Source organism: Demequina litorisediminis (assembly GCF_030161615.1).
Taxonomy (GTDB): domain Bacteria; phylum Actinomycetota; class Actinomycetes; order Actinomycetales; family Demequinaceae; genus Demequina; species Demequina litorisediminis.
In genome coordinates, this window is the sequence record NZ_BSUN01000001.1 from 56143 (window position 1) to 111541 (window position 55399).

The following is a 55399-nucleotide window of genomic DNA, read 5'->3' on the forward strand; positions in this document are numbered from 1 at the left end:
TTCGCGCTGGCAGAGGCGTTGATCTCCCACGCGGGGCGCGCCCTGAGCAGGGAGCAGGCTCCTGTCCCGGGTGTGGGGCTACGACTTCGATCCGGGGTCCAACGTGGTCGATGTCTACGTGCGCTACCTGCGGGCGAAGGTGGGCGCCGCACGCATCGAGACGGTCAGGGGTGTTGGCTACCGCATGGTCCCCTGACCGTCTCGCGCTACGTCTTGTGGAGCGCCTGGCGCTCGCGGATGAATGGGCTGGTGGGCGTTCCGCCTAGTTGGCGGACTGCGCGGACGGTGCGGTCTTCGCGGACTGCGGGGTGACGGGGGTCTTGGTGGACTGCGGCGTCACGGGCGACTTCGTCGACTGCGGCGTGACCGGCGACTTCGTCGACTGCGGCGTGACCGGAGTCTTCGTGGACTGAGGCGTCACAGGCGACTTCACGCTCACCACGGACACGGGCGTCACGGGCGTGACTGTGCTCAGCGCCGACTCGACCGGCGTAGCCGCTTCCGTCTGCTGCGGGTTCGCCGTCTGCTGAGCGTTCGGTGCGGTAGGCGCCGAGGGCGGAGTCACCTTGCTCACCAGCACCGCCGGCGACTCGGAGAGCCTGGACCACAGGGCCGGAAGTGGGGGTCTGGTCGACGGCGGTCTGCTCGAGCGGCGCGTCATCCGCGTCGGGGTTGATGGCGTTGTCTGCCACGGCCACGCCGGTGCCGACGGCCACGACTCCCAGGGTTCCTGCCGCGATCCATAGTGCTCGACGGTTGATTTCCATGGCAACTCTCCTTGGTTCCTCCCGGCGGATTCTCCGCCCGATAGCCACCACGATGCACGGTCCGTGTGAGACGGCAAGGAGAGTGTGATGAGAGAACTCTCATCAACTGTGGGAGTCACCTACCAGGCGCTCTGCGGTCGCAAGCCAACGGTCACGCCGCGCGGCATCGTCCGAGCCGCCCATGAGCGAGATCAGCACCGCCGCAGCTCGCGCACGCAGCCGATGCGCCGGCACACGCCGCGAGAAGTCCTCCGTCGCGTCCCTGATCAGCCGCGGAACGTCGCGATACCCGGACTCATCAAAGGTGGGCAAGGTGTGCAGGTGCGCCAGCATGCACGCGAGGTCGTCGACGCGATAACCGGGCCCGAGGGTGTCGAGGTCGATGAGCGCGGCCACGCGAGTCTCGTCACCGGCCTCGACAAACACGTTGGCGGCGTGGAAGTCGCCGTGGGTCGGCACCAGGGCCCCGGGGGCGCCGTCGGCCTCGACCACGGCGTGGACGGACGCTCGCACGGCGTCGACGCGCGCCGCATCGGCCCCCGACTTGATGGCGGCATCGGCATAGGTATCGATGAGGTCCGCGGCGCTGCGCCTGCGAGCCATCTCCATGGCTCCCTCGCCGATCGAGTCGAGCGCCTCCACCAAGACCGCGGGGTCAAGGTAGCGGGGCGCATCGGGCCGGTACAGGTACTCGGTCAGCGGCTGACCGGTGGCGCCCTCAATGACCACGATGCCGTCGCCCGCGTCATACGCCTTCGGCGCCATTCCACACGCCTGGTGGCGCTCAAGGACTTGGCGGGCGGCGTCGGGCCTCAGCACCTTGACGTAGATCCGCCCGCTCAGCCCATGGCTGGACACGTTGGCGCGCAGCACCGCCCGGCGCATTGGCCGTAGCACCAGCATTTCCAACTGCTCCACCGTCGCATCGGCGATACCCACGCGCGCCAGCCTGCCCGTCAGTGCGGCAGGCACGCAGGCGTCCGGTAGCCCTGGTAGCCGCGGGTCAGCGGGGTGACGCCACACTTGTACTACGCCCAGGCTCCGACTCGAGCCGGACGGCCTTCACAGCCGCGCGTTCCTCGTCCGTCAGGCTCACGGTCGATGCCACGAGGTACTGTCGCTCGCCCGAGACGGTCACGTCATAGGTCGCCGATGTCTCGGCACCGGGGCGCGCATGGACGGAATCGAGGCGCCACGAGTCGAGCGTCTGATGGGCCGTCGCCACCGCGGTGGCGAGCATCTCGCCCGCCGCCTCGCTCGCCAGCACCGTCGCTGCCTCATCCCCCGTAGTCATGACTCATGGAACCACGCCGACGCCGCCGCCGCCGGGATCTTCGCTGGCAGAGTGGCGGTCGGCGAGTCTCGGCGCGTCACACGCGACGCAAGGACAGGTTGCCGTCAAGGTGGCGTCGTACAAACTCCGGATGGTCGCCAAGGAACTCGTCCACTGCCGCACGGCAACCCTCATAGTCCAGGTAGTCGTCGAGCACCACGATGCCGCCTGGCTGCACCTTGGGCGCGATCGCGGCGAGGCAGTATGCGACCGGATCGTGCCAGTCGCAGTCGATGTGCGCCACCGCGATCGCGGGGATCCGGTCAGCGACCGTGGGCCAGGTCTCGTCGAACAGCCCACGATGCAGTGCGACGTGCCGGCCGTCGACCGTCACGCCGTGCTCGCCCATGGTCGCGGTGACCCTCTGCTGCAGATCGGTCATGTAGCCGTAGTAGTCGTCACCACGGATGCCGCGGCTCTGCCCCGCGGCGATCACCGCATAGCGGCGCACCGCGCGCTCTCCGTCCTTGGCGGCGTCGGGGGCCGGGATCTGACCGAACACGTCGAAGCCATGGAAGCTCCTGTCCCCACGGCGCGTCGCCAAAGCGGTCGCGGAACCTCCCAGCGCGATGCCGAACTCGACGATGGCGCCAGGCACGCCCCCGCATTCACCTCGTCGAGCGCCTCGTGCAGGCGGCGCAGGCGACGGGCGAGAGGTACGTCAGGCGCTCGCGCACCACGGTTCTGGCGATCGCGGGCATCCGGGCGTACGCCCAGGCCTGCGCGGGCAGATGAGACAGGCGCGTCGCGCGCGTGTGTGCCATGACGGCACGCTACCGGCGCCGGCCCTCAGATGCCTGGCGAAAGGTCGACTATCAGGCGTCGTACCTGATGGGGCCGACCTTCTCGAGGTAGCAGCGGCCGCACAATGACTCGTACTCGGCGTGCTGGCCATCGATGGCGACCTGCGCTCCGTGTGCGACGAACTCGCCGTCGACCTTGCGGGCGTTGAGCAGAGCCTTGGAGCCGCACCGGCAGATCGTCTTCAGGCTCCTCGATGGAGTGCGCCAGGCTCCATCAGTCGCGCCGAGCCGGGGAAGGCGCGCGAGCGGAAATCGCTGCGCAGGCCGTAGGCGAGCACCGGGATGCGGGTGGTGACCGCAAGGGTGAAGGCCTCATCCACCTGCGCGGGCTCGAGGAACTGAGCCTCGTCGATGAAGATGGCGTCTACCTGGTCCAACGGCGTGACCTTCTCGATGGCCGCGCTCAGCGACTGACCCGCGCCGAGCAGGACGTCCACGGGCTTCTCGAGGCCGATGCGCGAGCCGACGGACGTTCCCGCCTTGGTGTCGACACCGGGCTTGACGATCAGGGGCATCTGGCCGCGTTCGCGATAGTTGTATGCGGCCTGCAGGAGCATGGTCGACTTACCCGAGTTCATCGCGCCGTAGCGGAAGTACAGGCTTTGCCACCGGTAGTTCTCCCTGTCCCTGAACGGCCTGCGCGGAAGCATATCGCCGCCTCGGCACGCCCCTGGACTCCCACTCCCGCCCGCCCCCCGCCCCGTGCCGCAAATGGCCGCATTTGCGGCACATCGAGACGCGACGCGCCGCAAACTGGGCCACCAGGGACGCGCGCACCGCGCACCGCAACGTCTGGCATCGGCTCATAGACATGACAAAAGCCCCGCCGGATCTCTCCGACGGGGCCTCGTGCTGGTGGGCGATACTGGGATCGAACCAGTGACCTCTTCCGTGTGAAGGAAGCGCGCTACCCCTGCGCCAATCGCCCTGCGAGCAGGAACCAATATAGCGCCTATTTGGAGCGCGGAAGACCAGGATCGGGTTCTTGTTCGGCGCGAAGCTCGAATTGTGCTGCCAACCTCCGGAGCATCGGCCCTGGTTCGAGCGCCTGTCCGTCCAGCGATGACACGTGCTGCACTCCCCTAGTGGACGAGGTTACCGCGAGGTGCGTCTCGCCAGTGAGCACCTCGTCAAGCGCGGCCATGGTGAGTTCCCCCGGCGCCGATGCTCGAATCGGCATCCCCGCGGCCGCACCCCATTCGAGGGCCAGGCCGCGGGTGATGCCCGCCAAGCATCCCGAGGCAAGCGGAGGTGTCACGAGTTCGCCCTGACGCTCCAGGATCACGTTCGAAGCCGTGCCCTCGCACAGGTGCCCCTGCGTGTTCGCCACGATCGCCTCATCCGCACCCTTGTCACGAGCAAACGCGATCATCACCGCGTTCTCCGCGTAGGAGGTCGACTTCACTCCCGCCAGTGCCCCGCGCTCGTTGCGCCTCCACGGCGCGCGAACGGCGTGACAGACACGCGGACGCTTGACGTCCACCCCGGTCACCACCAGCGTGTGAGGCCCATCTCCGCGCGCCGAGCCCATCGGCCCCGGACCCGAGGTCAGGGTCACTCGCACCCGGGTCACCGCGCCCTCGCCCGCACGCAGCACCTCGGCGACGGCGTGACGGACCTCATCCGTGTCGACAACTCCGAGTCCTAGCCGGTCGGCGCCATACGAGAGCCGCGCCAGGTGTCGTGTGAGGGCAAAGATGCCGCCGTCGCGCACGGTCATGGTCTCGAAGAGGCCATCGCCCACGGTCAGGCCATGGTCCCAGGCGGTGATGAGGGGCGCATCGGGATCCCTCAGGCTGCCCGCGGACCACACCACCGTTGTCATGGCGACATCATTCCCGTCGAGGCGAGCCCGATCAAGCGTCGGGCCTTCAGTTCGGTCTCTTCCCACTCCCGTGCGGGGTCCGAGCCCCACGTGATGCCTGCGCCCGTGCCGAAGCGCAGCGTGCCGCCTCCCGCGCGATCCCACCAGAACGTCCTGATGCCCACAACGAGCCTCGGCACGCCTGCTGTCGGCGTCGATCCAGCCGATGGCCCCGCAATACGGGCCGCGCGCCGCGGTCTCTTCACGCGCGATGATGCGCAGCGCGCTCGACTTGGGCGCGCCGGAGACGGACCCCGGCGGAAACGTCCCGTCAAGCAGAGCCGGCCACAGCCTGCGGGGTCCAGGCGAACGCGGGCGCGAGCGTCGCCTCCACCGTCGACTGCAGGTGCACGAGCCCCGGATGCGTGTGGAGACCAAGGAACTCCGGCACCGTCACCGAGCCCGGCACCGCGACATGCGACAGGTCGTTGCGCACCAAGTCCGTGATCATCACATTCTCGGCCTCGTCCTTGGGGAGCATGTCCTCCCCGGCGCCGCCGTGCCCTTGATGGGCGCGCTCGACACTCGCGTGCCGTCGATCGCGAGATACAGGCTCAGGCGAGGCCGAGACGACCCAGGCGCCAGGCGCATCGGCCGTCTCTGGAAACGCGATCCGGGAGGCGAACCGGGCGGGATTGCCGCGCGCGAGGCGCTCGCTCAGCGCCACCGCATCAGGCCCAGCCGGAGCGGCGGCCAGGGGCGCGGAGAGCACGCGGCAGAGGTTCGCCTGGTAGACGTCACCGTCACGAATGTCGCCACGGATGCGCGCGACCGCCGCCATGTACGCCTCGCGATCAAGCGAACTCGTCCAGGCGTCCGGGGCGGGCCCCTGCCACGGACGACCCGTGGTGACCGAGGCGGCGGCGGAGAACTCGGCGTGTTCCATGCGCCAGGCGTCGATGCGGCCCTCGAACGTGCCCACCACGACCCAGAACCCTCCCTCGGAGAGCCGGTGACCTTCCCCCTTCACGTCGATGTGCTCGAGGACGCCGCGGGCACGCACGCCGCGGAAGGCGGCCTCCGCCACCTCCTGCGCGTCCCACACACTCACGGGCACCACGCTAGCGGCTGACCGCGGGGGGCGATTTGGCATCGGGTCAACCCATGGGCTAGTGTTTACGTCTTGTCAGGGCACGCCCTGACAGCGCGGACGTGGCTCAGTTGGTAGAGCATCACCTTGCCAAGGTGAGGGTCGCGGGTTCGAGTCCCGTCGTCCGCTCGTAGGTTCGTAGCCGATGTTTTTCGGCGACCACGGTGGGTTGGCCGAGAGGCGAGGCAGCGGCCTGCAAAGCCGTATACACGGGTTCGAATCCCGTACCCACCTCGGGCGATTGGCGCAGCGGTAGCGCGCTTCCCTGACACGGAAGAGGTCACTGGTTCGATCCCAGTATCGCCCACCAGACAAGCCGTCCCTTCGGGGGCGGCTTTCTTCATTTCTCGGCGCTGGCAGAGCCCCCGCCTGCCCCGCCCTCCCCTCAATGCGAACCGGATGAGATGCCGACACGCCGGCGACGGCCCACGCTCACGCGCGACACGCCGACCGGTGCCGCGCGAATCGGTTCAAAGTGTCGGGAGGGACGACACGCAGCCGATGCGGTGGTCACCGGCGGGCCAAGGATGCGCTACAGTTTTCCACGGCTCGGAACGCAAGTTCGGGGCCATGCGGACGTGGCTCAGTTGGTAGAGCATCACCTTGCCAAGGTGAGGGTCGCGGGTTCGAGTCCCGTCGTCCGCTCGCAGGATCCATGCCGATTCTTATGGCAGACCATGGTGGGTTGGCCGAGAGGCGAGGCAGCGGCCTGCAAAGCCGTATACACGGGTTCGAATCCCGTACCCACCTCGCATGGGCGATTGGCGCAGCGGTAGCGCGCTTCCCTGACACGGAAGAGGTCACTGGTTCGATCCCAGTATCGCCCACCACATGAGAGCCGCTCCGGTAGCCCCGGGGCGGCTCTTGTCATTCATGCTCACGCCGCTACGCTCGTGACATGCCGCTCGACGTGAACCCGCTGATTCCCACGACCTATGACCTGATCTGGTCGGTCGTCGCGGCCGCCGTCCTGGTCGTGACGATCTCGGCTGCCGTCTCTGTCATTCGCCACCAACGGGTGCTGAGCCTCGCTCGCAACCGCCGTGTGGCTCCTGGTGATCCTGTGCGCGCCGCTGCTGGGAGGCATCGCGTGGTTCCTCGCCGGGCGCCGCCAGGCGCAGGACGCCATGGACGCGCTCTACCCCGAGACCGCTCCCTTGCGCTGACGGCTCAGAGCGGAGCCGAGTACTCGACCACCAGGGCACGGTGATCGGCGCCTGGCAGCGCCTGCGTCACGAGCGTTGACGCCGACCACGGCAGTTCGCGCGCCATCACGTGGTCGATGGCGGCGACGGGAAAGCCTGCCCGCTGCTCCGGGAAGGTGAACTGCCAGCCCGCCCCGGCCTCATCGGCCGCATCAACGAAACCCCCGCGCTCAAGGCCACGCAACGAGGCATGGTCACGTGTGGCGTTGAGATCGCCCACGAGAATCGCCGGTCCGTGGACGGCGCCTGCGGCCTCCGTCAGCACCGCGAGGTCCTGAGCCCACAGGGTGTGGTTCCACGGCCCCGGTGCCGCGGGATGCGCGGCGATGAGCGTCACCGGCGTCGAGTCGACTTCGACGACCGCGCGGAGCGTGCGCGCGGTGGTGCCGTCCACGTCCCCTGCCTCGGTGAGCGGCAAGGCAGACCAGAGGCCGATGCCCGCGAACCCCTCCTCTGGCGCCACCTCGGCGTAGGGCAGCGACGCGCCAAGGCCGGCACGGTCGAGAGCCTCGACGGCCGCGGGTGTCGGCTCTTGGACAGCGAGAACGTCAACGCCGTGGTCGCGCACGAGGGCCGTGACCGCGGCGCCGTCCACCGCGCCGAACGTCGCGTTGACCGATGCCACGGTGAGGACACCCTCCCCCTGCGTGGGCGTCGCCGTCATCAACGGCACCTGAGTGGCGACTCCCACGACCAACACCAGTCCGGAAGCGGCGCCGAGCCATCGGTCCCTCGCAAAGAATGCTCCCACGAGCGGCACCGCCACGCTCAACAGTACCCACGGAGTCACGGCCACGGCGATCGCGAGCGGCCCCGCCTCGAAGCCTGTGAGCCGCGCACCGAGCGTGACGACGGCTGGGAGCAGCGCGCACCAGCCCACCACGCGTCCAGCCCTGCGCCATGGCTGCGTCAGCCGCTTCTCCGGATCGGTGCCTCGCATGGCGGCATCTTGACACCTCCGCCACACCCAGCGACACCGCGGGCCCGGCGCGTCGTCCGGCGTGAGCCTCTATGCCTCGAGCGGCGTGTAGCGCTCCCCCACGTCGACGGCGACATCCAGCCGATTGCCGGGGCCCGGCAGGGGGCACACCCAGTCGCTCGAGTACGCGCAGGAAGGCTGGAAGGCGAAGTTGAGGTCGATGACGAGCCCGTCGAGCGCGCCTCCCAAATCCGCTCCCTTGACGGTGTCGAGGACGTAACGGCCGCCACCGTACGAGCCGGGTGACGTGTCCTTCAGGGGAACAAACACACCCCCGCCATACGAATCCAGCCACCACACGTCGAGGCTGCCCAGACCATCCAGAGTCACGCGGCCGATGCGCTCGAATGGCACCACACCATCGGTCGCCGTGGGCACCTCGCGGCGCTCCGCCGCTGCCTCCTCGACCGCGACCTCGAAGCGCCACGCCGGGTCGTAGGCGGCGACGACCGGGGCGAAGGAGGCGCGATGAGCGGGCGGCACGGGTGTCGCGGGGTGGGTGGCGAGCAGGTGCGCGCGCCGCTCGCACCACCGCGCGTGCGCGGCGGCAGCATCCGCCGTTTGCCGTACCTCTGCGTAGATGCTTGCGACCTCGCGGCGCCAGTCGAGAACGTGCCAGGAGTAGTGCATGACCTCGACCGTACGCGACAGGCGCTACCCGCCGCTGGCGAGAGCGGTGATCCCTGCCCTGAGGCTCACGAGCGACTCGTTCCGGGTCGCCTGCGACGTATCCCTCGACCAGCGCACCGTCCCTGAGCATCATGACCTGACGCGCCACCTGGGCGGGATCGCGTACGCCGCGCTCGGTAGCCCACGTCTCGATCGCTCCCATCATCCACGTGCGGAAGCGCGCGACAACGTCGCGGACCGGGTGCGTGGGGTCGGGGTACTCCGCGGCGGCGTTGATGAACGGGCAGCCGCGGAACCCTGGCCGGCACATCTCCTCTTCGAAGATTCCCGCGATCGCCTGGGGGTCTGAGCCCGCCTGGGCCCCGAGGGATTGGAGTCGTGCCAGTTCATCCTCGAGGTAGACGACGACGAGCGCGTCCTTGCTGGGAAAGTGCCGGTAGAACGTCACCTTTGACACGCCAGCCTCGGCGAGGATGCGGTCTGCACTGATCGCCCGCGTCCCCGAGGCATGGAAGAGGGCCGATGCGGTCGCCAGGATCACATCGCGGGCTTGCCCACGCGTGGCGGCCATCGCTGCCTCCTCACACTCTTGCTGGTTGCCGGGAATCATCCCATGCGTCTCGGGGTTGGGCCCTATGTAGACGTACTAGTAACCCTACAAAACCATGAACCCCTTCACACGAGGAGCCATTCCCATGGACAAGCCCCAGGTCTTCTACACCGCCGTCGCCACCGCCACCGGCTCGGGACGCGACGGCCACGTCGCCACCGACGATGGCCTGGTCGAGTTCGACCTCGCCACCCCCAAGCCCGGCGCGGCGGCCACCCGCACCAACCCGGAACAGCCTGTTCGCCGCCGGTTACGCCGCGTGTTTCAACTCGGCGCTCCAGATGACCGCCAAGCGTGAGAAGTCGGCCCTCACTGGCGCGCAGGTCACCGCCGAGGTGGGCATCGGCCAGATCGACAACGGCGGCTTCGGTCTGACCGTGACGCTGAAGGTGCGTACGGAAGGCGTCGACCAAAACGCCGCCCAGGACCTCGCCGAGATGGCTCACCAGGTGTGCCCCTACTCCAACGCCACCCGCGGCAACATCGAGGTCAACCTCGAGGTCACGGCCGCATAACCGCGAGCAAATCTCGGGACGAGGGGTGGGCGCTCAGACGGTGCCCACCCCTCGCGCCGTCCCGGGAATGGATGACCCTGCCCGTCGCTTTATCTGCGAGGATGAACCGGAAGCGATGGAAGGGGCCGCGCCCGCATGTCTGAGACCAGCCACGAACCGGACCGCCGACTAGGGCATCGCGTGGGGGCTCCCGTGCCGATCTCCACGTATCGACTCCAACTCAACGAGGCGTTCACGTTCGCTGACGCCGCCGCACGGCTCGATTACTTTGCGGCGCTCGGAGTCACCCACCTCTACCTCTCCCCCATCCTCGAGGCCTCGCCCGGCTCCACCCACTTCTACGACGTGGTGGATCACTCACGGGTCGCCCCGGTCCTCGGCGGCGAGGCCGGCCTTCGCGACCTCGCGTGGAAGGCAGGCGAACGGGGCATCGGACTGGTGGCCGATGTGGTGCCTAACCACATGGCCGTGCCCACCCCCGCCTACTTCAACAAGGCCCTCTGGTCGGTCCTGACCGACGGCGAGGAGTCCGATCATGCCCACTGGTTCGACGTAGACTGGTCCGGCGGCGATCCGGTCCTCATGCCCGTTCTTGGCCAACGCATCGGTACCGTGCTCGCCAACGGTGAACTGGTACTGGACTCCATGGTGGTCCCCGGATTCGAGGACAAGGGCGAGGTCCCCGTCCTGCGCTACTACGAGCACGTCTTCCCGGTGCGCCGTGGCACCGAGAACCTGCCGCTCGCCTCGCTCGTGGACCAGCAGCACTACCGGCTCGCCTACTGGCGCGTGGCCAACGAGGAGCCTGAACTACCGTCGCTTCTTCGACGTCGGATCGCTGGTCGCGGTGCGGGTCGAAGACGCGGACGTGTTCGATGCCACGCACCAAGTCATCGTCGATCTCATCAAGGACGGCACCCTGCAGGGTCTGCGCATCGACCATCCCGATGGCCTCGCCGATCCCGCGGGCTACATTCAGCGACTGTCGGAGGCAACCGACGGCGCGTGGATCGTCGTCGAGAAGATCCTCGAGGACGAGGAGCGCCTACCGACCTCGTGGAAGACGGCAGGCACCACGGGCTACGACGGCACATGGCGCGTCGGCGCGCTCCTGCGCGACCCCGCCGGTTCATCGCCCCTTGCGGCCACGCTTCATCGGCTCACCGGCGATGCGATGGGCACCCTTCCCGCCATGATCTCCGAAGCCAAGCGCGAGATCGTGAAGGAGTCCCTCTCGAGCGAAGTGCACCGCCTCGCCACCATCGCGCACACCATTTGCACCACGGATGTGCGGCTGCGCGATCACACGTGGCGGTCGCTATACGACTGCCTACGCACCCTGCTGATCACGTTTGACCGCTACCGCGCCTACGTCGTCGCAGGGGTGCCTCCGAAGCCCGCCTCGCTCGACGCCATCGATCACGCGGCAGACCTGGCCAGGGCTCAGGCTCGACCCCGAGCGGTTCGAGACCCTCGAGGTGGTCGTCGATCTCCTGAAGGGCGCGGAGGTCGGCTCCGCGGGGCGTACGGGCGACGCCAACCGCCGGGAACTGATCACCCGCTTCCAGCAAGCGTGCGGCGCCGTCATGGCGAAGGGCATCGAGGACACCGCGTACTACCGGTGGACTCACCTGCTGCCGCTGTGCGAGGTGGGTTCACCCGCGTCCCGGTTCGCGTTGCCCCCGGCGAACTTCCACGCCTGGGCCGACGAGCAGCAGGTGCAGTACCCGCACGGCATGACGTCGCTCACCACCCACGACACCAAGCGGTCCGAGGACGTCCGGGCGCGACTCTCGGTCCTGTCCGAGGCGGCCGAGGAATGGGATGCCCTGGTGACCCGCCTGCAGGCGGCGACCGCGGATCTGAAGCCCTCAAGCCTCGACGGCCGCACCGAGAATCTGTGGTGGCAGACCCTCGCGGGCACCTCCGACGAGCACTCCGTCATGGAATGGGACCGCCTCGAGGGCTATCTCATCAAGGCCATGCGTGAGGCGAAGACGCACACCACGTGGACCTCGGTAGACGAGAGCCTACGAGAACGCCGTGCTCTGGTTCGCGCAGGCCACCCATGCCGATCACACCGTGCGCTCGCTCCTTGCCGAATGGCACCAAGCGACGGCGGCCGGGGTGCGTGCCCACATCCTCGCGATGAAGGCTCATCCAGGCTCACGATGCCCGGCGTGCCGGACGTCTACCAGGGCACGGAGACCGTGGCGCCATCACTCGTCGACCCCGACAACCGACGCCCGGTGGACTTCGACGCGCTCGCCGACACACTCGAGCGCCTGCAGGGACATGCGAAGCCACGCGGCCTCGCGGAGGAAAAGGCTCCTCGTGACGTCGCGCACGCTCCAGGTGCGGCGTGAGCACCCCGAGGCGTTCACGGGTGACGGCTGCGGGTATGTGCCGCTGCCATCGTCGTCTGGCCACGCCGTGGTGTTCGCGAGGACCGATGGAGAACGACCCCAGGTCATCACAGCGGCGACACGCCTTGGCCTGGACCTCGACAAGGCTCGGCGGCTGGCGCGAACACACCGTCACCCTGCCCGAGGGACGCTGGCGAGATGCATTCACCCGCAAGTCGCTTGACGGAGGCACGGTCGAGTTGGCCACGCTTCTCGGTGGCCTCCCGGTCGCCCTGCTGGTGCGGGAGGACGCGTGATCGCGCGCGTATGGGCTCCCGACGCGGCGAGCGTGGGTCTCGTCATCGGTGCGGCCGATGCCCCGGCTCAGGAGTTGCAGCGCGGGGACGACGGCTGGTGGTCGGGCCCCGACCTGCCGCCGGGTACCGATTACGGCTACGTGGTCGACGGCGAAGGCCCCTGGCCCGATCCACGCTCCGCACGCCAGGTCGCGGGCGTCCACGGGCTCTCTCGCGTATTCGACGCCTCACGCTTTGCGTGGACCGATGCGTCCTGGAGCGGCATGGATGTCCTCGGCAAGGTCTTCTACGAGCCTCCACGTGGGTGCGTTCACCCCGCAGGGCACGCTCGACGCCGCCGCGGCCCAGTTGCCGTCGCTGCGGTCCATCGGTGTCGATGTCGTCGAGTTGATGCCCGTGGCGCCGTTCCCCGGCCGGCACGGCTGGGGCTATGACGGTGTGTCCCTGTACGCGGTCCACGAGGCCTACGGCGGCCCCGAAGCCCTTCAGCGCTTCGTCGACGCCGCGCATCGCGCCGGCCTCGCCGTCTGTCTCGACGTCGTCTACAACCACCTCGGCCCCGACGGCAACTACCTGTCCAAGTTTGGGCCGTACTTCACCGACGCTCACCACACTCCGTGGGGTTGGGCGGTCAACCTCGACCAGCCGAGCGCCGACGGCATGCGCCGGTACATCTGCGATAACGCGCTGCGGTGGTTCGAGGACTTCCACATCGACTGCCTGCGCCTCGATGCCGTCCACGAGCTCCGTGACGACTCGGAGCGCCACGTGCTCGCGCAGGCCAGTGACGAGACCGCGGAACTCAGCAACCGCATCGGCCGGCCGTTGTCACTGGTGGCCGAGTCGGACCTCAACGACGCCAGGATGGTCACCCCGACCGCCGAGGGCGGGCTCGGAATGACCGCGCAGTGGAACGATGACGTCCACCACGCGCTGCACGCGTACCTCACGGGTGAGCGGCATGGGTACTACGTCGACTTCGGCTCGCTCGAGACCCTCGACAAGGTCTACCGGGAGGTGTTCTGGCACAACGGCACCCACTCGCCGTTCCGCGGCAAGGCCTGGGGCGCCCCCGTGCCACCCGAGACCGACCGTCGGCGGTTCGTCGTGTGCGCCTCCAACCACGACCAGGTGGGCAACCGCGCCATCGGCGACCGGCCGGCATCGTCCCTGTCCCCCGGCGCCCAGGCCACGTCTCTCGCCGCGATCCTCTTGTCACCGTTTACGCCGATGCTGTTCATGGGCGAGGAATACGGCGAGACCAGGCCCTTCATGTTCTTCACCGACCACGACGAACCTCTGGGTTCCGCGGTGTCCGAGGGGCGCATGAGCGAGTTCGGGGGCCACGGCTGGGAAGAGCCTTTACGGCCGCGAGGTGCAGGTCCCCGACCCCCAGGACCGCGTCACGTTCCTGCGATCAAGGCTCGGAGACGGCGTGGGGGCCGATAGCGCCGGCCACCACGCCCTGCGGGCGTGGGTCTCGACCCTCATGGCATTGCGCGAGCGGGTAGAGCCGCGTGCGGCGTGGGACGCGCATCCCGCCGGCGCGAGCGAGTCGTCTCCTCAGGTGCTCACCCTGCACGGACCCGTCACCGTCCACGCGAACCTCTCCGACGCCGAGGCGGTGGTCTCCGACCGCGGCGCCGTGGTGGGGACCTTCGGAGACGTCACCGTCATCGACGGCGGACTCTCGCTGGCGCCCGACGCGGTGGCGCTGGTGGCCAGGGACTGATCCACCAGCGCCCCGGTCCGGCGGCGCCCCGGTCCGGCGGCGCCCCGACCCGCGTCAGCGGGTCAACGCGGGCTCCTCGGGCGCATCGGCCTGCTGCTTGGCGAGGCTCGTCGCCGCATCGGCGCGCTGGTTCGGGCCCAGCAATACGACGCCGGCGCCGACGAGGGCCGCCACCGCTCCGACGACGAAGCACAGGGTGAAGGCGCCCTCGGTGGGGACCGCGACGCCCGGAGCGAGTTCCATGGTGGACGAGGTGAGGATGACAGCCATGACTGCACCGGCGATGGTGGTACCCATGGATCGCATCAGGGAGTTCACTCCGACCGCCGAGGCCGCCTCGTGCTCGGGCACGTTATTCATCACGATGGTGGGCATCGCCGCGTAGCCAATGGCCACTCCCGTGGAGCACACCAGTGAGGCCACCATCAGTTGCCACGGAGCATCCATGAGTTGCGACGCGATCGCATACCCGGTGGCCAGGACGGCCGCGCCGAGCGCGAGCGTATTGCGTGCGCCCCATCGCGTGATGAGCGTGGCCGAAAGCGGCGAGAAGACGAGCATCATGAGGCCCGCTGGCGCCATCCAGAGGCCAGCCTGGAGGATGGTCTGATCGAGCCCATAGCCCGTGGCCGCGGGCATCTCAAGCAGGCGAGGCACCACGATGGACTGTGCCATCATGCCAAAGCCGATGAGCACCGCGCCGACGTTCGTCACGAGGACCGGGCGGCGCGCCGTCGTGCGGAGGTCAACGAGTGGCTGCGGCGTGCGCAGTTCGAAGACGCCCCACGCCAGCAGGACCACGATGCCGCCGCCGATCATGCCCAGGGTGGACGCCTCGGTCCAACCCCAGTCGTTGCCCTTCGAGATGCCCACCAGAAGCGAGACGAGACCCACGGCAAGTCCAGCCGCACCAGCCCAGTCCATGCGTCCCTCATGCGCGTCGCGCACGTGGGGAATGGCGGTGATCGTGAGCGCCAGCATCGCGGCCGCCAGGCCCGCGGACACCCAGAACAGGAGGTGCCAGTCGCTGCCCTGAGCGATCCACGCGGCAAGCGGCAGACCGATGGCCCCGCCCACACCGAGGGTCGCACTGACTCCCGCCACCGCCTGATTGCGCAGATGCGCGGGCGCGATCTCGCGCACCATCGCGATCGCGATGGGGATGTAGCCCATCGCGGCGCCCTGGAGGACGCGGCCGACGATCACGGGTCCGACCGTGTCCGACAGCGCCACGACGACGGAGCCCACCAGCAACAGCACTCCAGAGGCCACCATCACGGGCTTCTTGCCGATGAGGTCGGCGAGTCGTCCGGCGACGGGCATGGTGACGCCGGCGGCGAGCAGCGTGGCCGTCACCACCCAGGAGGTGTTGCTGGCCGTGGTACCCAGGAGCTCAGGAAGTTCGGCCTGAATGGGGATCACGAGCGACTGCATGAGCGCCGCGCTCAGGCTCGAGAAGCCCAGGGCGACGATGGCAAAGATCGCCTTCTTGCCGTGGAGCGTCGGTACGCCTGCTGTGGTGGACATGTGACCTCGATTCGTCGCGGCGTCGGAGCGTGCCGCGGACGGCCAGGGGCGCCGCACCGTTGCGATGAGTGGGACCAAGGTCCCGATGACTATGTAGGTTACATACATATACCCTCGGATACAGTGGTGTCCACTTCACCGGCCACACCTGAGGAGCCTACCCATGAGCCGAGGCGCGCACATCGGCACCGCCCCCGAACGCACGATGGCGGGCCTGCTCGCCCGCGTGGAACGGACCCGGCACGTCCTCGAACAGCGCGTGACGGTCGGCACCGCCGACATGCGGCTGCTGTGGCTGCTGTCTGACGGCGACGCCCGAACCATGCGCCAGATCTGTGACGCACTGAAGCCGAGCAGTCGACCGTGCACCGCCAGGTGGCCAACGCCGAGAAGGAAGGCTTCGTTTCCAGGCATAGGGCCGCGGGCTCCACCGCGTGGGTTGTCACGGCCACCGACACCGGTCGCGCAGCGTTCGAGCGCGCCCTGACGAGCGCCATGGCGGTCACCGGCGCAGGTCTCGCGGTCCTCGAACCCGACGAGCAGGAGGCGCTGCTCGACCTGCTCGGCCGATTCCTCGACGCCTACACCGAGGCCGTCACCGGCGACCCGGCGCCCACCGCGCCATAGGACGGGGCTACTCCCCCGCGACCATCGCCAGCATGCGACTCAGCGCGCGGTAGTACTTCTTGCGGTACCCGCCGCGCAGCATGTCCTTGGTGAAGACGTCACCCAGCGAATGGCCCGATGCAACGATGCGGACGTCACGGTCGTACAGGCGGTCCACCAGCGAGACGAGGCGCAGGGCTTGAGCCTGATCCGTCAGCGGCGCCACCCCCTCAGCCCCAGGACGCGCACGCCCTCCACGTAGGCGCCCAGCCGGCTCGGGTGAACGTGGCTGAGGTCTGCCATCAGCGCCGACCATTCCTCGCAGGCACCCCCTCGACCGCGCTCGTGGCCAGCACCTCGTCGGCTCGGGCCGGTGGCGGGAACGTCAGGTCACCCCGGCCCCGGTAATCAGGGCCGTCAATCGTGATGACGTCAAACACGCTCGCAACGGCCTGAATCTCCCGCTGAAAGTCGTCTGCGGCGAATCGGCCCTGGCCCAGCGAGCCCGGCAACGTGTTGGATGTGGCAGCGAGCGCCACCCCAGCATCGGCCAACTCCCTCATCAGGCGAGCCATGAGCACCGTGTCGCCAGGATCATCAAGTTCGAATTCGTCGATACACACCACGGCGAACTCCTGCAGCGCCCGCCGGGTGCCCTGGAAGCCCAACGCGCCCACGAGCCTGGGTGTACTCCACGAACGTTCCGAAGGCCGCACGGTGCCCGACCTCATGCGCGAGCGCGGCAATGAGGTGAGTCTTGCCCACCCCGAACCCACCGTCGAGGTAGATGCCCCGGCCGGCACTCGAACGACGCAGCAGGCCGCGCCGGCCCACGCCCTTGGCGAACGTACGGACTGCATCGACGGCGTCCCGCTGGCTGGGGTAGGCGGCATCTGGCCGGTAGGAATCGAAGGAGGCCCCCGCGAAGTGGGGCGGCGGGACGAGGGCGGCGATCAGAGCGTCGGGCTCGACATGGGGCCTGCGTCCGACGAGTCGGGCGGTCATGCCTCACACCCTAGAGGTCGAGAGCCTACCCTTCCGTGCCAGGAAACACGAAACCCCGGCCACCGTGACGGTGACCGGGGCTATCGCTGAGCGGTGGCTTACGCCTCGACCTCGGAGCGGTCGCCGCCCCACAGGGTATGGAACGTGCCCTCGGAGTCGATGCGCTTGTAGGTGTGGGCACCGAAGAAGTCACGCTGGCCCTGGATCAGAGCCGCGGGAAGACGCTCGGCACGCAGCGAGTCGTAGTACGACAGCGACGACGAGAACGCGGGCGCGGGGACGCCTGCAAGCGCGGCCTGCGAGACCACGCGACGCCACGCGGACACGCCGTTCGCGACGGCACCAGCGAAGTAGTCGTCCACCAGCAGCGACGCGAGCGAGTCGTTGCGCTCGTACGCCTCGGTGATGCGGTCAAGGAAGCGGGCGCGAATGATGCAGCCCTCGCGCCAGATCTTCGCCATCTCGCCGCGCTTGATGCCCCAGCCGTACTCCTCCGAGGCGGCCTGGATCTGGTCGAAGCCCTGTGCGTAGGCGACCACCTTGGACGCGTACAGCGCGAGGCGCACGTCCTCGATGAAGCCCTTGCGGTCCTTGATGTGGAAGTCACCAGCGTTGCCTGCGAGGACGCCGCGGGCGGCCTCGCGCTGGGCGGTCTGCGACGAGATGGCACGGGCGAACGTCGCCTCGGCGATACCCGTGACCGGGGCGCCAAGGTCGAGCGCCGACTGCACCGTCCAGCGGCCCGTGCCCTTCTGGCCCGCCTCGTCGACGATCACGTCGACCAGCGCCTTGCCGGTCTTCGCGTCGATCTGCTTGAGGACGTTGGCCGTCACATCGATGAGGAACGAGTCGAGGTCACCGGTGTTCCACTCGGCGAAGATGTCGCCGATCTCCGCCGGGGTGAGGTTCAGGCCCGCGCGAAGCAGGTGGTAGGCCTCGCCGATGAGCCTGCATGTCGGCGTACTCGATGCCGTTGTGGACCATCTTGACGAAGTGGCCAGCGCCATCGGGACCCACGTGCACGCAGCATGGGGTGCCGTCCTCCGCCTTCGCGGCGATCTTCTCGAGGATGGGGCCGAGTGTCGCGTAGGACTCCGCGGGACCGCCAGGCATGATCGAGGGGCCTAGCAGGGCGCCCTCCTCACCGCCGGAGACGCCGGCGCCCACAAAGTGGAGACCCTTCTCCTTGAGCGCGGCCTCGCGACGGCGAGTGTCAGGGAAGTGTGCGTTGCCGGCGTCGACGATGATGTCGCCCTCCTCCAGCAGCGGGGTCAGCGCGTCGATCACGGCGTCCGTGGGACCGCCTGCCTGCACCATGATGACGACGGTGCGGGGCTTCGCGAGAGCCTCGACAAAGTCCTCCAGGGTCTCGCAACCGATGAACTCACCCTCGGAGCCGTGCTCCTCGATGAGCGAGTGCATCTTCTGAGGCGAGCGGTTGTGCACCGCCACCGTGAAGCCGTTGCGCGCGAAGTTGCGGGCGAGGTTGCGCCCCATCACCGCGAGTCCTGTCACACCGATCTGGGCCTGCGCCATGTGTCCGTCCTTTGAATGTTCGGGGATTGAGGTCGGTACCGCGCTCCAGCCTAGTGGCCCTGCGTCGCGTGGCGAACCGGGGCGTAGGGACCCACGCCCCTACGCTCAACGGTATGGCCCAGGACTTCGAGCAGGCGCCGCCGGACTTTCGTGCGGCGCTCACGTCGCTCGCGTCCGCGCGTACCCGCTCGGATGTGGTGCTCACCGAGGCGCCGGCACCAGGACGCATCGCGCCGTATGCCGTCGCCATTAGTGGCGAACTTCATGCGGACGATGCTCACGCCAGCGGCCGTTTTGTGCTGCTGCACGACCCCGCCGGGCATGACGCATGGGACGGCCGTTTTCGGGTGGTCGCGCTCGTCAAGGCTCAGGTGGAGCCCGAGGTCGGCGCCGATGAAATGTGGGCCGACGTGGCCTGGTCATGGCTCGAGGAGTCCCTTGAGGGCGCCCCGCACCGCGCGCGAGGAGGCACCGTCACCAAGGTGACGAACAGGCTCCTACGGCGAGCCTTGCGGAGCGCCCGAGCGAGGTGCACGTCGGTGAGGGTGTCCTGGACTCCCCTCGACAACAACATGGAGCCACACGTGCAGGCGTGGACTGACCTCCTCGCCACGTGCGCGGGTGTGCCTCCCCTTCCTGAAGGAGTAACGATGCTGCCGGGACGCCACGCATGAGCGACGCGCCCACCGAGCCGGAGGCGGCCCCCGCCATCCCCCTCACCGAACCCGCTGGCGGAGTGCCGCAGGTCATCACCACCCCCGAGGGTCTGCGGCGTATGGCCGATGCCTTCGCCGCAGGGACCGGCCCCATCGCCGCCGATGCCGAGCGCGCCTCGGGCTTCCGCTATGGACAGGCGACCTACCTCGCACAGTTCAAGCGCGCCGGCGCCGGCATCGCGCTGGTCGATACGGCCGCGCTGCCCGATCTCTCGTCGCTGAACCAGGCGTTCGGCGACGCCGAGTGGGTGTTCCACGCTGCAAGCCAGGACCTCCCGGGCATGCACGACCTGGGGCTGACACCCGCATCGGTGTTCGACACCGAGCTCGCGGCGCGCCTGCTGGGCTGGCCCAAGGTGGGCCTCGCGGCCGTCGTGGAGCGCGAGCCTGGGGCTTGCGCTCGCCAAGGAGCACTCGGCCCAGGACTGGTCCACCCGTCCCCTGCCCCACGACTGGCTGGTTTATGCGGCCCTCGACGTCGAGGTGTTGCTCGAGCCTGCGTGAGGCGATGCTCGGTCACCTCGAGGCCGCGGGAAAGCTCGACTGGGCGCGAGAGGAGTTCGAGGCGGTGCGGCTCGCTCCCCCGCCCCCGCCGCGGGTCGAGCCGTGGCGACGGACGTCCGGGTCGCACCAGATCCGCGATCAGCGCGGGCTCGGCGTCGTTCGGGCACTCTGGGAGGAGCGCGACAAAGTAGCGCAGCAGCGCGACACGTCGCCTGGCCGCGTCCTGCGCGATGCGGCGATCGTGGCGGCAGACAGGCCAAGCCTGCGTCGCTTGCGGCGCTGCTCCAGGTGCGCGAATGGCAGTCCCGCGGCACCAAGCGCGCCGCGCCCCGGTGGTATCCCGTGATCGAGAAGGCGCTGCGCCTGCCGGAGACGGCGCTGCCATCCAAGCGAGGACCCCGTGGCGACGGACCGCCTCAGCCACGCATGTGGAAGGACAAGCGTCCGGAAGCGGCCGCGCGTCTCGACGTGGCACGTCCGCGCATCGGCGCCCTGGCCGAGCGACTGGAGATGCCAGCCGAGAACCTCCTGCAGCCCGACGCGATGCGGCGTGCCTGCTGGGAGCACCGAGGTGGAGGCGAGGACGAGATTCGAGCCCTCCTGGCGTCGCGGGATGCGCGCCAGTGGCAGATCGACCTCACCGCGCCCCTGCTCGCGGAGGCATTCGCGGACGCCGAGGCATCAGCAGTCGATGAGGCCCCAGCAAATCCCTCGTAGTCCCGTCCGTTTGGCCCACTGATGTGACTTGTGTGACGGGAGTGGCTCATGGGATCGCCGCTCCCGTCACACGCTGCACATGCGTACCTACCGGGGGCCAAACGGAAACGGAATCGCCGCGGCGGCGAGAGGTCCGTCAGTCGAGCGCGGCGATCACCGCATCTGCGAGCGCCGACGCGTCGAGGCCCACCTGCTCCACGATCTGCGCCCGCGACGCATGCTCGAGGAACTCGCGCGGCACGCCGTGATGGCTCCACGAGGCCGTCAGACCCAGCATCCGGGCGTACTCCGCCCATTCCTGGCCCAGGCCCGCATCCACGAGGCCGTCCTCGACGGTCACGATGAGCCTCGGCGTCTCCGATGAGAGCGTCAAGTCCGTCGGGCACGGGATGCACCCAGGTCGCCGTCGCTGCCACCACGCCGACGCCCTCGGCAGCGATCTTCGCGGCCGTGTCGATCGCGGTGGTCGCCATCGAGCCGAGCCCGAGGACCACGACCCGTGGCTGGGAACTGTGCTCGGCGAGCACGTCGAGATCGCCCACGGACCGTAGCGCCGGCAGGTCTTCACCCACCGGGCCCTTCGGGTAGCGCACCACGGTGGGCGCGTCGTCGACATCGACAGCCTCGCGGAACGCCTGCCGCAACGTGGAAGCGTCGCGCGGCGCCGCCAGGCGCAGTCCCGGGACGTGACGCAGCAGCGCCATGTCCCACATGCCGTTGTGGCTGGGGCCGTCGTCGCCGGTGATCCCCGCCCTATCGAGCATGAACGTCACGCCAGCGCCGTGCAGCGCCACGTCCATGAGGACCTGGTCGAACGCCCGGTTCAGGAAGGTGGCGTAGACGGCGAAGACCGGGTGCATGCCCGCGAAGGCGAGCCCGGCGGCCGAGGTCACGGCGTGCTGCTCGGCGATGCCGACGTCGATGACTCGGTCGGGGAACTCATCGGCCATCGGCTGGAGCCCCACGGGCGCGAGCATGGCGGCCGTGAGCGCCACCACGTCATCGCGTTCGCGCGCCACCGCCACGATCTCCTCGGCGAACACTGAGGTCCAGCCGAAGCGCGAGGGCTTCACCGGAAGGCCCGTCTCGGGGTGGATCACGCCGACCGCGTGGAAGCGATCCGCGACGTCCTCCTCCGCCGGGGTGTAGCCACGCCCCTTCTCGGTGAGCACGTGAACGATGACAGGTCCCCCGAAGGACTTGGCGTGCGTCAGGGCGGCCTCGACCTGAGCCAGATCATGCCCATCCACGGGGCCCACGTACTTGAGTCCCAGATCCTCAAACATGCCCGGCTCGGTGATGAGGCCCTTCACGGCACGCTTGCCGTGCATCACGGTCTGGTAGGTGAAGTTGCGCGCCCAGCCGCGTCCCTGGAAGTTGCGCTTGCCCCATCCCAGGAACTGTTCGTAGCGAGGATCGGTGCGAATGCCGTCGAGGCGGCGCGCCAGGCCGCCGATGGTCGGAGCGTACGAGCGGCCATTGTCGTTGACGACGATCACCACACGGTCGCGTGAGGCGGCCACCGAGTTCAGGGCCTCCCACGCCATCCCGCCCGTCAGCGCGCCGTCGCCGATCACCGCCACGGCGGTGCGGTCCGTCTCGCCCCGCAGCGCGTAGCCACGGCCGATGCCTGCGGCCCACGAGACCGCGGTGGAGGCGTGGGAGTTCTCCACGATGTCGTGTTCCGACTCGGAACGCTGCGGATATCCGGCGAGGCCGCCACGACTGCGGAGCCTCGGAGAAGTCACGGCGCCCGGTGAGGAGCCTTGTGAACGTACGACTGATGCCCGGTGTCGAAGACGATGCTGTCGTGCGGAGAGTCGAACACCCGGTGGAGTCCGATGGTCAGTTCGACCACGCCAAGGTTGGGTCCCAGGTGTCCACCCGTGAGCGACACCGATGACACCAAGTAGTCCCGGATCTCCTGCGCCAGGCTCCCCGAGCCTCGTCCCGCGTCAGTCCGTCGAGATCACGCGGCGACTCGATGCGCTCCAGCACGCATTCCTCCATTCATCAGGTAGACGTCCACTGTACGGTGCCCGCCACTCATACGACGACGCGCCGACCCCGCACAAGATGCGGAGCCGGCGCGTGAGGTCGGTCAGGCGTTGTCAGGCAGAGACGAGCGAGCGGAGCACGTACTGCAGGATGCCGCCGTTGCGGAAGTAGTCCGCCTCACCGGGGGTGTCGACACGAACGATCGCATCGAACGACACCACGGAGCCGTCGCCCTTGGTGGCCTTCACCGGGAGGGTCTTGGGGTGCTCCCCTCCGAGAACGCGGCCACGCCGACGATGTCGAAGCTCTCCGTGCCATCGAGGCCAAGCGATGCAGCCGATTCGCCCGCGGGGAACTGCAGCGGAAGCACACCCATTCCGATGAGGTTGGAGCGGTGAATGCGCTCGAACGACTCGGTAATGACGGCACGCACTCCCAGCAGGCTGGTGCCCTTGGCGGCCCAGTCACGCGACGATCCGGAGCCGTACTCCTTGCCACCGAGCACCACCAGCGGGGTGCCTGCGGCCGCGTAGTCCTGCGCGGCGTCGTAGATCGTGTCCTGCTCACCCTTGATGAAGTTGAAGGTGAAGCCGCCCTCAACGCCGTCGAGCAGCAAGTTCTTCAGGCGAATGTTCGCGAAGGTGCCACGAATCATCACCTCGTGGTTGCCACGGCGCGAGCCGTAGGAGTTGAAGTCGCGACGCTCGACGCCGTGCTGGGCGAGATACACACCGGCAGGGCTGTCGGGCTTGATCGCACCGGCGGGCGAGATGTGGTCGGTGGTGACCGAGTCGCCCAGCAGTGCGAGGACGCGTGCACCGGTGATGTCCTCGACGGGCTCCGGCTCGGCGCCCATACCCTCGAAGTACGGGGGCTTGCGCACGTAGGTGGAGTCGTCGGCCCATTCAAAGGTCTTGCCGGCGGGCGTGGGCGCTGCTGCCACCGCGAGTCGCCCGCGAAGACGTCGGCGTAGTCCTTGGCGAACATGTCCTCGGTGATCGACGAACCGACGATCTCCTCGACCTCGGCGGCCGAGGGCCAGATGTCCCGCAGGAACACGTCGTTGCCGTCGGAGTCCTGGCCCAGCGGGTCGGCCTCGAAGTCGTGGTCCATGGTGCCTGCCAGCGCGTAGGCGATGACGAGCGGCGGCGACGCGAGGTAGTTCATCTTCACGTCGGGGTTGATGCGTCCCTCGAAGTTGCGGTTGCCGGACAGGACAGAGACGACCGCGAGGTCGTTGTCGTTGACCGCCTGCGAGACCTCCTCGGGCAGTGGGCCTGAGTTACCGATGCACGTGGTGCAGCCGTAGCCGACCAGGTGGTAGCCCAGCGCCTCGAGGTCGGGCCAGAGCCCTGCCTTCTCGTAGTAGTCGGTGACGACCTTCGAGCCCGGTGCCATGGAGGTCTTGACCCACGGCTTGACGTTCAGGCCACGCTCGTTCGCATTGCGCGCGAGGAGCGCGGCGGCGAGCATCACCGAGGGGTTCGACGTGTTAGTGCACGAGGTGATCGACGCGATCACCACAGCGCCGTGGTCGAGCGCGGTCTCGGTGCCGTCGGCCATCGTGAGCGGTACGTGCTTGTGCGGGCGACGCTTGGCGATCTCGGAGGCTCGTCTCGCGAGGCTCGGGCGCGTCCCCCGCGTGAGCCTCGGCCGCGATCGGGTCGGACGCGGGAAAGGTCTCCTCGACTGACTCGTCGAGACCGCGGGACTCGGAGGCCTCGTGGTCCACGTAGTTGAGGATGGCCTGCGAGAAGGACGCCTTGGCATCGGTCAGGCTCGATGCGGTCCTGGGGGCGCTTGGGGCCCGCGATGGACGGCACCACGGTCGACAGGTCGAGCCTCGAGGTACTCGGAGAACACCGGCTCGATGTACCCGTCGGCCGACGGGTCGTGCCACATGCCCTGTTCCTTGCAGTACGCCTCGACCAGCTTCACCTGGTCCTCGGAGCGCCCGGTGAGCCTTGAGGTAGTCGATGGTGACGCCGTCGATCGGGAAGATCGCTGCGGTCGAGCCGAACTCGGGCGACATGTTGCCGATCGTGGCGCGGTTGGCCAGCGGCACCGCACCCACACCCTCGCCGTAGAACTCCACGAACTTGCCCACCACACCGTGCTCGCGCAGCATCTGGGTGATGGTGAGCACCACGTCGGTGGCGGTCGCGCCTGCGGGGATCGCGCCGGTGAGCCTTGAAGCCGACCACACGGGGAATCAGCATCGACACGGGCTGGCCCAGCATCGCTGCCTCGGCCTCGATGCCGCCGACGCCCCAGCCGAGCACGCCAAGCCCGTTGATCATGGTGGTGTGCGAGTCGGTGCCGACGCACGAGTCGGGGTACGCCTGGGTCACGCCTGCGGCGTCCTTGGTCATCACGCCGCGCGCGAGGTACTCCAGGTTGACCTGGTGGACGATACCCGTGCCCGGGGGCACCACCTTGAAGTTGTCGAAGGCCGTCTGGCCCCAGCGCAGGAACTGGTAGCGCTCACGGTTGCGCTCGTACTCGAGGTCCGTGTTGCGCTCCAGCGCGTCCTTGCGTCCGAAGACGTCGATCACGACGGAGTGGTCGATGACCATCTCTGCGGGGGCAAGCGGGTTGATGACCGACGGGTCGCCGCCAAGTTCCGCAACGGCCTCACGCATGGTGGCGAGGTCGACGACGCAGGGCACACCGGTGAAGTCCTGCATCACCACGCGCGCGGGGGTGAACTGGATCTCGGTGTCCGGCATGGCCTGGGGGTCCCAGGTGGCGAGGGCGTTGACGTGCTCGGCGGTGATGTTGGCGCCGTCTTCGGTGCGCAGCAGCGCCTCGGCGAGGACCTTGAGCGAGAACGGGAGCCTTCTCCAGACCGGGGACTGCCCCGAGCCGGTAGATCTCGTAGGACTTCCCGTCCACGTCCAGCGTGGCCTTGGATCCCAGCGTGTTCTCGCTCATGCACAAACCTCCCATGGTTCTTGTCCGCGGCCCATCCTATCGGCCACGACGCACATGGTTGACCCTTGGCGCGGTCAACGGGAGGTAAAGGTCGCGACCGTCTCCACGTGGTGGGTCATGGGGAAGAGGTCATGCGCCTGGGCGTCGACGAGGTCGTAGCCGCGCTCGGCGAGTAAGGCGGTGTCGCGCGCCAGCGCCACAGGGTCGCAGGCCACGTACACGAGCCGCGATGCACCGCTGGCTGCCACCGCGTCCAGCGTGGCCTTGCCTGCACCGGAGCGCGGGGGTCAAGCACGATCGCGTCCAGGTGGCCGATGCCGTCGCGCAGGGTGCGGCGCACGTCACCGTGGACGATGCTCGCCGAGGGGTAGTCGTGGAGGTTGCGGCGCGCGGCGCGCGACGCGCCCGCGTGCGCCTCCACGGACACCACGTCGCGGCCCGCTGCGGCCAGCGGGAGGGTGAAGAGGCCCGCGCCCGCGTAGAGATCGGCCACTCGCTCGGCCTCACCGACACGTTCCAGCACCTCGGCCACCAGCACGGCGGGCGCGCCACGGTGGACCTGCCAGAAGCCGTCGGCGTCCACCTTGTACTCGTAGGTGCGCTCGCCCACGGTGACGCTTTCGCGCAGGGTGCGAGGCGCGTTGGGGCGGGTATCGGCCTTGCCTGAGCGCCACGGCTTGCCGTTGACAGTCACTCGCACCGTGCCGTCCGAGCCTTGGGCGACCGCGACGCGGGCTCCCGCGGGGAATCGTTGGCCCAGGAGCGCGCGCTCCACGTCTTCGGTGGCCAGCGGCATCTCGGACAAGGGCACCAAGCCGTCGCCACGGTGGTGGTGCATGCCTGCCTTGCCCTCGGCGTTGGCAGTCGCCGTGACACGCGTGCGATACCGGAGGCCATGCGCGGCGTCGTCGCCAGCGACGGCGGCCACCGTGCCCCCGAAGGGCCGCTTGGCGAAGCGTTCGAAGGACTCGTCAAGCACGGCCTGCTTCCAGGCTCGCTGACCGGAAAGCGAGACGTGCGCGAGTTCGCCGCCGCCGATGCCGCCCGGGCCGGCCTCGGGCCAGGCACTCGCGACGCGATCGGGTGAGGCCTCACGGATTTCGATGGCGTCCGCCCGCCACAGCTTGGCATCATCGCCCGCCTCTGTCAGGCGCGCCAGGACGCGCTCCCCTGGCAGGGCGTGGCGAACAAAGACCACCCGGCCCTCATGGCGCGCGACGCAGTGGCCACCGTGCGCCGGGGCGCCGATGGTGAGTTCGATATCGGTCATGGCAGTTGCTCTCCGGGGACGGGCGCCTCTTCGACCGCGGCGGCCTCGCGAGCCGACTCCAGGTGCCAGGGAACGGCCGCGACGACCACGCCCTTCATGCCGAGGAGCTGCTGGCGCAGGCGGGTCGTGGCGCGGTTGTGCAGGAAGCGCTCCCACCAGCGGCCCACGATGTACTCGGGCACGTAGACGACCACCACTTCACGCGGGTTGGCGCGGTGAATGGACTCGATGTACTCCAGTGCGGGGCCTACGAGGTCGCGATAGGGCGAGTCAAGGATGACGAGCGGCACGCCAGAGTCGATGCTCCCCCACATGCGCTGAAGCTCGAGCGACGAGTCGCGGTCGGTCTGCACCGCGACGGCCTCAAGCGAGGAGTGACGCGCTGCCTTGGCGTACGCGAGGGCGCGCATGGCGGGCCGGTGAAGCCTGGTTGACGAGCACCACGCCGTGGGTGGCGCTCGGCAGCGCCACATCGAGATCCCGCTTGGTCAGGCGGACATCGGCGCGGACGGCGGCGTAGTGCCGGTTCACGGCGTGCATGCCGACGATGAGAACCGCGATCAGCACGATGGCGATCCACGCACCGTTGACGAAGTTGAAGACCGCCACCACGATCCACACCACGCCTGCGACCGTCGCGGCCACCGCATGCAGGGCGCGGCGCAGCCTGCAGGCGCACCCTCGCGCCCGCCACGGTCGTGAGACCCAGGCGTGCCGTGGTCCAGCGCACCATGGCGACCTGGCTCAGCACAATCGCGGCGAAGACTCCCACCACGTACATGTGGATCAGGGTTTCCACCTCGGCGCCGGCGAGCACCACCACCACGGCGGACATCGACGCGATGATCAGGATGCCGCCACGCAGCACTAGGCGGTCGTTGCGTTGCGAGAGCCTGGCGGGGCAGGTACGCGTCCTGAGCCAGGTAGGCGCCGAGGCTGGAGAAGCGCCGGAACACTGCCATCACGGCGACATAGAGAATGGCGCCAGCGAGAACGGCGATGGCCCACACGATGACTGCGTGGTCAAACACCTCCTGCGCGACCTGGAGGAGGATGGGCCCCTTGACCAGCCCGTGATGCGGTAGAGCCACGACAGGTAAGCCACCACGAAAAAGGCGACCGCCGAAGCCGCGACGGCCACGACCAGCGTTCGTCCTGCCCGGCGTGCGCGCGGCTTCGCGTGATAGGGCGCTGACGAGGCGAGGTGCTCGATGCCGGTGACCATGACCGCTCCGGACGCGATCGCCCCGGCGTACGAGAACCAGATCGACCACGTCTCCGGCGCGTTGGCGGCGATCGGGTCACCCACGGTGTGCTGGCGGGCAAGCCCGAAGACCAGCATGATCGCGATGACGGCGAGGAACCCGAACCACACAAACAACAACACGCGCGCACGCTCGTGCACGGCGCGCAGCGCGACGAGCGTGATGAGTCCGAGCAGGATGACGCCCAGCAGCGCATCCCAGTCCTGCCACGCGGGAATGACGAAGGCCACGAGCCTGGGTGATCGCGGCGACCGAGACCGCCACCGTAAAGAGGTAGTCGACCAGGACCGCGGCCCCGGTCACCACCCCGGCCCTGCGGCCAAGGACGTCTCGCACGAGGCCGTAGTCACCGAGGGCGTCCGGCCTGGCGTGAAGGTTCGAGCGATACGCCAGCGCAAGCAGCAGCATGATGCCCACGACACCAAGCGCCATGAACGGAATCGCTCCCTGCTGGCTGCCGCGTCGCAGCGCGTCCACCACCGCATCGGGCGCATAGGCCACCGCTGAGAGCACACCGGCTCCGAAGACGGGCAGCGCGAGTCGGCTACGCAGCGTCACCGGCGCTGCGGCGTCGGTGGCTACCGGCGCCCCGAACGTCAGGCGCCTCAGCCGTTCCCAAAGACCTCGCACGTCGCACCATCCTAGAGGCCGGTGGGTATAGCGTGGGGTCTCGTGCACATCGTCATCATGGGTTGCGGACGCACCGGCGCAGCGCTCGCCGGGCAGTTCGAGTCTCGGGGCCACTCCGTCGCCGTGATCGACCGCGTGGGAGACGCGTTCCGTCGCCTCCCCGCCGACTTCCAGGGCCAACGCATCACCGGCATCGGCTTTGACCGCGAGACCCTCGTGTCCGCGGGCGTCGAGGACGCCTACGCGTTCGCCGCGGTCTCGTCAGGAGACAACTCCAACATTCTTGCCGCCCGCGTGGTGCGCGAGACGTATGGCGTAGAGAACGTCGTGGCACGCATCGCCGACCCCGGCCGCGCCGAGGTTTATCGCAGGCTAGGCATCCCCACCGTCGCGCCGGTCCCGTGGACCAGGCTCGCAGATTCTTTCGCGGCTCCTGCCCGGTGGCGCCGACGAGGGTTTCGCCGATGAGACGGCGGGCATCGCCGTCCGGAGGCTGGCGTTGCACGATGCGTGGATCGGCTCTACCGTCGCGGCGCTCGAGGCGGCCACCAAGGCACGGGTCGCGTACGTGGTCCGATTCGGCTCCGCCGTGTTGCCCGAGCCCACCACCACCGTCCAGGTCGATGACGAACTGTGGTTTGTGATCCCCGACGCCGTTCGTGCCCACGCCGAACGTACCGTTTCGCGTGTTCCCGGAGGTACGGCGTGAAGGTCTTGATCGCAGGAGCAGGCTCCGTGGGGCGCTCGATCGCGCGCGACCTGCTGGAGCATGGCCACGAGGTCATGCTGATGGACGCCTCCCCCGCCGCGATGCGTGTCGCTCAGGTGGCAGAGGCCGACTGGATGCTCGCCGACGCCTGCGAAATGGCGGCGCTGCGCGAGGCGGGCACCGAGACGATGGATGTGGTGGTGGCCGCCACCGGCGACGACAAGGCCAATCTGGTGGTGTCCTTCCTCGCCAAGACGGAGTTCGGCGTGCCTCGTACGGTGGCACGCGTCAACAACCCGCGCAACGAGTGGATGTACGACGCCCAGTGGGGCGTCGACGTCGCGGTGTCCACGCCCCGCATCATGACGGCCATGGTCGAGGAGGCCGTCGCGGTGGGCGACCTCGTCAAGGTCTTCACGTTCCACCAGTCGGGCGCCTCCATCATGGAGGTCACGCTTCCCGCCGACTCTCCTGTGGTGGGCTCCACCATCCGGTCCATCGAGTGGCCCCAGGAGATCGTGCTCTCGTGCATCGTCCGTGGTGACCGGACCATCGCACCCAGCCCGTCAGACACGCTCGAGGCGTACGACGAGTTGCTGTTTATCGTGTCGGCTGAGGCGGATCCGGAGTCTCTGACGCCGGTGCTGCGCTCCGCACCACCATCCACACCGCCCACAGAGTAAGCGCAAACAGCGGCACGCCCATGGCGAGCCGGGCGGTGCCGAGTGCGGCCACCTGGTCCGTGAGGTAGAGCGGCAGCCTGCACGGCAAGCCGCAGGGCAAACATCGCCACGAGGAGCGCCGTGGCCAACTGCATGGCGCGCATCTGGCTGCGATGGTGACGCCAGGAGGTGCCCTCGCCTCGCAGCAGACCGGCCACGATGCCGACGACGGGCCATCGCACCGCCATGGAGATGGCGAGTCCGATGACGTAGGCACCGTTGAGCCACAGCCCCGGCACGTAGTAATCGCCCGCGTCGCCCGTGCGCCATGCCCAAATCGCACCGATGGCGACGCCCACAGCGCCGGAGAGCGCCTGCTGGACCGAGGACCGCTGCGCGAGTCGGATGACCACCAGGACGAGCATGGTCACGACGGCTGCGATGACCGGCACACGCATCGACCCATCGATCAGGTACGCGGCCACAAAGACGACCCCAGGTGCGGCGGCCTCGGCGAATCCGCGCCAGCCGCCCACCGCCTCGGCGAGGTTGAAATCGTCCGAGTTGAGCGCCTGGCCGAGCCCGCGTGCCGCCTCGGGACGCGTCACCATGGGCGTCTCGTCCTGGCTGGGCGTATCCGCGTCTGGCGACTCGCTCATGACAGCCAATACCTCGGGTTGTAGATGCGCGGCAATGCCTCGGCGTCCGACACCCTGCCCTCGATGGTCACCTGTGCGCCGGCCTCGATGCCGGGGATCGCCCTGCGTCCCATGAAGACGGCCTCGATACGCCCGGTGCCATCGTCGATACGAGCCGTGAGACGCGGCGCCGCGTCGTGGGGTTCGACCTGCAGGGCGACCACGCGTCCCGCGACCGTCACCACCTCGCGTGCCGTGGCGTCGGCGATGGCCTGATGCGCGGGAGCGATGCTCATGCGCGTCCCGTGGGCGCGCCACCGGGACGGGGTGCACCCGGCGGAGGGGTCAGTGTCATCACAGAGCCGGCCACCGCGGCCGCGGGGCCACGGTCCACCGCGCAGCGCGACACCAGGGCGTTGACCTTGTCACGAGTCTCCGCCTCGTGGACGGTGGGGCCGATGCTCGTCACCTTCAGCATCCACCGGTCGCCGTCGACGGCCTGGACGCGCATCGGGATCGCCACGGTGGTGCCGTCGGGACGTTCGTGGCCACGCAGCACGGCAAGTTCGGGACCGAAGTGGCCCTCCTCGACGGTGACGTGGGCACCCTCGCCGCGCAGTCGTTCGGTCATCTGGGGCCGCAGCACGTTCCACCGCGACTCTCCGCGCGGTGCCGCCACCACCTGGTGAATCTGCACGTCACCTGAACGCACGGACACCGCTCCACAGGTCTTGGTGCCCGCGTCGTACTCGGGCCGGAACCGCAGTTGGTCCACGGTCCCCACGCGGAGGACGCCGAAGTCGATGAACGCGGTGTCCTCGGGCGCATCGGCCAGGTTCCATGGTCCCTCGGCAACGGGCAGCCCCGCCAGGACGTCGGCAAATTCCTCAGCCATCGGACACTCCCGTCGACCCGAAGCCGCCCTCTCCCCGATGCGAACCGGGGAGACGCGCGACCTGGATGAAGTCGGCGCGCTCGACGCGCTGAATGACGAGCCTGGGCGATGCGGTCACCGGCTTTGAGCACCACGGGCTCGCGCACATCGGTGTTGAGGAGGGTGACCTGAATCTCGCCTCGGTAACCGGCATCAACGGTACCGGGGGCGTTCACAATCGTGAGTCCGCGCTTGGCTGCAAGGCCGGAGCGCGGGTGAACGAAGGCCGCGAAACCGTCGGGAAGGGCGATCGAGAGCCCCGTGGGGACGGTGACGCGCTCCCCCGGTGCGATCTCCACGTCCACGCGTGTCGTGATGTCCGCGCCCGCATCCCCTGGATGCGAGTAGCGCGGCAGCGGAACGTCGGGCGAAGTGGTGGAGACCAGCACGTCGAGGGAGGCCATCGTCATCGGCCGATCAGGCCGCGCACTCCGTGCAGATCGGCTGGTCGCCACGCATCTCAGCGAGCCTGGCTGCGGTGGTGGACCAGGAAGCAGGACATGCAGGTGAATTCGTCCTGCTGCGCCGGAAGCACACGCACGGACAGTTCCTCACCGGACAGGTCCGCACCGGGGAGCTCAAAGCCCTCGGCAGCCTCGGTCTCGTCCTCGTCGACCACGCCCGACGTCTTGTCGTTGCGGCGGGCCTTCAGCTCCTCGATCGAGTCGGCCGAGATCTCGTCGTCGGTCTTGCGGGGAGCGTCGTAGTCAGTTGCCATCAGGCAGTTCTTCCCTTCGGGTGTGCAACATGTGTCTACACAATGTCGCGCGAGGGTGATTTGTTCCCTCGGGCGCAGGCATTGTGCCCCAAAAACGGGCGAAGCGCGACTCTACCGGCGCGCCGCGTCCCACATGTCCCCCGCGCTGGCGGCATCGAGCGCGTCTCGCAGTTCCTGCCACCGCTCCGGAACGGCTGCGATCAGGACGCTGGAGTCCGCAGGCCCGCCAGCCAGATTGCCCGTTTTCACCCCCGCTTCCTGGGCAATCAGGAGCCCCGCGGCCATGTCCCAGGCCTGCAGTCCGTGTTCGTAGTACGCGTCAATCGTGCCCGCCGCGACGAGGCACAGGTCGACGGCGGCCGAACCCAGCCGACGGATGTCACGCACCTGGTCGAGGAGCGCCGCGGCGACAGCCCCTTGGAGTCGCCTGCGTTCGGCGACGTACTGAAAGCCGGTCGCGACGAGGCTCTGCGCGAGCTCGGGCCCTCCGTCGCGACGGAGGGCCACGCCGTCGCGCCAGGCACCCTCACCCCGGGCTGCCGACCACAGCACGCCGGAACCGTCAACGATCGCACCCGCCTCGATGGTCCACCGTGCGGGCGACGGATCGCCGGTGACCGCCGCCACCGACACGGCGTAGTGCGGGAGTCCGTAGAGATAGTTGACGGTGCCGTCGATGGGGTCCACCACCCACGTCACGCCCGACCGGGTGGGAACGTCGTCGCCCTCTTCACCAAGGATGCCGTCGTCGGGTCGCAGTGCGGCAAGCCGCGTCCGGATGAGCCGCTCTGCCGCAAGGTCCATCTGGGTGACGATGTCCACGCTCGACGACTTGGTCGCCGCGACCTCCGCTTGAGAGCGCCCGTGCCGCACGAGGTCTCCCGCCTCGACGGCGAGGGTGCGGGCAACGTCGAGAAGGGTGCGGGCTTCCGTCATGGCTCCATGGTGCCGCACACAGGTGCGAGGCGATTGTCCCCTCGGGCGTGGCGCGCGCCCTTTCGTCCGGCACGCGTGGCACCCTGTTGGCATGACGCGACTTTCCTTCGTGCGACCGGGAGACGACGGTGAGCACCTGGTGCTCACCGGGGAGTCGGGAGAGCCTCTTCGAGCTCGCACTGACCGACGACCTTCGCCGAGCGGTCGCCACCGTACGCCCACGCCGCGCCGCCGATGAATCCGGCGACGAGGCCCCCACCATGAGCCCGCGAGAGATCCAGCAGCGCATCCGCGGTGGACTTAACGCCGCCGAACTCGCCGAGGCTCACGGGCCAGCCGCTCGCCGTGCTCGAGCGCTACGAGAGCCCCGTGCTTGCGGAACGCTCATACATCGCCGACCTCGCCCGCGGCACCCGCATCGGCCGCGAGTCCGACTCCCCTGTCCTCGGCGAACTGGTGACCGATCGTCTCGCGGGTCGCGGCGTCGATCCCGAGGCGGTGCGCTGGGATGCGTGGCGCGAACTCGACCAGCCGTGGATGGTGGCCGCCGACTACCGCGTCGACGACCGGAACGTGCGTGCGCAGTGGGCGTTTGACCACACCGCGCGGGCCGTGACCGCGCTCGACGACGAGTCGCGTTGGCTGACCGAGACAGAACTCCTCGACGTGCCGATCCCCAAGCGTCACCTGAGCGCCGTGCGCGACGCAAAGGACGAGGCCGCTCCGCTTGACCAGGCACGCCCCGCGATGCCTGCGCCACTGGAGACGGAGCCCACGCCCACCGAGTTGCTCCTTGAGGACCTCGAAACGCGTCGCGGCACGCGGGACTCCGTCGACGCCGACGACCTCGACGACCATGACGACGATGGCGGCTTCGAGGGCTTCGGTCCCGCGGTGCAGCGCCAGCGTCAGGCCGATGTGGGCTTCACGTCGCCGCCCGCAGGCTCGATGGGTCACCCCGCGGGGTCCGCACGCCGGCCGCAGGCCCAGTCCACGGCCCCGAGCGCGGCAACCTCGGAGGAGCCCGAGTCGTCGGCGCCCGAACGGAAGTCGTCGCGCCGCAGTGGCCGGTCGTCAGTACCGAGCCTGGGACGAGATCGTTTTTGGGGCGAAGAACGACTAACCCTCCCCGCTGGCGTTCACTCAGCGGTAGCGAGCGCGAGGGATTCCAGTAGTTCGAGGCCTTGAGGCCACGCTCCGAGTCCGGAGTCCGCGTTGATGTGCCCGTATGAACCGATCACGGTGAGCGGCGCACGCGTCTGCGCGGCGTACCACTGCGCGTGCTCGAGTGACCCGTACGGGTCGTCGGCACTGGCCACCGCGATCGCGGGCCCTCCCACCTGCTCAAAGGCGTCGCGAGCAAACCCTTGGATCGCCTCGGGCGCGGTGGGCCTGCCGGGGTCAGGAGGCGCCACGAGCAGCGCTCCGCGCACCCTTCCGGCGTTGGCGGCCATCCAGATGGCGCTGACGTAGGTACCGAGGCTGTGCGCGACCAGAAGGGGCGCAGCGGCACACGATGCGACGGCACGGTCGAGCGCCTCGATCCAGTCCGCGAGGTCCGGCTCATCCCAGGCTCAACGGCGCGGTGCGCGTCGCCTTCGGATGCGCGTCCTGCCACAGGCTTTGCCAGTGTGCGGACCCCGACCCGCCCCACCCCGGAACGATGACCAGGTGGGCGGCTCCGCTGGAGACTCCAAACTCCACCTCCGTGCTCATGCGCCCTCCCCCGCCACCATCAGTGGCACTCTCAACTCCGCGGGCGTCAAGGAGCCGTGCATGCCTACCAGCGACAGCGAGGCACGGGTCTGTGTCCGCGAGTCCACCACACTGGCCCTGCCTGCCATCGCCACCACCACGTCTCCGATGCGGTCGACCACGCTGGCATCGAGAGGCCCAAACAGCCGGTGCTCTCGTGCCTCGTCACGGGTGGCGACGACAGCCGAGTCTCCGAGTTCCTCCGTCCACCGCTGAGCCACCGTCGCTGCCTCCTCGGGCCGCGCAAGGTGGAGGTGCATGGCGCGCGGCTCCCCCGCCACCAGGGCCACACCCTCGCGCAACGGCGCGCTCTCGGCGACGTCCCACCGGGGTGCGTCGGTGACATTCACCATGCCGTGATCCGCTGTTGCCACCATGGTGGCGCCACGCGGCAGCGACGATGCCAGACGCCGCAACGCCCGATCGGCGTCCTCGAGCGCGGCGACCCAGGCATCGGAACCCCATCCGTGGTGATGCCCTGCCTTGTCAATCTCGGCCCAGTAGAGGTACGTGACTCCCGGCTTGCGTGCGGCGCTCAGCGCGGCGTCCACGCGGGCATCGAGGCCCTCTGCGCCCACGAACGTACCGCCGCGCAGCGCGGCTGTGGTCAGCCCCGAGCCCTCAAACCTCGGCTTTCCGATGGTGGTGACGCTGACCCCGTGCGCCTGGCCCGCCTCCAGGAGGCTGGGGTGCGGCTGCCATTCCTTGGCGTCGTACGCGCCCTCCCATGACACGAGGTTCGCGAGCCTTTCCCGTGCGCGGGTTGCGCACGGTGTACCCGGCCATCCCCGTCTGACCCGCGGGACGGCCGGTACCGAGGAATCCGAGCGAGGAGGCCGTCGTCGAGGGATAGCCCGCGGTCAGACCCTTGCGCGCGATTGACTTGAGGAACTGCGCGTGACCGCCCCACTCCCCCAGGCTGAGCCTGCCCGAGCCCGTCAAGCAGCACCACGATGACGTGCTGCGAACGCGCAAGGCCCAGCCGCGCCTGGTCGGCGCGGGCGTCGCGAGCCTGAACCGCATCGGCCGCTCCCACGGCGGAAAATGCGGCCGAGAGGACGGCGCCGAGGTCTCGGCGACCGTAATCGGGCAGCGTCAGGCCCGCGGCCACGAGACGCTCGGGGAGATTCACCCGCGACGGCCGAGCGCACGCTGGAGCGCGTCGGCGAAGTCCTCGAGCGCCCGCACGGTCTCGGCGCCATCGGCGATGGCGGACACCCGCACCAGCGTGTCGTCGCCTGTGATGCCGCCCGTGTAGCCGTGATCCGCGTCGCACGACTCGTCACCGCACGATGCGGGCTCGAGTTCGATGCGCGAATGCACGCCCCACCCCACCGCGAGCACCAACTCACTGGGGGCGTCCCCGTCAGCAAAGTTCTCCGGGTGGTGCACCACATGAGTCATCGCCGTGTGCGTGACGGCTGTGAGCATGGCGGTCTCGATGGTGGCCGATGCCTCGTGGGCGCCCTCCACCGAGTGGCCGGCGCCGTCATCGATGTGCATGCGCAGCAGCCGCGAGTCCGTGAGCACCAGCACGGTCATGTGGCGGCGGACCTCACGGTCGTCGAACGTGGTCTCGGCGTGGACGAAGTGTGCCTGGACGGTCTCATCACCGATGGCTCTGCGCAGCACAGAACTGGCGAGGGCCGGGTAATACCCGGCGACGGCAACGGCCTGGTCGAGCGTGTGAGACATGCGGGACATTGTTCCACCTTGCCGCGAGTGTCACCACCGGCCCGCGTGCCCTGTGCACAGGTGTCAGCGCGGTGCGAGACAATGACCGGCAGTCAAAGTCCCGCTCACCCCCAGGAGACCCATGGCCGTCGTGCCCGAGAGCCACATCGTCGATATCGACGTCAGCGCCGAGATGGAGACCTCGTTCCTCGAGTATGCGTACTCGGTGATCTACTCGCGCGCCCTGCCGGACGCGCGCGATGGCCTGAAGCCCGTGCAACGCCGCATCATCTACGCGATGGGCGACATGGGCCTGCGACCGGACCGCGGGCACGTGAAGTCGTCCCGTGTGGTCGGCGAGGTCATGGGTAAGTACCACCCGCACGGCGACAGCGCTATCTACGACGCCCTGGTGCGTATGGCGCAGCCCTTCTCGCTGCGACTCCCGCTGGTGGATGGTCACGGCAACTTCGGCTCGCTCGACGACGGCCCCGCCGCGGCGCGCTACACCGAGGCGCGTCTCGCGAAGGCTTCCATGGCCATGATCGCGGACCTCGACGAGAACGTCGTGGACCGCGTACCGAACTACGACAACAAGGCTCACACAGCCCGAGGTTCTGCCCGCGGCCCTTCCGAACCTGCTGGTCAACGGAGCCTCCGGCATCGCTGTCGGCATGGCCACCAACATGGCGCCGCACAACCTTATTGAGGTCATCTCCGCCGCCCGCCACCTCCTCGAGAACCCCGGCGCCACCCTGGATGAGCCTGATGCGCTTCGTCCCGGGACCCGACCTTCCCGGCGGAGGCAAGATCGTAGGGCTCGACGGTGTGCGCGAGGCGTACGAGACCGGTCGCGGCAAGTTCATCACCCGCGCGACCACACGCATCGAGAAGGTGACCGCACGGCGGCAGGGCATCGTCGTGACCGAACTGCCGTACCTGGTGGGACCAGAGCGCGTCATCGAAAAGATCAAGGACGCCGTTTCCGCCAAGAAGCCTCCAGGGCGTGACGGCCGTCACCGACCTGACGGACCGCCATCACGGCCTTCGCCTCGTCATCGAGATCAAGAACGGGTTCAACCCCGATGCCGTGCTCGAGCGCCTCTACAAGGCTCACGCCGCTCGAGGAATCGTTCTCGATGAACAACGTGGCGCTCGTCGAGGGCCAGCCGCGCACGATGGGCCTCAAGGAGATGCTGCAGGTCTGGGTCGGGCACCGCCTCGACGTCACCCGCCGCCGGTCCGAGCACCGCCTCGGGTCGCGACGCGACCGCCTGCACCTCGTGGACGGCCTGCTGGTGGCCATCCTCGACATCGACGACGTGATTCAGATCATTCGTTCGTCCGAGGACACCGCCGAGGCGCGCGAGCGCCTCATGAAGGCATTCGACCTCTCGGAGATCCAGTCCGAGTACATCCTCGAACTGCGCCTGCGTCGCCTCACCAAGTTCTCGCGCCTCGAGCCTCGAGAACGAAAAGGCGCAGTTGCTCGCCGAGATCGCCGAGCCTGGAGGAGATTCTCGCCTCGGATCGCGCACTGCGCGCGGTGGTGGGCGCGGAGATGGATTCCGCGGCAGCCGAGCACGGCACGCCCCGCCGGACCATTCTGTTGGCAGAGGCGGGCGCGGTGACCTCCGCAGCCGCGGCTCCCGGCGCCGTCTCCGGCCGGGCCAGCAAGAGTGCCGCTCCGTCCCTCGAGATCGAGGACACGCCCTGCTACGCGCTGTTGTCGGCCACGGGCCTGGTGGCTCGGACCACCGACGACGAGGCCCCGGTGCGCGACGGCCGTCGCAGCGCCCACGACGTGCTGCGCTCCGTGCTGCATACGTCGACGCGTGCGGACATCGGCGTCGTGACCTCCGCAGGCCGCGTGCTGCGTCTGTCGATGATGGAGCCTGTCCGCCATCGCCCCCACCAGCGAGCCGCCGTCGCTCGGTGGCGGCTCGCCGCTGTCCGAGCACCTCACGCTCGACAAGGATGAGGAGCCGCTCGCGCTCATCTCGCTCACCTCCGACGTGCCGCTGGCGCTCGGCACCTCCGACGGTGTCGTCAAGCGCGTCAAGGCCGAGCCTGCCCCCAATAAGGACGCCTGGGAAATCATCTCCTTGCACGAGGGCGACCGCGTCATCGGCGCCGCCCCCGCCTCGGACTCCAGCGAACTCGTGTTCGTCACGGATCAGGCGTCGCTGCTGCGCTTCGCGGCCGACAAGGTGCGGCCGCAGGGCCGATCCGGCGGTGGCGTCGCGGGCATCAACCTTGAAGACGGCGTCAACGCGCTGTTCTTCGGGGTGGTACGTACCCCGGCCGATGCGGTGGTGGTCACCATCGCGGGCTCGTCGACCGCGCTGCCTGGCACGGTTCCCGGTGCCGCCAAGGTGACGCCGTTCTCCGAGTACCCCGCCAAGGGGCGCGCCACCGGCGGCGTGCGCGCACACCGGTTCCTCAAGGGCGAAGACACGCTGCTCATCGCGTGGGTGGGCAAGGGACCCGCGAAGGCCACCTCGGGCGCTGGCCAGGAGGTCGCGCTGCCCGAAGATCACGGCCGACGCGACGGTTCGGGATCTCCCCTGGCCACTCCGGTGCTCGGCATCGGATAGGACGCCAGCAGGCCACGCGCAAGGGCCCGCCCCCGGATCACTCCCGGGGGCGGGCCCTTGCGCGTGATGGCGTGGTGCGGGTCAGCCCGTGTTCTGCACTCCGGCGGAGACACCGTTCACGGTCAGCAGCAACACTTTGCGCACCGCGTCCACGGCGGCCTCGTCGTCCAGCCCGCCTCGCAGAGCGGCAAGCGCCCTCACCTGAATGAGCGACAGCGCATCCACGTAGGGAGCGCGCAGCCTGAACCGCACGTCCCAGCACGCGGCGCTTCGCCAGGGGGCGCTCCGAACCCGTGACGTTGAGTACCCACTCGCGGGTGAGCGCCATCTCGTCGAGCACCATCTGCGCGAGGTCCTCGCGGTCGCCGAGTGCAAGGTAGCGGCTCGCCAGCAGGCTCGTCGGTCTTCGCCAGCGACATCTCGATGTTGTCGAGCAGCGTCGTGAACAGCGGCCACTCGGCATACGCGCGACGCAGTTCAGCAAGATCGCCGTAGGCCTCGAGCGCGCTGCCAAGCCCGTACCACCCGGCGAGATTGATGCGCGCCTGGCTCCAAGAGAACACCCACGGAATCGCGCGCAGATCATCCAGCGAGTTCACGGACAGTCCGCGCTTCGCGGGACGGGAGCCGATGGGCAACAGGCCCAGGCTCCTCGAGCGGCGTCACCTGCGCGAACCACTGCGGGAAGCCATCGGCCTTCACCAACTCGTGGAAACGCGCGCGTGACGTCTCATCCAGCCTGGAGGCAAGGTCCGCGAACGCAGCCGTCGCCTCCGTGTTGCGCTTCTCGACGCTCGGCGAGGCTTGGAGCAGCGTTGCCGCCGCCACCTCCTCGATGTGGCGCTCCGCGATGGTCGCGGTGCCATAGCGAGCGAGAATGACCTCGCCCTGCTCCGTGAGCCAAAGCGGCCGTCCACCGAGCCTGCGGGCTGGGCCATGACCGCACGGTTGGCGGGGCCGCCGCCACGTCCGAGCGCGCCTCCGCGTCCGTGGAACAACGTGAGCACGATGTCGTGGCGCTCCGCCCACTGCGCGATGCGCTGCTGCGCCGAGTGCAGGGCGAGCGTCGCGGACACGGGACCCACGTCCTTCGACGAGTCCGAGTAGCCGAGCATCACCTCGACGCGACGGCCGTTCTCCGCGAGGCGCTTGCGCACCGCAGGGAACTCCAGCATCGCCTCGAGGATCTCCACCGAGTTCTCGAGGTCCTCAAACGTCTCGAACAGCGGGATCGCGTCGATGACGGGCGCATCGCCGTCGCCGAAGGCATGGGCGGCCAGTTCGTAGACCGCCGACAGGTGTTCGGGCGCCTGAGTGAACGACACGATGTAACGGCGCGCGGCGCGGACGCCGTAGCGCTGCTGAACGGCGCCGATGGCCCGATACGTGTCGAGCACCTCACGCGTGCGGGGCTGAAGTTCGCCGTGAACGCCGTTGGCGGCGATGTCGGCAAGGGCCTCCTCGTGCACCTGCGAGTGCTGACGCACCTCGAGTTCGGCGAGGTGGAAGCCAAACGTGCGCACCTGCCAGATGAGCCTGCTGCAACTGGCCGTAGGCGGCGCGGCTGGCGCCCGCCGCCACGAGCGACTCCTGCACCACCGCGAGGTCGTCGACAAGCGCCTCGGGGCTGGCGTACTGCAGGTCCGCGTTGCGCGCCTGCGTAGCGGCCACCCGTGCCGCGACGAACAGCATCGCGGCGCGGTGGGGTTCGTGCGGGGACTCGTTGTCGGCATCGGCGCTCAGAGCACCGTCCAGGCTGGGACTGCCGCTGGCGAAGCGCCAGCAGGGCCGCCGAAGGCGGCGTCGTGGCGTCGTCGAGCGTCAAGGCACGCGCCACCGTCAGCGAGGCCTTCTGCAGCGCCGTCAGCGCGTGCTCGGCGGCGAGCGCCGCCGCGGACCGTGTGATCTCCGCCGTCACGTTGGGGTTGCCGTCGCGGTCGCCGCCGATCCACGAGCCGAGCGACACGAACGGACGCACCAGCGGCTCGGTGCGTCCCGCATCGTCGCCCAGGAGGTAGTCGTCGAGGCGCCGGTAGACACGCGGGAACGTCTCGAACATCGTCGACTCGACCACGGCGAGGGCCGAGCGAACCTCGTCGAGAACCGTGGGCTTCTGCGCACGGATCAGCGAGGTGCGCCACAGTCCGTCGATCTCGGCGAGCAGGGCGCGCTCGCTTTCGGCACCCGTGGTACCGCCGATGTCATCGCCATCGCGAGAATCCAGCAAAGCGGAGATACGGCGGATACCCCCGAGACGGCACGGCGACGCGCCTCAGTCGGGTGCGCCGTCAGCACGGGACGGAACTCCATCGCCTGGACGCGACGCAGCGCCTCGTCGCGGCCCACCTCATCGGCAAGCCTGCGCAAACGCCGCCGAGAGCGAGTCATCCTCCGTCAGGGTCGAGGCGCGGCGCTGCTTCAGCACGCGCACGCGGTGGTGCTCCTCGGCCAGGTTCGCGAGGTGGAAGTAGCACGTAAAGGCCCGTGCCACCTGCTCCGCACGCTCCAGTGAGAAACCCTCGACGAGGGCTTCCGCCTCGTCGAGCGCCACGCGTCCGGTTTCGGGGTCGAGATCGTGCGCCCGAATCGTCAGTTCGCGCAGGCTTTCTCGACATCGGCGAGCAGTGCGTCGCCCCCTGATTCGCGCAGCACACGGCCGAGAAGGCCTCCGAGGAGGCGGACGTCGTCGCGGAGCGGATCGGGAACTTCGTGGCGAGCGAGAGTGCGCTCTGCCGGGGTCAGCGAGTTCTCAGTCACAAGGGCGAGACTACTGGCTCACCGCCCGGTCTTTGCAATCCCCTGGTCTTGGCTTGGTCAAGGAGCGCCCGACGGACGGGCTGATGTGCCGCTCAAGAACCCGTCGCCCACTCGCGGTCCGTCACGAGTTTGGCCGCCACAAGGCCCACCATGATGGACACCATGATGACGCTGACCTCCAGCATGCCTGCCGCAGCGGAGATGTAGTCGCCGGAGTTCAGCGCCACCAGCGCCTCGTGCGCGGGGACGCCGGGAATCATCACAAGGACGGCAGGCACCGACAGCGTGATGACCGGGAATCGTCCGCCCCGCGCGGCCAGCGCCGCCAGGCAGCCCACCAGGAGACACGCAAGGGTGGTCGCCGCCTGGATCTCCAGCCCGGCATCGACAGACCACAGCCGCGCAGTGTTCGCCACGCCGCCGATGCCGGCTGCGGTCAGCGCAAGGCGCCACGGGCTGTTGAACATCAGCGCAAAGCCGAGCACGCCAAGGAACGATGGCACCGCCCACAACAGGAGGTCCACGCCGAGCGACGCATGCTCGACCACGCGGGGTGCCGTCTCGAGGCTGGTGACGAGTGATACCGCCCACACGCTGACCCCGGCGGCCATCACCAGCATCGTCGCGTAGACAATGCGCTGGATCCCCGATTGGACATCGTTCTTGGCCATGTCGAGCGCGCCGGTGATCAGCGCGAACCCAGGGAGGAGGAACAGGACCGAGGAGATGTAGCCCGCGGCGTGGATGGTCAGATCGGGCCCTGACGTGACAGCGCCCACCAGGGCGATGCCCGCGGCATACAGGGCGGTCGCTACCGCGGCGGCCACGAGCGTGACGCCAAACGTGTTGAAGTGTCGGTGCGCGAGGGTCCGCCGTACCTGCTGTCCCGCCATCGCCGCGAGGAAGACGATCAGCACCTCCCACGGCACGCCGCCGTTGAGCACGGCAAATGCGCCACACGCCACGCCCGCCACCGCACTGTTGACCCACCCGGGATAGAGCGCTCCCCTGCCCTCGATCTCGTCGAGGGCACGGTGGACTTCCTGGGGGCTGGTGCGCTCGGGCAGCGTGCGCCGCATGCGGTCCAGGTGCGCGAGGCGGTCCACGTTGACGGCGAACGAGCGGTTCTCCGTCACCTCGGTGCGGAAGATCTTGCCGCGATGCGAGGTGGCCGAGATCGCCGTCATGGACACGTGATTGCTGTGCTCATGGACCCCGAGCGAGTGAGACACGGCCGCCATCGCCTGCTTCACGCGATAGGCGGCGGTACCTGCCGCGAGCATCATCCGTCCCACCCGCAGGATCACGCGGGATTGCTCGATCAACGTCACCGGCTCGAGGGACTCCTCGATCTCGTTGACGGACCGCACCTGCGTGTCGTCGGGCCGCTCCTGCTCGTCGCTCACGTGGTCATTGTGTCAGGCAGGACAGCGAGGATGCCGGTTCAAGGTCCCGCGTCCCAGGGCCGATGCCGTGCCACCGGCACGCTGGAGACTCGCGCGCCCGCCCGTGATGCGCCGCGCCGCGGCGCCTGCGCGTCACGAGTTCAGCGTTTGAGGACCGCAAGTCGCGCGTCGACCGCCGCCTCCCACTGGCGCGCACGGCGGCGTGCCTCGATCACGCCGAGGCCCGAGACGACGGCGAGGCCGATGGCTCCCGCGGCCCACGATGTGCGACGCGTCGCCGCCGCCACGGCCGCCCCGCCGGTAGCGATCACGATGAGGCCGCTCATGGCGAAGTAGGAGCGCGCGTAGGCCTTCATCTCGGCGAGTGCGGCGACATCCGCGCACGCCATGATCGCGTCCACATCCTGGTGGAGCATGAGGCGTGGGCCGGTGCCGGACGCCCCCATGTGAGGCAGTCCGGCGTTGCGGTCAAGGTATGCGGGGTCGCCCATTCACCCAGGTTCGCACGCAGGCGCGCGACGCGCGCCTTACGCGTCGATCTGTGCGAGGTCGAGCGGGCTGCGCCGGCGATGATGAAGTCGCGCCGCGGGCCCACATCGTTGCCCATCAGCAACTCGAACACCCGCTCCGCGGCCTCGGCGTCGTCGGCGGTCACGCGGCGCAAGGTCCGGTGCTCCGGGTCCATCGTGGTCTCCGCCAGGCTGGTCGGCGTCCATCTCGCCAAGACCCTTGTATCGCTGGATGTCCTCGTTGTACTTGCGGCCCTTGCGACGCAGGTCGGCGAGCGTGGTCGCCAACTCCTTCTCCGAGTAGGTGTACACGTACTCCTTCTCCCTGCGTGGCGACCCCTTGACCTCGATGCGATGCAGCGGTGGGACGGCGGCGTAGACACGCCCGGCGTCAATGAGGGGACGCATGTAGCGGAAGAACAACGTGAGAAGCAGCGTACGGATGTGGGCGCCGTCGACATCGGCGTCCGTCATCAGGATGATCTTCCCGTAGCGCGCCTGCTCCAGGTCAAACGTGCGGCCCGAACCGGCGCCAAGGACCTGGATGATGGCGGCGCACTCCGCGTTGTGCAGCATGTCCGTCACGGAGGCCTTCTGCACGTTCAGGATCTTGCCGCGAATGGGGAACAGCGCCTGGAAATCGGAGCGGCGCGCGAGCCTTCGCGGTACCGAGCGCGGAGTCACCCTCGACGATGAACAACTCGGACTGCTGGACGTCGTTGGAGCGACAGTCGGCGAGCCTTGGCAGGCAACGACGAGGTCTCGAGGGCGTTCTTACGCCGCGAGATCTCCTTCTGCTTGCGAGCCGCGACCCGCGCCCGCATCTCCGCCACGATCTTCTCGAGCACGGAGTTTGCCTGCTGCTTGTGGTCGCGCTTGGGGCTGGTGAAGATAGCGTTCAGTTCCGTCTCGACGGTCTTCGCGACGATGGCGCGCACGGGCGTGGTGCCCAAGACCTCCTTGGTCTGACCCTCGAACTGCGGCTCGGGGATACGGACCGTGACGATGGCGGTCAGCCCCGCCATGATGTCGTCCTTCTCGATGCGCTCGGCGCCGTCCTTGCCCGTGAGCCTTGAGACGGCGTGCATTGGTCTCGATGACCTTGCGCATGATCTTCGTCAGACCGGTCTCGAATCCCGCCTGGTGGGTACCGCCCTTGGGCGTCGAGATGATGTTGACGAAGGACCGCACCTCGGTCTCGTAGCCCACGCCCCAACGCAAGGCGATGTCGACCACGCACTCGCGCTCCACTTCTTCGGACACGAGCGCGCCGTCAGCCTTCAGCACCGGCACCGTCTCCTTGTAGGAGCCCTTGCCCTGGATCTCCCAGGTGTCCGTGATACCGGCATCGGTCGCGACGAAGTCCACGAAGTCCTTGGCGCCGCCGTCGTAGCGGAACGACTCCTCGTGGGGCTCAGCGGGGTTGCGCTCATCACGGATCGTCAGCGTCAGTCCCGGGACAAGGAACGCGGTCTGACGTGCGCGCGTCAGCAGGTCCTCATACGAGAACCGCGCGTTCTTGTTGAAGATCTGGCGGTCGGCCCAGTACCGCGTGCGCGTGCCCGTGCGGGCTTTCGCGACCTTGCCGGTGATGTCGATCTGCGAGCCCGTGGTGAAGGGCGCAAACGTCGAGGCGGGGCTGGGGCCGCTCGGGGCATCCGCCCACTGGCCGGGTTCACCCCGACGGAAAGCCATGTGGTGGGTCTGGCCGCCACGGTCTACCCAGACGTCGAGACGCTCACTCAGCGCGTTGACGACGGACGCTCCCACGCCGTGCAGGCCACCCGATGCCGCGTACGAGGAGCCACCAAACTTTCCGCCCGCGTGCAGCCTTGGTCATGACGACCTCAAGCCCGGTCAGACCGGTCTTGGGCTCCACGTCGACGGGGATACCGCGGCCGAAGTCACGCACCTCCACCGAGTCATCGGCGTAGAGGATCACCTCGATGGTGTCACCGTGGCCGCCAAGAGCCTCGTCCACGGAGTTGTCGATGACCTCCCACAGGCAGTGCATGAGGCCACGCGAGTCCGTGGTGCCGATGTACATGCCGGGTCGCTTGCGGACCGCCTCGAGGCCCTCGAGGACGGACAGGTGTCGTGCGGAGTAATCGGATGCTGCCACGGCGACAAGGGTAGACGGCGCCACCGACACGGGCCGACAGGCTCACCGAGCCGGAGCATCGGCCGCACCGCCTCCCTCGGGACTACCAGGAGCCTTGCGAGCGTTGAGAATCGCAAGGAGGGCACCATGACCACGAGGACGACCACAGCGACTGCCACCGCAGCCGACCGGTGGAGACAAGGGACTGTCGCCGCGGGCGCCATCGTCGCCATGGCGGGTGCGGCGTGGGGCTCCGGCGCCTTTGGAGGAACGGCCATCGCCGATGCCGCTGGCGGTGCACTTGACGCCGATGGCACGCTTCTCGCCCCGGCGAGCCCCGCCTTCGGAATATGGTCCGTCATCTACGTCGCGCTGGCCCTCTTTGCGTGTGTCCAGGCGCTGCCGTCGCGGGCGACCGACCCGCGGATGCGGGCGGTCTCGTGGTGGGTACTCGCGTCCATGGTGCTGAACGCGGCCTGGATCGGCGTGGTGCAGGCGGGTGCGCTGTGGGCTTCCGTGGTGGTCATCGTGATGCTCGTCGCCGTCCTCGGCACGATCGCGAGGCGCTTGACCCTCACGGACGCCGCGAATCCTCTCGATCTCGCCGTGACCGAGATCACGGTGGGGCTCTACCTCGGGTGGAGCGCTGTCGCGACGGTCGCGAACATTGCGGCAGCGGGACGCGACGCCGTGGGTGCCGATGCCGCCGAAGGGACGTTGGCGGCCATCCTGGCCCTTGCTGTCGTTGCCGTCATCGCGGCCACAATGGCTGTCGCGCTCCGATGGCGCCCGGCCCTGGCGATGTCGGCCGGACTCGCGATGGCGTGGGGCCTTGGCTGGATCGCTGCCGGTCGTGCCGAGGGCGAACCCCACAACATCGCGGTGATGTGGGCGGCAGGGGTCGCCGCTGCCATCGCTTTTGCGGCACCCTTCGCGGCCTTCGACTTCCGTCGTGACCACCGCCTCGAGCCGGTGGACCTCACCGACGAGGACGTGTCGCAGCGTCGCGCTTAGAGCCCTTCGCCCTCCGGATGGGGCACGTCCGGGCGTCCGCGCACTGTCATCATCGCGACGTTGTCACTCTTGACCCAGAACTCGAGGTCTTCGTACAGCGGCTTGCCCATGGGGGTGGCGTGCAGTTCGACCACCTCGATGCCGCGGGCATCGGTTTCGGCCAGCAGCGCCTCCATCACGATGCGCGCGTAGCCCTTGCGCTGATGTTGGGGCGCGGTCGACACCCACTGGATGTAGCCCATGTGGTGCGCGTGCGCACCTGGCTTCGGCAGTCGGGGGGCGATGTTGACCAGTCCGCAGCAGGCGAGCCCGCCTTCGGGGGCGTCGATCACCATGCCGATGAGGTCCTTGCCGAGGCGGTCGCGCACCAGGCGGGTGGCGTCGACGGCCCACATGGGCGTCGGCTTCGCACCCACGGCCTTATACATCAGGGCGCCGAGATGGACGATCTCGGCGGCATCGGCCGGCGTCGCCTCTCTGACGTCACTCATCTCAGTGCCAGACGACGGCCACGACGATGTTCACGACCGTCAGCGCACCCACGAGCCACCACAGCGTGCGCACGGGAGCAAGGTCGCCGCCGGAGGCGAGAGCGACCCTGGTCTTCTTGCCGCCGGCTTCGGCGAGCCCCGCGATCGCGAGCGCGACGACCAGTTTGACAGCGATCTTGGCGTGGTCGAGGTCGTAGTCGTTCATCTCCGCCACACCCACCAGGAGCAGCCCGGTGAGCACCTGAGCCCTGGCGCCCCACACCATCGTCTGCGTGATGCGCTTCGTGTCGGCACGCCACTGATCGAGGAATGGGCCGATGATGGCCGCCAGGCCAATGATGTGAAGGACCAGCAGCGTGTAGCGCAGGATGTCCATGTGGCGTCTTCCTCCCAGATGAGTTCGGCGTCGATGCTATCGCGGCAAGGGCTCGACGCCCGCACCGCTCGCGGTCACCGACGTCGCGCGATTAGCCTTGCCCCACCATGAACGGCATCGAGCAGGTGATCACCGCGATCTCCCAGGACGTCTGGTGGGTCCTCACGCCCCTGGTCCTGGCGCTGGGATGCTGGTTCACCTATCGCACCGGCTTCGTGCAGGTGACGCTGTTTCCTCGCATGATCGCGACGCTCAAGGACCGCACGCCGCTCGATGCCCAGGGCCGGCCGCAGTCGCTCTCCGCGTTTCAGGCTTTCACTCTCTCGGCAGCGTCTCGGGTAGGCATTGGCAACATCGCGGGCGTGGGGACGGCGATCGCGATCGGTGGGCCAGGTGCGGTCTTTTGGATGTGGGTGATGGCGTGGCTCGGGGCGGCATCGGCCTTCATCGAGGCGTCGCTCGCGCAGGCTGTACAAGCACCGCACTGAGGACGGGTTCCGTGGGGGCCCGGCGTATTACATCCAGCGAGGGCTCGGTTCCCGCCGACTCGCCATCGTGTTTGCCGTCATTCTCATTGTGTCTTCCCCCATCATCATTAACTCGTTGCAGGCGTACACCATCGCGGAGACGGTGGCCGATGCGGTGGGTATGTCCATGGACTCGTGGCTCCCCGTCGCGGTCGGCGTCGTCCTCGCGGGCCTGACCGCGGCCGTCGTATTCGGCGGCGCCCGCCGCATCGCCAAGGTCACGGAGTCCCTGGTGCCGTCGATGGCGCTGCTCTACCTCGTGCTCGGCATCATGGTCATCGCGTCGCACGCAGACCAGATTGGCCCGGTGATGGTGGCCATCGTGGTGGACGCGTTTTCCGGTGAGTCCGTCGCAGGCGGCGCCCTCGGCACCGTGATCGTCACCGGCATCCAGCGTGGCATGTTCTCCAACGAGGCGGGACTTGGCACCGCGCCGAACGCGGCAGCAAGCGCCGCGACGACCCATCCCGTCAAGCAGGGGCTCGTGCAGAGCCTGGGCGTCTACTTCGACACGTTCCTCGTGTGTTCCATCACGGCGTTTATTGTCCTCGTGGCGACTCCTGACCTCGCCGGCGCCCCCATCGGCATCGCGCTCACCCAGGGCGCCGTCGTGTCCACGCTCGGAGCGTGGTCTGGTGGGGCCTTGTCGCTCATCGTGTTCTTGCTCGCGTTCTCGACGATCCTTGGTCTCTACTACTACGGTGAGGCCAACATTGCGTACATCACGTCGAACCCGACGATGATGCTCGCCTACCGCCTGCTGGTGGTGGCGGTGGTGCTGGTCGGCTGCACCCTTAACGCGGGTGCGGTGTGGACGCTCTCGGATCTGGCGCTGGCGATGCTGACCTTGATCAACTTGCCGGTGATTGCCCGGCTGTCGCGCCACGTCGTCGCGCTGCTGAGGGACTACCGCGTGCAGCCTGGCCGCCGGTCACGACCCCATCTTTACCCGCGACAGGCTTCCCGATGCTCCAGGCATTGAGGTGTGGGAGAGCGTCGAATCGGTGGCGGGTCGCGAGCGGCAGGGGCCGTAGGGGCGACTCAGCCGTCGCGTCACCGTTCCACCGTGGGCCGGCGACCCGCACACGACGAAGGGCGCCTCCTCCCGCGTGGGAGAAGGCGCCCTGAGGTCTGCTGGAGGCTTAGTCCAGGTAGTCGCGCAGGACCTGCGACCGCGACGGGTGACGCAGGCTTCGACATCGTCTTCGACTCGATCTGGCGGATACGCTCGCGGGTCACCCCGAACACGCGGCCGATCTCGTCGAGGGTCTTCGGCTGTCCGTCGGTGAGGCCAAAACGCATACCCACCACGCCAGCCTCGCGCTCCGACAGGGTGTCCATCACCTTGCTGAGGCTCCTCCTGGAGAAGAGTGAAGCCCACCGCATCGGCCGGGACAACGGCCTCGGAGTCCTCGATCAGGTCACCGAACTCGCTGTCGCCGTCCTCACCAAGCGGAGTGTGGAGCGAGATGGGCTCGCGGCCGTACTTCTGGACCTCGACCACCTTCTCTGGCGTCATGTCGAGCCTCGGCAGCCAGGCTCCTCAGGGGTGGGCTCACGGCCCAGGTCCTGAAGCATCTGGCGCTGGACACGGGCCAGCTTGTTGATGACCTCGACCATGTGCACGGGGATACGGATGGTGCGGGCCTGGTCGGCCATGGCGCGAGTGATCGCCTGGCGAATCCACCAGGTTGCGTAGGTCGAGAACTTGTAGCCCTTGGTGTAGTCGAACTTCTCGACCGCACGGATGAGACCGAGGTTGCCCTCCTGGATGAGGTCGAGGAAGAGCATGCCTCGACCCGTGTAGCGCTTGGCAAGCGACACGACGAGACGAAGGTTCGCCTCGAGCAGGTGGTTCTTCGCGTGGCGGCCGTCGTTGGCGATCCACTCCAGTTCGGTGCGCATCTTGGGCGCGATCTTCTCACCCGAACCGAGCCTTCTCCTCGGCGAACAGGCCAGCCTCGATGCGCTTGGCGAGGTCCACTTCCTGCTCGGCGTTCAGCAGGGCGACCTTACCGATCTGCTTGAGGTAGTCCTTGACCGGGTCCGCAGTGGCGCCAGCAGTCATGACCTGCTGCACTGGCGCGTCGTCCTCGGCGTTGCCGAGCACGAAGCCGCGGCTGTCGTCCTCGGGCTCGTCCTTACTGGCGGCGCCCTCGGCACCGTCCTCGGGCGTCTCCTCGGCTGCGGCCTCGTCGGCATCGTCGTTCTTGGCGACGTCGTTCTTGGCGACCGCCTTCTTGGCGGGAGCCTTGCGTGCCGCGGGCTTGCGCGCGGGCGCCTTCTTCGGAGCGGCGGCCTTGGCGGCGCCCTCCTCGGTCTCCACCTCGGCCGAAGCGTCGGCGCCCTCGGCCGCAGTGGCCTTCGCGGACGTCGCCTTCGCGGCCTTGCGGGCGGTGGACGTGGCTGCGGTAGTCGTGGCCTTCTCCTTCAGGCTGGGAAGCGCCTGGAAAGACGCGAATCGTGTCACACTTGCGGGCGGTATTCGCCGTGGTGGGCTTGCGACAGGCCGTTCTTCACGCCGCTCCCCCATCGCCCTCGCCGCTATCGCTGGCGCCGTGCCGCGCCTTGCTTGGTCGAGGAAGATGCCGGGAGGCTTCGAGCGCCTCTCGCAATTCCATTCAAGTATAACGACGATGTCCACTCATCCGTTCCCCTCTCACGGCATGTCGACGCCTCTTTGCCACCCCGGGCCAAGACCGACGGCACACATCTCCGCCACCAGGATTGCGAGCGTGTATCCAGCGTCACACGCCAACGCATCACGCGCAAAGGTCGCGGCGCGCCTGATGTCGGCGGACCACCACGCAAGGACCGCTTCGAGCGCATGAATGACTGCACGGTCGCGGCTCCGAGTGACGCGCAGGGCGCGCGCACACCACTCGAAGGCCTGCGCCAGCACCGCCGCGTCCGGCGTGGCCGCGTGGCCCGGACGGAGGGCACCGTCCATCACGCGGTGGACCCCCTCACTCGCGCGTCCCACCAGGACATCGTCGACCACGTCCGCAGTGGCGCCGAGCCAGTGCACGATGAGCGCGTCGCGCACGCGCACATCCTGCAGCGACGCCACCGCCTTGCCCCACGTCACGGAGGCACTGGACTGGTCAGCGTCCCGGATGACCTCCCACGACCTTCGGCACCAGAGATCGCGGTCACCGTCACGCCGACTGGCCCATCGGTCGCCCGCTCGCTGCGCCGATCGTCGTTCATTGGTCGTCGCCGCGGGGATCGCCCGCCTCCCGTGCAATCCGAACGCGGGGCTCAGGCTCGGTGGCAGTGCACGAGCCACAGGTAGATCCCGTCCCGTGGGCGGACAGCATTCGGCGTCATCGCACCATGGCGCCCAATAGCGGGAGCCATCCGTCACCCACGGACTGGGCTCCATCCCCGCCGTCTCCAGTGCGGGCAGGAGTTCATCGAGCGCGGGGCACCACTGGCCAGGCGCGGCGTCAGTCCACCACGGCCATCACCCGTTGTACTCCGTGCCGCGAGGTCACCCGCGAGCAGTGGCGCCACACGAGGCGAGAGTTCCGGCACTGCGAGGTCCGCGCTGTCGACACTCGCCGCACACACCACCATTCCCCGTCCGTCGAGCCCGATCACCACCACCTCCTCCTCGGGTGTTCGACCCAGGAGACCCGGCAGCGCGGCGATGAATTCTCCGGGCCCATGAAGCGTTGTCGTATCCATGCCCCCGATGGTCTGGCGTGGCGCACCCTCAGCGTCGGACACCGCCCGATGCTGTGGATGCCCACCCAGTTGCGGAGGACCTGGGGACGGAGCCGTAGGCTTGCGCGCGTGACAGAGCAGGCTCGCCCAGTGGCGCCACGAGACCGATGCAGCCATCACCGCCACCCTCAAGGCCGTGAGTTCGACGGTGGCCGAGGCAGTGCCCGATGCTCACGAGGTCCTCACGCCCGCGATGCGCTACGCGGCCGGAGGCAAGCGTCTACGTGCGTTGTTGTTGCTCGCTTCGCACGCCGCCCATGGCGGCACAGCCGCCACCGCCGCGGTGCCTCTCGCGGCCGCCCTCGAACTCTTTCAGACTGCCGCGCTGCTGCACGACGACGTGCTGGATGGCTCCGACACACGCCGGGGCGGGCCCGCGGCCCACCGCGAGGTCGAGGCCCTCCATCGCACCATGGGCTGGCATGGCGACTCGGCAGCGTTTGGCGCCGCAGGCGCCATCCTCGCGGGCGACCTCACCCTGATGGCATGCCAACGCGCGGTGAACCGTGCCTGCGCCGCCGCGCCCCGCCAGGCGGTGGTGGTCGCCGACATGTTCTCGGACATGGCCGACCTCGTGACGGCCGGACAATACGCAGACATGCGGGCGGCCGCACAACCCCTCGCCGCACTCCGCCATCAGGAGGCGCAGATTCGCGCCGTGATGCGCGCCAAGACCGCCTCGTACTCCGCGGAGTTTCCGCTCGCCCTTGGCGCCGCAGTTGCCGGTGCCAGCGATGACGCGATGTCAGCCATGCGAAGCATCGGACGCGACCTCGGCGTGGCCTTCCAACTCCGCGACGACGTCCTTGGCCTCGTGGGACGACCCGAGGTCACTGGGAAACCTGCGGGCGACGACGTTCGTGAAGGCAAGCGCACGTTGTTGGCCTGGTACGCCTGGAGCCACGGCGACGGCTCGACGCGGGAAGCCGTCGCTCTCGCCTTCGGCGACCGCGACGCTGACGATGAAGCGGTTGCCTCGGCCGTGGAGGCGATGGTCGACGCGGGGGCTGTCGAGCACGCAGAGCAAGAGATCGCCCATCTGACGCGCGCGGCGCGCTCGGGCCTCGAGGCAGCGGGGCTTTCCGGCATCGGCGCCTCCACTCTTGACACCCTCATCACTCAGGCGGTCGACCGCGAGCACTAGGCCCGACGCCGCCCGCGTCGCTAGAGCAGAGTCTGAGCGACGCGCCTCACCGGAGCGCGCTTGCCAGAGCGCAAGGCGTCCAACGGTGACTCGCCAAGGCTCCTCGTGGAACGTGAGCAACCACTCCACGATTTCGTCGTCCTTGAAGCCGTTATCACGCAGGATCGTCAGCGTCCCCACCAGCGTTGGGAGCACGCGCGTGGACCCGTCGTGCTCCTCGAGGAACCCCGCGGGCAGGTGCCACGCATCGTTGGGGCCCCGCCTGACCGCGACCAGTTCTCCCGTGCGCAGAGCGTCACGCACGTCGGAAGCGCTCACCCCCCACGCGTCGGCGAAGTCGGGTACGGGCAGCCAGGAAACGTCGTCAGTCACTCCCCCAGTCTAGGAGGGATCTCACATCGGCATGCCTTGCAGTCGTCCCAGGGGTGAACTACAGTCACTTGAGTCACATTTGTCACATGAGACACATCAGCCCCTGGAGGAGTCGGTCGTGGGACGTTCCGTAGACATGAAACGCGCCGCTCGCGGCGCAGCGGTGGCCGCAGGCGCCGCTTTCGCCATCACCGCCACCGGCGCCATTCCATCGGTCGCGGCCGACGAGCACCGCGTCGCCCCTGGCGACACCGTGTCCGCGCTCGCGGTGCGCTACGGCACCTCGGTCCAGCGCATCGTCGACGCCAACCACCTCGGCGGCAACGCCATGATCGTCATCGGCCAGACCCTCACCATTCCGTCGGTGACGGCCGCCACCCCGGCGTCAGCCGCCACGAAGGCCGCTGGCACCCACACCGTCACCGCTGGCGACACCGTCTGGGACCTCGCCAAGAAGTACGGCACCACCGTGTCCGCCATCACCAAGGCCAACTCCCTCGGCTCCAGCGCGTCTATCCGCATCGGCCAGAAGGCTCTCCATCCCCGGCGCCAGCGGCACCACGACCGTCAGCACTGGCTCGACCGCCACGAACGCCGCCGGCACCCACACCGTCACCGCTGGCGACACCGTCTGGGACCTCGCCAAGAAGTACGGCACCACCGTGTCCGCCATCACCAAGGCCAACTCCCTCGGCTCCAGCGCGTCTATCCGCATCGGCCAGAAGGCTCTCCATCCCCGGCGCCAGCGGCACCACGACCGTCAGCACTGGCTCGACCGCCACGAACGCCGCCGGCACCCACACCGTCACCGCTGGCGACACCGTCTGGGACCTCGCCAAGAAGTACGGCACCACCGTGTCCGCCATCACCAAGGCCAACTCCCTCGGCTCCAGCGCCTCCATCCGCATCGGCCAAAAGCTCTCCATCCCCGGCGCCAGCAGCAGCAGCAGCACCACCACCGTCAGCACGGTGTCCCACACCGTGACCTCGAGCGGCGCGACCCTCGCCACGGAGAACAACCTTTCCAGGCTTTGGCGGGACCACCTCCTCGTACACGGTCGTGTCCGGCGACACGCTCAGCGGCATCGCGAGCAAGCACGGCGTGAGCGTCAGCGACCTCGTGAAGGCCAACGGACTGTCGAGCGCGTCCCTCATCCGCATCGGCCAGAAGGCGACCGTCCCCGGCGGCACCGTCACCGGCCTGGTGGGCGACACCTTCGCCGGGCGCACCTATGCCGCCGGCACCGTGGGGGCAGCGAACCAGAACAAGGCGACGCTGAACGCCATGACCGTCCCCTCCCGTGACCAGATGCAGTCGATGGTGGTCGCAGCCGCCAACCGCTACAGAGTGGACCCCGCCCTCGCCCAGGCGATCGCCTTCCAGGAGTCCGGGTTCAACATGCGCGCCGTCTCACCCGCCAACGCCGTAGGCGTCATGCAGGTGATCCCGAC

52 protein-coding genes, 7 tRNA genes and 21 pseudogenes (2 of these 80 running past the window's edge) are annotated in these 55399 nt (G+C 68.7%); 32 read left to right on the forward strand and 48 right to left on the reverse strand.

The annotated features are described in order from the left end of the window. Positions 1 to 196, forward strand: a pseudogene (locus tag QQK48_RS00330) (response regulator transcription factor); it begins 472 nt to the left of the window's first position. Between the two features lie 10 nt (positions 197 to 206). Here the strand turns inward: QQK48_RS00330 and QQK48_RS00335 are convergent. The 11 genes and pseudogenes from QQK48_RS00335 to QQK48_RS00385 all read right to left on the reverse strand — a co-directional run bounded on the left by QQK48_RS00335 (position 207) and on the right by QQK48_RS00385 (position 5818). Further along, positions 207 to 767, reverse strand: coding sequence for a hypothetical protein (locus QQK48_RS00335; protein WP_284327099.1), 561 nt, complete (start codon positions 765 to 767; stop codon positions 207 to 209). Between the two features lie 102 nt (positions 768 to 869). Next, a complete protein-coding gene (locus QQK48_RS00340; protein ID WP_284327100.1) occupies positions 870 to 1739 on the reverse strand; it encodes a phosphotransferase in 870 nt (289 codons plus the stop codon). Positions 1740 to 1770: 31 nt separating this feature from the next. Beyond that, a complete protein-coding gene (locus tag QQK48_RS00345; RefSeq protein WP_284327101.1) occupies positions 1771 to 2061 on the reverse strand; it encodes a hypothetical protein in 291 nt (96 codons plus the stop codon). Positions 2062 to 2137: 76 nt separating this feature from the next. Beyond that, complete coding sequence (locus QQK48_RS00350) at positions 2138 to 2698, reverse strand: TylF/MycF/NovP-related O-methyltransferase (RefSeq protein ID WP_284327102.1); 561 nt, start codon at positions 2696 to 2698, stop codon at positions 2138 to 2140. A gap of 10 nt (positions 2699 to 2708) precedes the next feature. Beyond that, complete coding sequence (locus QQK48_RS00355; RefSeq protein ID WP_284327103.1) at positions 2709 to 2864, reverse strand: hypothetical protein; 156 nt, start codon at positions 2862 to 2864, stop codon at positions 2709 to 2711. Positions 2865 to 2915: 51 nt separating this feature from the next. Beyond that, a pseudogene (locus QQK48_RS00360) lies at positions 2916 to 3553 on the reverse strand (thymidine kinase). Positions 3554 to 3756: 203 nt separating this feature from the next. Next, positions 3757 to 3831 (reverse strand) — tRNA-Val (locus QQK48_RS00365). Positions 3832 to 3855: 24 nt separating this feature from the next. Next, a complete protein-coding gene (locus QQK48_RS00370) occupies positions 3856 to 4728 on the reverse strand; it encodes an aminotransferase class IV (RefSeq protein WP_284329260.1) in 873 nt (290 codons plus the stop codon). Further along, entirely contained in the window at positions 4725 to 4907 is a 183-nt protein-coding gene (locus QQK48_RS00375) for a chorismate-binding protein (protein ID WP_284329261.1), read from the reverse strand. The genes QQK48_RS00370 and QQK48_RS00375 overlap by 4 nt, the downstream gene beginning before the upstream one ends. Before the next feature lie 55 nt (positions 4908 to 4962). After that, positions 4963 to 5058, reverse strand: a pseudogene (locus QQK48_RS00380) (hypothetical protein); the annotation flags it as partial. Then, a complete protein-coding gene (locus QQK48_RS00385) occupies positions 5039 to 5818 on the reverse strand; it encodes a chorismate-binding protein (RefSeq protein WP_284327104.1) in 780 nt (259 codons plus the stop codon). The gene QQK48_RS00385 and the pseudogene QQK48_RS00380, both read right to left, overlap by 20 nt. Before the next feature lie 95 nt (positions 5819 to 5913). Here QQK48_RS00385 and QQK48_RS00390 point away from each other — a divergent pair. The 7 genes from QQK48_RS00390 (at position 5914) to QQK48_RS00420 (ending at position 7067) form a co-directional block, all read left to right on the forward strand. Continuing rightward, positions 5914 to 5986, forward strand: a tRNA-Gly gene (locus QQK48_RS00390). 34 nt (positions 5987 to 6020) lie between these two features. Then, positions 6021 to 6091: transfer RNA gene (locus QQK48_RS00395), tRNA-Cys, on the forward strand. A 1-nt stretch (position 6092) separates the two neighbouring features. Then, positions 6093 to 6167, forward strand: a tRNA-Val gene (locus tag QQK48_RS00400). 262 nt (positions 6168 to 6429) lie between these two features. Then, a tRNA-Gly gene (locus tag QQK48_RS00405) sits at positions 6430 to 6502 on the forward strand. 34 nt (positions 6503 to 6536) lie between these two features. Then, positions 6537 to 6607, forward strand: a tRNA-Cys gene (locus QQK48_RS00410). A 5-nt stretch (positions 6608 to 6612) separates the two neighbouring features. Beyond that, positions 6613 to 6687: transfer RNA gene (locus tag QQK48_RS00415), tRNA-Val, on the forward strand. 68 nt (positions 6688 to 6755) lie between these two features. Continuing rightward, positions 6756 to 7067: a hypothetical protein gene (locus tag QQK48_RS00420; protein ID WP_284327105.1), complete on the forward strand. Its 312-nt coding sequence runs from the start codon at positions 6756 to 6758 to the stop codon at positions 7065 to 7067. Here QQK48_RS00420 and QQK48_RS00425 read toward each other — a convergent pair. Further along, positions 7028 to 8002, reverse strand: coding sequence for an endonuclease/exonuclease/phosphatase family protein (locus tag QQK48_RS00425; protein ID WP_284327106.1), 975 nt, complete (start codon positions 8000 to 8002; stop codon positions 7028 to 7030). The genes QQK48_RS00420 and QQK48_RS00425 overlap by 40 nt on opposite strands. A 69-nt stretch (positions 8003 to 8071) precedes the next feature. Continuing rightward, positions 8072 to 8671 carry a DUF1684 domain-containing protein gene (locus QQK48_RS00430; protein WP_284327107.1) on the reverse strand — a complete coding sequence of 200 codons (600 nt, stop codon included), beginning with the start codon at positions 8669 to 8671 and terminating at the stop codon, positions 8072 to 8074. On the opposite strand from QQK48_RS00430, the gene QQK48_RS00435 reads away from it, so the two are divergent. After that, the gene (locus QQK48_RS00435; protein WP_284327108.1) at positions 8670 to 9020 is read left to right on the forward strand and encodes a hypothetical protein; all 351 of its coding nucleotides are present in this window, start codon (positions 8670 to 8672) and stop codon (positions 9018 to 9020) included. The two genes, QQK48_RS00430 and QQK48_RS00435, sit on opposite strands and share 2 nt — an antisense overlap. Before the next feature lie 69 nt (positions 9021 to 9089). Here QQK48_RS00435 and QQK48_RS20845 read toward each other — a convergent pair. After that, positions 9090 to 9281: pseudogene (locus QQK48_RS20845) on the reverse strand (TetR/AcrR family transcriptional regulator); the annotation flags it as partial. A gap of 85 nt (positions 9282 to 9366) precedes the next feature. Between QQK48_RS20845 and QQK48_RS00440 the strand changes: the two are divergent. The 7 genes and pseudogenes from QQK48_RS00440 to QQK48_RS00465 all read left to right on the forward strand — a co-directional run bounded on the left by QQK48_RS00440 (position 9367) and on the right by QQK48_RS00465 (position 14190). Further along, positions 9367 to 9796: pseudogene (locus tag QQK48_RS00440) on the forward strand (organic hydroperoxide resistance protein). 135 nt (positions 9797 to 9931) lie between these two features. Continuing rightward, the gene (locus QQK48_RS00445) at positions 9932 to 11152 is read left to right on the forward strand and encodes an alpha-amylase family glycosyl hydrolase (protein ID WP_284327109.1); all 1221 of its coding nucleotides are present in this window, start codon (positions 9932 to 9934) and stop codon (positions 11150 to 11152) included. A gap of 122 nt (positions 11153 to 11274) precedes the next feature. After that, positions 11275 to 12162 (forward strand): malto-oligosyltrehalose synthase, encoded by an 888-nt coding sequence (locus tag QQK48_RS00450; protein WP_284327110.1) that lies wholly within the window; start codon positions 11275 to 11277, stop codon positions 12160 to 12162. Positions 12163 to 12248: 86 nt separating this feature from the next. Then, positions 12249 to 12458 carry a hypothetical protein gene (locus tag QQK48_RS00455; RefSeq protein ID WP_284327111.1) on the forward strand — a complete coding sequence of 70 codons (210 nt, stop codon included), beginning with the start codon at positions 12249 to 12251 and terminating at the stop codon, positions 12456 to 12458. Further along, entirely contained in the window at positions 12455 to 12892 is a 438-nt protein-coding gene (locus QQK48_RS18560) for a hypothetical protein (protein WP_348523351.1), read from the forward strand. The genes QQK48_RS00455 and QQK48_RS18560 overlap by 4 nt, the downstream gene beginning before the upstream one ends. Then, entirely contained in the window at positions 12807 to 13907 is a 1101-nt protein-coding gene (locus QQK48_RS00460; RefSeq protein WP_348523730.1) for an alpha-amylase family glycosyl hydrolase, read from the forward strand. The genes QQK48_RS18560 and QQK48_RS00460 overlap by 86 nt, the downstream gene beginning before the upstream one ends. Next, on the forward strand, positions 13894 to 14190 hold the full coding sequence (locus tag QQK48_RS00465) for a hypothetical protein (protein ID WP_284329452.1): 297 nt from the start codon (positions 13894 to 13896) through the stop codon (positions 14188 to 14190). Before QQK48_RS00460 ends, QQK48_RS00465 begins: the two co-directional genes overlap by 14 nt. 54 nt (positions 14191 to 14244) lie before the next feature. Here the strand turns inward: QQK48_RS00465 and QQK48_RS00470 are convergent, their stop codons facing one another. Continuing rightward, complete coding sequence (locus QQK48_RS00470; protein WP_284327112.1) at positions 14245 to 15825, reverse strand: MFS transporter; 1581 nt, start codon at positions 15823 to 15825, stop codon at positions 14245 to 14247. 255 nt (positions 15826 to 16080) lie between these two features. Here QQK48_RS00470 and QQK48_RS00475 point away from each other — a divergent pair, with 255 nt between their 5' ends. Further along, on the forward strand, positions 16081 to 16344 hold the full coding sequence (locus tag QQK48_RS00475; RefSeq protein ID WP_284327113.1) for a MarR family winged helix-turn-helix transcriptional regulator: 264 nt from the start codon (positions 16081 to 16083) through the stop codon (positions 16342 to 16344). 7 nt (positions 16345 to 16351) lie between these two features. Here the strand turns inward: QQK48_RS00475 and zapE are convergent. Further along, positions 16352 to 17328, reverse strand: a pseudogene (gene zapE / locus QQK48_RS18565) (cell division protein ZapE). Between the two features lie 98 nt (positions 17329 to 17426). Further along, positions 17427 to 18864, reverse strand: a pseudogene (gndA, locus tag QQK48_RS00490) (NADP-dependent phosphogluconate dehydrogenase). Positions 18865 to 18977: 113 nt separating this feature from the next. Between gndA and QQK48_RS00495 the strand changes: the two are divergent. The 4 genes from QQK48_RS00495 (at position 18978) to QQK48_RS18585 (ending at position 20801) form a co-directional block, all read left to right on the forward strand. Next, positions 18978 to 19538, forward strand: a complete 561-nt coding sequence (locus QQK48_RS00495; protein WP_284327115.1) for a DUF3000 family protein — start codon at positions 18978 to 18980, stop codon at positions 19536 to 19538. Next, positions 19535 to 20275, forward strand: a complete 741-nt coding sequence (locus tag QQK48_RS20850) for a 3'-5' exonuclease family protein (protein ID WP_431308257.1) — start codon at positions 19535 to 19537, stop codon at positions 20273 to 20275. The genes QQK48_RS00495 and QQK48_RS20850 overlap by 4 nt, the downstream gene beginning before the upstream one ends. Beyond that, the gene (locus QQK48_RS20855; protein ID WP_431308386.1) at positions 20215 to 20430 is read left to right on the forward strand and encodes an HRDC domain-containing protein; all 216 of its coding nucleotides are present in this window, start codon (positions 20215 to 20217) and stop codon (positions 20428 to 20430) included. The genes QQK48_RS20850 and QQK48_RS20855 overlap by 61 nt, the downstream gene beginning before the upstream one ends. Before the next feature lie 80 nt (positions 20431 to 20510). Further along, on the forward strand, positions 20511 to 20801 hold the full coding sequence (locus QQK48_RS18585; protein ID WP_348523732.1) for a hypothetical protein: 291 nt from the start codon (positions 20511 to 20513) through the stop codon (positions 20799 to 20801). A gap of 136 nt (positions 20802 to 20937) precedes the next feature. Here QQK48_RS18585 and dxs read toward each other — a convergent pair. From dxs to QQK48_RS00540, 9 genes and pseudogenes are all read right to left on the reverse strand, one after another. Continuing rightward, positions 20938 to 22811, reverse strand: a pseudogene (gene dxs, locus QQK48_RS00505) (1-deoxy-D-xylulose-5-phosphate synthase). 101 nt (positions 22812 to 22912) lie between these two features. Then, positions 22913 to 24419: pseudogene (acnA, locus tag QQK48_RS20860) on the reverse strand (aconitate hydratase AcnA); the annotation flags it as partial. Between the two features lie 132 nt (positions 24420 to 24551). Then, a pseudogene (locus QQK48_RS20865) lies at positions 24552 to 25733 on the reverse strand (aconitate hydratase); the annotation flags it as partial. A 74-nt stretch (positions 25734 to 25807) separates the two neighbouring features. Continuing rightward, positions 25808 to 25981 (reverse strand): hypothetical protein, encoded by a 174-nt coding sequence (locus QQK48_RS00515; RefSeq protein WP_284327116.1) that lies wholly within the window; start codon positions 25979 to 25981, stop codon positions 25808 to 25810. A gap of 947 nt (positions 25982 to 26928) precedes the next feature. Further along, positions 26929 to 27003, reverse strand: a pseudogene (locus QQK48_RS20870) (hypothetical protein); the annotation flags it as partial. Next, positions 27000 to 27413 carry a hypothetical protein gene (locus QQK48_RS00525; RefSeq protein ID WP_284327117.1) on the reverse strand — a complete coding sequence of 138 codons (414 nt, stop codon included), beginning with the start codon at positions 27411 to 27413 and terminating at the stop codon, positions 27000 to 27002. The pseudogene QQK48_RS20870 and the gene QQK48_RS00525, both read right to left, overlap by 4 nt. Continuing rightward, positions 27367 to 27648, reverse strand: coding sequence for a hypothetical protein (locus QQK48_RS00530; RefSeq protein WP_284327118.1), 282 nt, complete (start codon positions 27646 to 27648; stop codon positions 27367 to 27369). The genes QQK48_RS00525 and QQK48_RS00530 overlap by 47 nt, the downstream gene beginning before the upstream one ends. 316 nt (positions 27649 to 27964) lie before the next feature. Further along, positions 27965 to 28312, reverse strand: coding sequence for a hypothetical protein (locus QQK48_RS00535; RefSeq protein WP_284327119.1), 348 nt, complete (start codon positions 28310 to 28312; stop codon positions 27965 to 27967). After that, entirely contained in the window at positions 28305 to 28826 is a 522-nt protein-coding gene (locus tag QQK48_RS00540) for an APC family permease (protein WP_284327120.1), read from the reverse strand. The genes QQK48_RS00535 and QQK48_RS00540 overlap by 8 nt, the downstream gene beginning before the upstream one ends. A gap of 114 nt (positions 28827 to 28940) precedes the next feature. On the opposite strand from QQK48_RS00540, the gene QQK48_RS18590 reads away from it, so the two are divergent. From QQK48_RS18590 to QQK48_RS00550, 3 genes are read left to right on the forward strand one after another with little or no spacing between them, the layout of a single operon-like run. Continuing rightward, on the forward strand, positions 28941 to 29366 hold the full coding sequence (locus QQK48_RS18590) for a potassium channel family protein (protein WP_348523353.1): 426 nt from the start codon (positions 28941 to 28943) through the stop codon (positions 29364 to 29366). Between the two features lie 31 nt (positions 29367 to 29397). After that, entirely contained in the window at positions 29398 to 29607 is a 210-nt protein-coding gene (locus QQK48_RS18595) for a TrkA C-terminal domain-containing protein (protein ID WP_348523354.1), read from the forward strand. Beyond that, complete coding sequence (locus QQK48_RS00550) at positions 29604 to 30290, forward strand: potassium channel family protein (RefSeq protein WP_284327121.1); 687 nt, start codon at positions 29604 to 29606, stop codon at positions 30288 to 30290. The genes QQK48_RS18595 and QQK48_RS00550 overlap by 4 nt, the downstream gene beginning before the upstream one ends. A 134-nt stretch (positions 30291 to 30424) precedes the next feature. Here the strand turns inward: QQK48_RS00550 and QQK48_RS20875 are convergent. The 6 genes and pseudogenes from QQK48_RS20875 to QQK48_RS00575 form a co-directional block, all read right to left on the reverse strand. Further along, positions 30425 to 30928: pseudogene (locus QQK48_RS20875) on the reverse strand (DUF3159 domain-containing protein); the annotation flags it as partial. Further along, entirely contained in the window at positions 30925 to 31203 is a 279-nt protein-coding gene (locus QQK48_RS00555; RefSeq protein WP_284327122.1) for an OB-fold nucleic acid binding domain-containing protein, read from the reverse strand. The pseudogene QQK48_RS20875 and the gene QQK48_RS00555, both read right to left, overlap by 4 nt. Then, positions 31200 to 31802 carry a DUF3710 domain-containing protein gene (locus QQK48_RS00560; RefSeq protein ID WP_284327123.1) on the reverse strand — a complete coding sequence of 201 codons (603 nt, stop codon included), beginning with the start codon at positions 31800 to 31802 and terminating at the stop codon, positions 31200 to 31202. Before QQK48_RS00560 ends, QQK48_RS00555 begins: the two co-directional genes overlap by 4 nt. Continuing rightward, positions 31795 to 32251: pseudogene (gene dut, locus QQK48_RS00565) on the reverse strand (dUTP diphosphatase). The gene QQK48_RS00560 and the pseudogene dut overlap by 8 nt, the downstream one beginning before the upstream one ends. 7 nt (positions 32252 to 32258) lie before the next feature. Further along, a pseudogene (locus QQK48_RS00570) lies at positions 32259 to 32559 on the reverse strand (DUF4193 domain-containing protein). 111 nt (positions 32560 to 32670) lie between these two features. Next, positions 32671 to 33495: an inositol monophosphatase family protein gene (locus tag QQK48_RS00575; protein ID WP_284327124.1), complete on the reverse strand. Its 825-nt coding sequence runs from the start codon at positions 33493 to 33495 to the stop codon at positions 32671 to 32673. 128 nt (positions 33496 to 33623) lie between these two features. Here QQK48_RS00575 and QQK48_RS20880 point away from each other — a divergent pair. Together QQK48_RS20880 and sepH are read left to right on the forward strand one after the other, a co-directional pair. Then, positions 33624 to 33764: pseudogene (locus QQK48_RS20880) on the forward strand (hypothetical protein); the annotation flags it as partial. A gap of 25 nt (positions 33765 to 33789) precedes the next feature. Next, positions 33790 to 34683, forward strand: coding sequence for a septation protein SepH (gene sepH, locus QQK48_RS00585; protein WP_284327125.1), 894 nt, complete (start codon positions 33790 to 33792; stop codon positions 34681 to 34683). On the opposite strand, the pseudogene QQK48_RS00590 reads toward sepH, so the two are convergent. The 4 genes and pseudogenes from QQK48_RS00590 to QQK48_RS00600 all read right to left on the reverse strand — a co-directional run. After that, positions 34635 to 35042 (reverse strand): annotated as a pseudogene (locus QQK48_RS00590) (RBBP9/YdeN family alpha/beta hydrolase); the annotation flags it as partial. The gene sepH and the pseudogene QQK48_RS00590 sit on opposite strands and share 49 nt — an antisense overlap. Before the next feature lie 16 nt (positions 35043 to 35058). Continuing rightward, the gene (locus tag QQK48_RS20885; RefSeq protein ID WP_431308258.1) at positions 35059 to 35211 is read right to left on the reverse strand and encodes an alpha/beta hydrolase; all 153 of its coding nucleotides are present in this window, start codon (positions 35209 to 35211) and stop codon (positions 35059 to 35061) included. Continuing rightward, complete coding sequence (locus QQK48_RS00595; RefSeq protein WP_284327127.1) at positions 35208 to 35984, reverse strand: alkaline phosphatase family protein; 777 nt, start codon at positions 35982 to 35984, stop codon at positions 35208 to 35210. Before QQK48_RS00595 ends, QQK48_RS20885 begins: the two co-directional genes overlap by 4 nt. Positions 35985 to 36378: 394 nt before the next feature. Next, complete coding sequence (locus QQK48_RS00600) at positions 36379 to 36945, reverse strand: DUF5998 family protein (protein WP_284327128.1); 567 nt, start codon at positions 36943 to 36945, stop codon at positions 36379 to 36381. A gap of 121 nt (positions 36946 to 37066) precedes the next feature. On the opposite strand from QQK48_RS00600, the pseudogene QQK48_RS00605 reads away from it, so the two are divergent. Then, positions 37067 to 39521, forward strand: a pseudogene (locus QQK48_RS00605) (DNA gyrase/topoisomerase IV subunit A). 81 nt (positions 39522 to 39602) lie between these two features. On the opposite strand, the pseudogene QQK48_RS00610 reads toward QQK48_RS00605, so the two are convergent. From QQK48_RS00610 to QQK48_RS20890, 4 genes and pseudogenes are all read right to left on the reverse strand, one after another. Continuing rightward, positions 39603 to 42278 (reverse strand): annotated as a pseudogene (locus tag QQK48_RS00610) (phosphoenolpyruvate carboxylase). A 92-nt stretch (positions 42279 to 42370) separates the two neighbouring features. Then, positions 42371 to 43684, reverse strand: coding sequence for a threonine/serine exporter family protein (locus QQK48_RS00615; protein WP_284327129.1), 1314 nt, complete (start codon positions 43682 to 43684; stop codon positions 42371 to 42373). A 140-nt stretch (positions 43685 to 43824) separates the two neighbouring features. Beyond that, a complete protein-coding gene (locus QQK48_RS00620) occupies positions 43825 to 44175 on the reverse strand; it encodes a hypothetical protein (protein WP_431308259.1) in 351 nt (116 codons plus the stop codon). Between the two features lie 36 nt (positions 44176 to 44211). Continuing rightward, positions 44212 to 46315: pseudogene (locus QQK48_RS20890) on the reverse strand (DNA gyrase/topoisomerase IV subunit B). Between the two features lie 126 nt (positions 46316 to 46441). Here QQK48_RS20890 and QQK48_RS00640 point away from each other — a divergent pair. Beyond that, positions 46442 to 47308, forward strand: a complete 867-nt coding sequence (locus tag QQK48_RS00640) for a tryptophan-rich sensory protein (RefSeq protein WP_284327131.1) — start codon at positions 46442 to 46444, stop codon at positions 47306 to 47308. On the opposite strand, the gene QQK48_RS00645 is transcribed toward QQK48_RS00640, so the two are convergent. Together QQK48_RS00645 and QQK48_RS00650 are read right to left on the reverse strand one after the other, a co-directional pair. Next, complete coding sequence (locus QQK48_RS00645) at positions 47305 to 47799, reverse strand: GNAT family N-acetyltransferase (RefSeq protein ID WP_284327132.1); 495 nt, start codon at positions 47797 to 47799, stop codon at positions 47305 to 47307. The two genes, QQK48_RS00640 and QQK48_RS00645, sit on opposite strands and share 4 nt — an antisense overlap. Position 47800: 1 nt before the next feature. Continuing rightward, on the reverse strand, positions 47801 to 48175 hold the full coding sequence (locus QQK48_RS00650) for a hypothetical protein (protein WP_284327133.1): 375 nt from the start codon (positions 48173 to 48175) through the stop codon (positions 47801 to 47803). Positions 48176 to 48282: 107 nt separating this feature from the next. On the opposite strand from QQK48_RS00650, the gene QQK48_RS00655 reads away from it, so the two are divergent. Then, the gene (locus QQK48_RS00655; protein WP_284327134.1) at positions 48283 to 48663 is read left to right on the forward strand and encodes an alanine:cation symporter family protein; all 381 of its coding nucleotides are present in this window, start codon (positions 48283 to 48285) and stop codon (positions 48661 to 48663) included. Between the two features lie 31 nt (positions 48664 to 48694). Beyond that, a complete protein-coding gene (locus QQK48_RS00660; protein WP_284329264.1) occupies positions 48695 to 49684 on the forward strand; it encodes an amino acid carrier protein in 990 nt (329 codons plus the stop codon). 160 nt (positions 49685 to 49844) lie between these two features. Here the strand turns inward: QQK48_RS00660 and QQK48_RS00665 are convergent. The 3 genes and pseudogenes from QQK48_RS00665 to QQK48_RS00675 form a co-directional block, all read right to left on the reverse strand. Then, positions 49845 to 51235 (reverse strand): annotated as a pseudogene (locus QQK48_RS00665) (RNA polymerase sigma factor). A gap of 126 nt (positions 51236 to 51361) precedes the next feature. Beyond that, a complete protein-coding gene (locus QQK48_RS00670; RefSeq protein WP_284327135.1) occupies positions 51362 to 51790 on the reverse strand; it encodes a hypothetical protein in 429 nt (142 codons plus the stop codon). A gap of 275 nt (positions 51791 to 52065) precedes the next feature. Beyond that, positions 52066 to 52434: a DUF4192 family protein gene (locus QQK48_RS00675; protein ID WP_284327136.1), complete on the reverse strand. Its 369-nt coding sequence runs from the start codon at positions 52432 to 52434 to the stop codon at positions 52066 to 52068. A 133-nt stretch (positions 52435 to 52567) separates the two neighbouring features. Here QQK48_RS00675 and QQK48_RS00680 point away from each other — a divergent pair, with 133 nt between their 5' ends. Then, the gene (locus QQK48_RS00680; protein WP_284327137.1) at positions 52568 to 53575 is read left to right on the forward strand and encodes a polyprenyl synthetase family protein; all 1008 of its coding nucleotides are present in this window, start codon (positions 52568 to 52570) and stop codon (positions 53573 to 53575) included. Between the two features lie 141 nt (positions 53576 to 53716). Here the strand turns inward: QQK48_RS00680 and QQK48_RS18600 are convergent. The 3 genes and pseudogenes from QQK48_RS18600 to QQK48_RS00690 form a co-directional block, all read right to left on the reverse strand. Continuing rightward, positions 53717 to 53947 (reverse strand): annotated as a pseudogene (locus tag QQK48_RS18600) (Rv2175c family DNA-binding protein); the annotation flags it as partial. A gap of 273 nt (positions 53948 to 54220) precedes the next feature. Beyond that, entirely contained in the window at positions 54221 to 54469 is a 249-nt protein-coding gene (locus QQK48_RS00685) for a hypothetical protein (protein ID WP_284327138.1), read from the reverse strand. Continuing rightward, complete coding sequence (locus QQK48_RS00690) at positions 54460 to 54957, reverse strand: hypothetical protein (RefSeq protein ID WP_284327139.1); 498 nt, start codon at positions 54955 to 54957, stop codon at positions 54460 to 54462. The genes QQK48_RS00685 and QQK48_RS00690 overlap by 10 nt, the downstream gene beginning before the upstream one ends. 92 nt (positions 54958 to 55049) lie before the next feature. Here QQK48_RS00690 and QQK48_RS00695 point away from each other — a divergent pair, with 92 nt between their 5' ends. Beyond that, positions 55050 to 55399 carry the 5' portion of a lytic transglycosylase domain-containing protein gene (locus QQK48_RS00695; protein WP_431308260.1) on the forward strand. The gene runs 232 nt beyond the window's last position, so the window shows 350 of its 582 coding nt (coding positions 1–350); the start codon lies at positions 55050 to 55052; its stop codon lies off the right edge, out of view.

Coding starts and splice junctions, on each gene's coding strand:
- QQK48_RS00335 (WP_284327099.1), bottom strand. CDS start 767: ATGGAAATCAACCGTCGAGCACTATGGATCGCGGCAGGAACCCTGGGA.
- QQK48_RS00345 (WP_284327101.1), bottom strand. CDS start 2,061: ATGACTACGGGGGATGAGGCAGCGACGGTGCTGGCGAGCGAGGCGGCG.
- QQK48_RS00355 (WP_284327103.1), bottom strand. CDS start 2,864: ATGGCACACACGCGCGCGACGCGCCTGTCTCATCTGCCCGCGCAGGCC.
- QQK48_RS00370 (WP_284329260.1), bottom strand. CDS start 4,728: ATGACAACGGTGGTGTGGTCCGCGGGCAGCCTGAGGGATCCCGATGCG.
- QQK48_RS00420 (WP_284327105.1), top strand. CDS start 6,756: ATGCCGCTCGACGTGAACCCGCTGATTCCCACGACCTATGACCTGATC.
- QQK48_RS00425 (WP_284327106.1), bottom strand. CDS start 8,002: ATGCGAGGCACCGATCCGGAGAAGCGGCTGACGCAGCCATGGCGCAGG.
- QQK48_RS00435 (WP_284327108.1), top strand. CDS start 8,670: ATGACCTCGACCGTACGCGACAGGCGCTACCCGCCGCTGGCGAGAGCG.
- QQK48_RS00430 (WP_284327107.1), bottom strand. CDS start 8,671: ATGCACTACTCCTGGCACGTTCTCGACTGGCGCCGCGAGGTCGCAAGC.
- QQK48_RS00445 (WP_284327109.1), top strand. CDS start 9,932: ATGTCTGAGACCAGCCACGAACCGGACCGCCGACTAGGGCATCGCGTG.
- QQK48_RS00455 (WP_284327111.1), top strand. CDS start 12,249: ATGGAGAACGACCCCAGGTCATCACAGCGGCGACACGCCTTGGCCTGG.
- QQK48_RS00470 (WP_284327112.1), bottom strand. CDS start 15,825: ATGTATGTAACCTACATAGTCATCGGGACCTTGGTCCCACTCATCGCA.
- QQK48_RS00495 (WP_284327115.1), top strand. CDS start 18,978: ATGGCCCAGGACTTCGAGCAGGCGCCGCCGGACTTTCGTGCGGCGCTC.
- QQK48_RS20850 (WP_431308257.1), top strand. CDS start 19,535: ATGAGCGACGCGCCCACCGAGCCGGAGGCGGCCCCCGCCATCCCCCTC.
- QQK48_RS18585 (WP_348523732.1), top strand. CDS start 20,511: ATGTGGAAGGACAAGCGTCCGGAAGCGGCCGCGCGTCTCGACGTGGCA.
- QQK48_RS00525 (WP_284327117.1), bottom strand. CDS start 27,413: ATGCGCGCCCTCGCGTACGCCAAGGCAGCGCGTCACTCCTCGCTTGAG.
- QQK48_RS00555 (WP_284327122.1), bottom strand. CDS start 31,203: ATGAGCATCGCTCCCGCGCATCAGGCCATCGCCGACGCCACGGCACGC.
- QQK48_RS00560 (WP_284327123.1), bottom strand. CDS start 31,802: ATGGCTGAGGAATTTGCCGACGTCCTGGCGGGGCTGCCCGTTGCCGAG.
- QQK48_RS00575 (WP_284327124.1), bottom strand. CDS start 33,495: ATGACGGAAGCCCGCACCCTTCTCGACGTTGCCCGCACCCTCGCCGTC.
- QQK48_RS20885 (WP_431308258.1), bottom strand. CDS start 35,211: ATGAGCACGGAGGTGGAGTTTGGAGTCTCCAGCGGAGCCGCCCACCTG.
- QQK48_RS00600 (WP_284327128.1), bottom strand. CDS start 36,945: ATGTCTCACACGCTCGACCAGGCCGTTGCCGTCGCCGGGTATTACCCG.
- QQK48_RS00620 (WP_431308259.1), bottom strand. CDS start 44,175: ATGGGCGACCCCGCATACCTTGACCGCAACGCCGGACTGCCTCACATG.
- QQK48_RS00640 (WP_284327131.1), top strand. CDS start 46,442: ATGACCACGAGGACGACCACAGCGACTGCCACCGCAGCCGACCGGTGG.
- QQK48_RS00645 (WP_284327132.1), bottom strand. CDS start 47,799: ATGAGTGACGTCAGAGAGGCGACGCCGGCCGATGCCGCCGAGATCGTC.
- QQK48_RS00650 (WP_284327133.1), bottom strand. CDS start 48,175: ATGGACATCCTGCGCTACACGCTGCTGGTCCTTCACATCATTGGCCTG.
- QQK48_RS00655 (WP_284327134.1), top strand. CDS start 48,283: ATGAACGGCATCGAGCAGGTGATCACCGCGATCTCCCAGGACGTCTGG.
- QQK48_RS00685 (WP_284327138.1), bottom strand. CDS start 54,469: ATGCGGATAGACGCGCTGGAGCCGAGGGAGTTGGCCTTGGTGATGGCG.